This window comes from Micromonospora sp. PRAS1 (assembly GCF_059553435.1).
Map to the genome: position 1 here is coordinate 1 of NZ_JCANNB010000027.1, position 56,279 is coordinate 56,279.

Here is a 56,279-nt window from a genome sequence, read left to right on the forward strand (position 1 = left end):
GCGTTGATCATGAAGTTATTGCCTGGGTAAGCGCTTTCCGAGGCCAATAACTTCATGATCAACGACTCGATCGGTCGGGGCGGCGCTGGCCGGAATGATCCGGTGGCCGGGCCGGTTGTTCACCCCCAACACCGCCAGCTACCAGATCAGCATCGACAACCTCGCCAACTGGATCGCCACCCGCGGCTACAGCGCCACCAGCTGACCGAGCGAGACACGAAGGGCCGACCCCGGGCGGGGTCGGCCCTTCGTCGCGTCCCTGCCGACTCCGCCGTTGGCCCCCAGCACCACGGGGAACGCATGCGACCCGGACATCCGGGGCGTAATTGCTGGTCAGCGAGCAGTTCAGGTTTCGGGATCGTTACCGGCGGGTGAGCCACAACTGTTGACACCTTGCGGTCGGCCGACGTAGCGTCGCCCGCAAGTTGTACATGGTTGTCCATGAACAAGAGGCCAGCATGAAGATTGCAGTGGTAGGCAGCTACGGCGCCGGGCTCACCATGCGGGTGCCCCGGACGCCGGTTGCCGGGGAGACCCTCTCCGGCGGCCGATTCGCCTCCGGTCACGGCGGCAAGGGGTCGAACCAGGCGGTGGCCGCCGCCCGGCTCGGCGCGGAGGTCAGCTTCCTGACCGCCGTCGGCCGGGACCAGTTCGGCGACGCGGCCCGCCGGCTCTGGGCCGAGGAGGGGATCGACGCCGAGGCGGTCCGGGTCACCGACGCGGCCACCATGGTCGGCTTCATCCTCGTCGACGACGACGGCGAGAACCGGATCGCGATCGCCCCCGGCGCACTCGACGAGCTGACCCCGGCCGACGTCGACCGGTTCGCCGACCGGATCGCCGGGGCGGACCTGGTCGTGGTCAGCCTGGAGATCCCACTGCCGGTCGCGCTCGCCGCCCTGCGTACCGCCCACCAGCACGGGGTACGCACGCTGCTCAACCCCGCCCCGGCGGTGGCCCTGCCGGACGATGCGTGGCAGTGGATCGACGTTCTCACGCCCAATGCCAGCGAGGCCCGGGTGCTCGTCGGTCTGGACCCGGACGGCTCCACCACCGCCGAAGAGCTGGTCGAAGCGCTGCGGACCCGCTACACCGGCACCGTCGTGCTGACCCTCGGCGCCGAGGGTGCCCTGGTGGACCGCGCCGGACAGCAGACCCGGATCGCGCCGATCACCGTGCCACGGGTGGTCGACACCACCGGCGCCGGCGACGCCTTCACCGGCGCGCTCGCCGTCGCGCTGACCCGGGGTGACGGCCTCACCGAGGCGACCCGGTACGCCGCCGCGGCCGGCGCCCACGCCGTCGGCGTCGCCGAGGTGATACCCGCCCTGCCCGGCCCGGACGACGTCGCGGCCCTGTTGAGGAGATGAGAGAGATGGCCCAGATGACCGCGCCTGCGGCGGCCCCGAAGGCACCCGCCGCCGATCCCCGTCGCCCCTCGCCCCTCCAGCGTTTCCTGCACGCCCGCGAGGCCAGCACCTTCCTCGCCCTGGTCGTGCTCTTCGCGCTGGGCACCCTGATCGCTCCGGGCTTTCTCGGCACCAACAACTTCCTCACCGTCGGCCAGCAGATCGCGCAGATCGGCATCATGGCGATCGGGGTCACCTTCGTCATCATCAACGCGGAGATCGACCTCTCCGTCGGCTCGATCTACGGCCTCGGCGCGGTGGTCGCCGGCCTGTTGATGACCTCGGACGTGGCCTGGCCCCTCGCCGCCCTCGGCGGGATCGCCGCCGGCGCGGTCGCCGGCCTGCTCAACGGCCTGATGACCGTGGGTTTCGGCATCCCGTCCTTCATCGTCACGCTGGGTACGCTGAGCGTCTACCGGGGGGTGACCCTGCTGCTCAGCGGCGGATCGCCGATCTCGCTCTCCAGCAGTGACCCGAACGTCGCCCAGTTCAACCTGCTCGGCCAGGGCAAGCTCTTCGGCCTGCTGCCGATGCAGCTGGTCATCTTCGCTCTCGTCGCCGTGCTCGGGGCGATCGTGCTGTCCCGCTCCCGCTACGGCTTCAACACCTACGCCGTCGGCGGCAGTGCCGAGGCCGCCCGGCTCTGTGGCATCAACACGGCCCGGGTGAAGATCACCGCCTTCACCCTCTCCGGCACCCTCGCCGGCCTCGCCGGGGTGCTCGGTCTCTCCTTCCTCTCCTACGTGCAGGGCGTGACCGGCACCGGGATGGAACTCGTCGCCATCTCCGCCGTGATCATCGGCGGCGCGGCCCTCTTCGGCGGCTCCGGGACGATGCTCGGCACCGTCATCGGCGTCGCGTTCATCGGTGTCCTGCAGAACATCCTCAACCTGCGCGGCATCTCCTCCTTCTGGCAGACGGTGGCGACCGGCGCGGTGATCATCCTCGCCGTGGCCGCCGACAACTGGCTACGCAGACGCTCCGGGCGCCGCTGACCCCGCGTCGGTACGCACCCGACGTCGTCCCCCACCCACATTCCCAAGGAGCCACCACGATGAGACTGTCCCTCGGACGCCGGATCGCGGTCGCCGCGACCCTCGGCCTGGCCCTGACCGCCAGCACCGCCTGCGGCGCGATCGAGCCCGCCGGCAACGCCGCGAATGGTGACGGCGGTTTCCAACTCGCCGACTACATCTCCGACGCCGTCGAGAACGGTGACACCCTCAAGATCAGGTTGAGCTACCACGACCCGTCGCTGGCCTTCGCCGTACCGATCCGCGAAGGCATGGAGCGGGCGGCCCGGGAACTCGGTGTCGAGGCCCAGATGATCGGCCCGACCGGCGGCAACGCCGCCGACCAGGTCGCCGAGCTCCAGACCCTGATCAACCAGCGGCAGATCCACGGCCTGGCCGTCTCGTCGGCAAGCAACGACGCCCTCAAGCCGGTCATCGCCCAGGCGTACGACGCGGGTATCCCGATCATCTCGTTCAACACGAACAACCCGGAGTCCAAGCAGATGGGCTTCGTCGGGCAGGACCTGGTTGCCTCGGGCGAGTCTCTCGCCAAGGAACTGCTCGGCGTCCTCAACGGCAAGACCGGCAAGGTCGTGGTGGTCTCCGTCGACTCCGGCGCCGGCTGGTCCAACGACCGCTTCTCCGGCTTCCAGACCGGGGTGAAGGACGCCGGGCTGGAGATCGTCGGACCGGTGAACACCGGCAACGAGCCGAGCGCCGCGTACAACACGGTCGAGTCGACGATGGCGGCACAGCGCGACGCGATCGCCCTGGTCTCCCTCGACTGCTGCAGCTTCACCGCCGGCGCCAAGTGGCTCCAGCAGTCCGGCAACGTCGGCAAGATCCACTCTGTCGGCTTCGACGTGCAGCCGCAGACCGTCGAGTACCTCCGGGACGGCGTCGTCGACCTCAGCATCAGCCAGGGCCCGGCGGAACAGGGCTTCCAGGCGGTCAAGCTGCTGGCCGACTTCCTCAAGAACGGCACGGAGATCAAGGACGTGGACACGGGCGCGCTCGTGGTCACCCGCGACAACCTGGCCGACGTACCGGTGGAGGGCTGAGCCGATGACCAGCCCGGCCACGATCACCACCCCGACGACGGCCGCCGCCGTCGAGGTGACGGGTCTGTCGAAGCACTTCGGATCCGTCCGAGCCCTTCAGGACGTGACCCTGAGCGTCCCCGCCGGCAGCCTCACCGCCGTGATGGGTGAGAACGGCGCCGGCAAGTCGACGCTTATGAAGATCCTGGCCGGGCTGGACAGCCCCACCACCGGCACCGTACGGGTCGACGGCGACGAGGTCCGTCGCTTCGACCCGGCCAACCTGCTCAGCCGGCACCGGGTCGCCCTGGTCCCCCAGGAACTCGCCCTGGCACAGGACCGGACGGTCGCCGAGAACATCATGCTCGGCGTCGAACCCGGATCCGGTCCGTTCCCGCACCGCCGCCGGATCGACGAGCGCGCCGCGGAACTGCTGGACCGGCTCGCCGTACGCCTCGACCCCCGGCGTTCCGTCCGCCACCTGGACGCCGCCACCCAGCAGTTGGTGGTCATCGCCCGGTCCCTGGCCCGCCAGGCCCGGCTGATGATCCTCGACGAACCGACCTCGATCCTCAGCCCGGCGGAGTCGGACCGGCTCTTCGAGGTGATCCACTCGCTGCGGGCCGACGGGGTGACGATGCTCTACGTCTCGCACCGGATGCCCGAGGTGTTCGCCCTCTCCCAGCACATCCACGTGCTGCGCGACGGCCGGCACGTCGGCGCCTGGCCCACCGCCGAGGTCGACCCGGACGCCGTGGTCGCCGCGATGGTGGGCCGGGATCTCGCCGCCGAGTTCGCCCGGCACGACACTCCGCCGCCACCCACCACGGCCACCCCACGGCTACGTACCCGGGGCATCTCCGGCACCGGCTTCTCCGACGTCGACCTGGACGTCGCGCCCGGTGAGGTGGTCGGTGTCGCCGGCCTGCCCGACAGCGGACGGATCGAGCTGCTGCGCGGCATCTTCGGTGCCGACCCGATCAGCGCCGGTGATCTGGAGCTGGACGGGAAGACCTTCACCGCCCGCACGCCCCGGGACGCCATCGACGCCCAGGTCGCCTACCTGCCGGGTGAGCGGCGCCAACAGGGGATCCTGCCGACGATGAGCGTCGCGGACAACGTGAACATCCTGACCCTCGGCCGCCGGCAGCGGTTCGGCCTGCTGCGGCGGCGGGCGCTGCGCCACGACGCCGACGACCGGGCGCGGGAGCTGCGGGTGAAGACCTCCTCCACCGCGCAGGGCATCACCCAGCTCTCCGGTGGCAACCAGCAGAAGGCGCTGCTTGCGCGGTGGCTCTCCATCGAGCCCCGGCTGATGCTGCTGGACGAGCCCACCCGCGGCGTCGACGTCGGCGCCAAGGCGGAGATCTACCGGCTGTTCCGCAGCCTGGCCGACGCCGGGGTCGCGATCCTCGTCTCCTCGTCGGACCTGCCCGAACTGCTGACCGTCAGCGACCGGATCGCCGTCATGGCCGCCGGACGCGTGGTCGGTGTCATCCCCGCGTCGGAGGCCACCGAGGAGAAGGTGATGGCCCTGGCCACCGGCGCGCACACCATGAAGGAGAAGGCATGAAACGCAGGGGCGTGCTCAACGCCGAACTGTCCGGGGTACTGGCCACGCTCGGCCACACCGACCTGCTGCTCGTGGTCGACGCCGGCTTCCCCATCCCGCGTACCGCCCACCGGGTCGACCTGGCCCTCGCCGAGGACCTGCCGTCGCTGACCACCGTGCTCGACCTGGTCGCCGACGAGATCATCATCGAGGGAGTGGTGGTCGCCGAGGACGTGACCACCCACAACAAGCCGCTGGCGGACTGGTTGGGCCAGCGCTTCCCAGGCGTACCGCTGACCACCCGGCAGCACGCCGAGATGCTCGGCGACCTGGCCCACCAGGCCAAGGCCATCGTCCGGACCGGGGCCTTCAACCCGTGGGGCAACGTCGGACTGATCTGCGGGGTGGACGTGCCGCGCTGGTTCGACGAGCCCGGAGTCATCGTGCCCGACTACTACCGGGACCGGATGTAGCGGCGCAACCACGCGCCACCACGCACCACATTGGAGAAGATCGTGAGCACTGCCATCCTGGCCGACACCGTCACCCCCGCCGCGTTGGCCCCCTACATCCAGCACACCCTGATCGAGGTCGGGATCACCCGGGACCGGATCGTGGCCCACGCCCAGGAGGCCGTCCGGTACGGCTTCAACGCCGCGATGGTGCCCGGATCCTGGGTACCGGAGGTCGCCGAGGTGCTGCGCGGCACCGGCATCGAGGTCGCGTCGGCGCTGGACTTCCCCACCGTCGGGGTGACCACCAGCGCCGGTAAGGCCGCCGAGGCGGAGAGCCTGGTCCGGGCCGGCGCCACCCAGATCGACATCGGGGTGCAGCTCGGCTGGCTCAAGAGCGGCCGGTACGACGCGTTCCGCGAAGACATCGCCGGTGTGGTCCGGGCCGCCGGGGTACCGATCAAGGTGATGCTCGAACTGCCGCTGCTCACTGCGGCCGAGCGGGACGCCGCCGTGGAGCTCTCCATCGAGGCCGGGGCCGCCGTGCTGAAGAACGCCAGCAGCGGCGCCGTCGAGGTGGCCAACCCGGAGAGCATCGCCTACCTCGTGGCGCGGGCACCGCAGGGCGTACGGGTCAAGGCGTCCGGCTCGATCAAGTCGTTCGAGCAGGCGGTCTCCCTACTGCGGGCCGGTGCCGTGCTGCTGGGCACCAGCGCCGGGGTGGCTATCGTCTCCGACACGACCGACGATCAGACCACGAGCTACTGAGCCACCGTCGCCCCTCGACCCGAGCGACCGCACCACGATCGGCGTCGGGGGGCGACGGTCCCCACCGTGGAAGGTGACATGTCCGACCAGTTGCGCCCGGCCGGGACGGCCGAGCAACTCGACCGCGAAGCGCCGGTGGCGCTGCACGCGCAGGTCTCGGAGCAGATCCGGGCCCGGATCCTCTCCGGCGAGTGGCCGCCGCACTACCGGTTGCGCAGCGAGCCGGAGTTGGCGGTCGACCTCGGCATCTCCCGGGGCACGTTGCGCCGGGCGATCGCCACGCTTATCCGCGACGGCCTGCTGGTGCAGGTCCGGGGCCGCGGCACCTTCGTCACCTCCACCGCGATCGAACCCTCCATCGCCCAGAAGCTGACCACCCTCTCCGAGGACTTCGCCCGGCAGGGCGTCGCGGTCACCACCCAGGTGATCTCCCACGAGGTGATGTCCGCGCCGTCGCCGGTGGCGGCCCTGCTCGACCTGCGCCCCGGTCAGTCGGTACTCCGGCTGGAACGGATCCGCGCCCTCTCCGCCGGCCCGGTGGCCCGGTTGGTCAACTACGTACGCGTGGACCTCGCCCCCGGCCTGGAACGGGCCGACCTGACCGACCGCTCCCTGTTCGGGCTGCTGGAGAACGAGTACGGGCTGAAGATCAGCACCGGCCGGCGTACCTTCACCGCGACCGCCGCCGCCGGCGAAACCGCCGCCGCGCTCCAGGTACCGGAGAACTTCCCGCTGCTGTACCTCGAACAGATCACCTATCTCGACGACGGCCGGCCGATCGAGTACTCCGACGTATGGATCCACAGCGACCGGATGCGGGTGACCTCCCTGCTCTCCCGCCGCTGAGCCACCGGCGCCGGCAGCTCAGCCGCCGGAGTCGGCCAGCTCGGCACCCACCGGGGCGGTGTCGTCGTCCCGGCTGGCCAGCCAGCCGTCCGGCAGGAAGACCTTGCCCGGGGAGTTGGTCCGCCCGCGCGGCTGGCCCAGCGTCTCCACCGGGAAGGGCACGCTCGGATCCAGCTTGCCGAGCAGGTCGTCCAGCTGGGCCAGGCTGTCGATCATCGCCAACGCGCGGCGCAGCTCGCTGCCGACCGGGAAACCCTTCAGGTACCAGGCGACGTGCTTACGGAAATCGGTACAGCCGTCCCGCTCGCCCCGGGCCGCGTCGCGGGCTCCGGCGGTGAACTGCTCGACCAGCAGCTCGGCGTGCCGACGCATGGTCACCGCGACCTCGCCGAGGCTGGGCAACCGCCGCTGGGCGGCACCGTCGAACGCGGCGGCCAGGTCGGCGAAGAGCCACGGCCGGCCGAGGCAGCCGCGCCCGATCACCACTCCGTCGACGCCGGTGTGCGCCACCATCCGCAGCGCGTCGTCGGCCTCCCAGATGTCACCGTTGCCGAGCACCGGCACGTCGAGCGCCTGCTTGAGGGTGGCGATGGCGTCCCAGTCCGCCGTGCCCGAATACCGCTGTGCGGCCGTACGCCCGTGCAGGGCCACCGCCGCGACGCCTGCCTCCTGCGCGGCCAGCCCCGCCTCGACGTACGTCAGATGGTCGTCGTCGATGCCCTTGCGCATCTTGACGGTGACCGGCACCCCGGCGGGTGCGGCGGCGTCCACCGCGGCCTGCACCAGCCGGGCGAAGAGCCGGCGCCGCCACGGCAGGGCCGCGCCGCCGCCGCGCCGGGTGACCTTCGGCACCGGGCAGCCGAAGTTCAGGTCCACGTGATCGGCGAGATCCTTCTCCACCACGATCCGTACGGCGGCGGCGGTGGTCTCCGGATCGGTGCCGTAGAGCTGGAGGCTGCGCGGCGACTCGTCCGCCCCAAAGGCGATCATGCGCAGCGTCTTCGGGTTGCGCTCCACCAGCGCGACCGTGGTGATCATCTCGCAGACGTAGATACCACCGCCCTGTTCCCGACAGAGCTGGCGGAACCCGACATTTGTGATGCCCGCCATCGGCGCGAGCACCACCGGCGGCCACACCTGATGCCGCCCCAGCGTCAGCGGGCGCGGACCAGCAGCAACGGCATTCATCGTCGGCACGGCCCAAGTGTAAGGAAGGGCCCCCTATTAACGCCTCGTGCATAGGAAGGGCCCCTTATTAACGCGACGCATAACACATGCCACCGATGATCAGGGAGTTGTCCACAGCACGCGCGGTCATCCACAGCCACCCGGCGCGGGTGAGACGCCGAGCGGCCGAACCATCGATGCTGCGCCTCATGCGTACCCATCCACCCGAGTTCGCCGACCTGGCCGAGCGGCAACAGCAGATCGCCAGCCGGGTCCAGTTGCTGGCCGCCGGCTTCGACGACATGTACCTCTACCGACAGACCCGCCGGGGCCTGTGGCAGCGGGTCCTACCCGCGACGTACGCCCTGGTCACCGGCGTCCTGACGGACGAACAACGACGGATCTCCGCGGCGCTCTACGCTGGCGGTGAGGCACAGCTCACCGGCCTGGCCGCCCTCAACTGGTACGGCTTCCGGCAGTGCCCGAGCACCGACGCCGTACACCTGGTCGTGCCGCATCACGCGCGCCGCAAGTCTGCCGGATACGCGCTGATCTCGCGGGCTCTGGCCCTGGACGAGCGGGCCCGGAGCACGCCGCTCTACCCGGTCTGTTCGCCGGCCCGCGCGGTGGTCGACGCGGCGCGGGACCTCCGCCAGCTACGTCCGGTGCGGGCGGTCGTCGCCGAGGCCATCCAGCGGGGGTACGCCGACCTCGCCGCGCTGGACGAGGAGATTCGCCGGGCTCGGCGCAGCCGGACGGCGCTGGTCCGGAAGGCCTTCTCGGAGGTCATGCAGGGCACACGCTCGGCGCCCGAGGCCGAGTTGCGGGACTGCCTCGCGGAGAGCCCGGCACTGGCGGAAATCCACTGGAATCCCCGGCTACTGGACCCGGGCGGCCGGTCCCTGCCCACGCCCGACGGCTACCTTCCGGACGCGGCGGTGGCGTTGGAGGTCGACTCGCAGGAATACCATCTCCGCCCGGCCGACTGGTCGCGCACGCTCGACCGGCACAACGAACTCAGTCGACACGGCATCCTGGTTCTACACTTCACGCCCGCGCAGATCCGCCGCGAGCCGCGCCGGGTGCGGCGCATGGTGACGGACGCGTACGAGGCCCGTCGGGGCCTGGGTGCCACCACCGGCGTACGCGTCGACCCGCAGTCCAGGCCCTCAAGGGCCGAGCCGGCACCCTGACCGCTGAACCGCGCACCCTGACCGCTCAGCCCGCACCCTGACCGCTCAGCCCGCACCCTCACCGCTGAATCCGCGCACCCTGACCGCTCAGCCCGCACCCTCACCGCTGAATCCGCACACCCTGACCGCTCAGCCCGCACCCTCACCGCTGAACCCGCACACCCTGACCGCTGAGCTCGCGCGCCCCGAGTCCGTGCCCTGAGCGCTGAACCCGCGCGCCCGGAGTCCGTGCCCTGAGCGCGCGCCATGAGTGTTAAGAAGGGGCCCCTCCTCTACGCCAGGCGTTAAGAAGGGGCCCTTCCTTACACGTCAGCAGCCGGGGAGGTGGTCGATCAGGTAGCGCTCGACCTGGTCCAGGGCGATCCGCTCCTGGACCATGGTGTCCCGGTTGCGGATGGTCACGGCGTTGTCGTCAAGCGTTTCGAAGTCGACGGTGACGCAGAACGGGGTGCCGATCTCGTCCTGGCGGCGGTAGCGGCGACCGATCGCCTGCGAGTCGTCGAACTCGACCACCCAGCGCTTGCGCAGGTCGGCGGCGAGTTGCTTGGCCTTGGGCGAGAGCGCCTCGTTGCGGGACAGCGGCAGCACGGCCACCTTGACGGGGGCCAGTCGCGGGTCGAAGCGCATCACGGTCCGCTTGTCCACACCGCCCTTGGTGTTCGGCGCCTCGTCCTCGTCGTACGCCTCCAGCAGGAACGCCAGCACCGCGCGGGTCAGGCCGGCGGCGGGCTCGATCACGTACGGCACCCAGCGCTCGCCCTTGGTCTGGTCGAAGTACGACAGATCAACGCCGGAGTGCTTGCTGTGCGTGGAGAGGTCGAAGTCGGTGCGGTTGGCCACGCCCTCCAACTCGGCGAACTCGGTGCCGCCGAACTGGAAGCGGTACTCGATGTCCACCGTCCGCTTCGAGTAGTGCGAGAGCTTCTCCTGCGGGTGCTCGTAGAAGCGCAGGTTGCCCTCGGAGAGGCCGAGGTCGATGTACCAGTTCCACCGCTCGGAGAGCCAGTACTCGTGCCACTGCTCGTCGGTGCCCGGCTCGACGAAGAACTCCATCTCCATCTGCTCGAACTCGCGGGTGCGGAAGATGAAGTTGCCCGGGGTGATCTCGTTGCGGAACGACTTGCCGGTCTGCGCGATGCCGAACGGGGGCTTCTTCCGGGCCACCGTCTCGACGTTCTTGTAGTTGACGAAGATGCCCTGGGCGGTCTCCGGACGCAGGTAGTGCAGCCCCTCGTCGCTCTCCACCGGGCCGAGGTAGGTCTTCATCAGGCCGTTGAACATCTTCGGCTCGGTGAAGGTGCCCTTGTTGCCGCAGTTGGGGCAGTTCAGCTCGGTCAGCGAGGCCGGCGGCTTGCCGTGCTTGGCCTCGTACGCCTCCTCCAGGTGGTCGGCGCGGAACCGCTTGTGGCAGGACTGGCACTCGGTCAGCGGGTCGACGAAGGCGTCCAGGTGGCCGGAGGCGGCCCACACGTCCCGGGCCAGGATCACCGCGGAGTCCAGGCCGACCACGTCGTCCCGCTGCTGGACCATGGTCTTCCACCACTGCCTGCGGACGTTTTCCTTGAGTTCCACGCCGAGCGGACCGTAGTCCCACGCCGACCGGGTGCCTCCGTAGATCTCGCTGGAGGGAAAGACGAAGCCCCGGCGCTTGGCGAGGCTGACGACGGCGTCGATTCGGTCGGCTGGCATTTTTCCTCCTACGCCGACTGGCGGTCGGCGGGGACCTGGTGGGATGGACGGCACGGCACCGGGACCACGGTACGACCCGTCGGTGCCCCGGACCCAGCACATTACCTGCGGCCGGTCAGTTGACTCCGCAGACCTCCATGCCACCGGTCTGCTGATCCTGCTGGAGCACCACCTGTTGGCGCTCCTGACCACCACCGGAGTAGGTCACCTCCACCGGCACGGTCAGCGTGATGGTGTCCACCTCGCCGACCTGGTACGACGAGATCTGCGGCTCGGCGGCGGCCCGGCGTTCGAACTCCTGCCGGGACTCGCGGCGCTTGGCGTCCTCGCACAGTTGGTCGTACGCCCGGCCGAACTCGCCGTCGGTAAGCGCCCGGAAGTAGTCGTCGGAGACCGTCCGGCCCTGCTCCTCGATCGCCTGCACTCCACTGACCAGCAGGCCGACCACTGCCGTGCCGCCACCTCCGCAACAGAGCAGCACGGCCAGTGCGCCGGCGCCGAGGCCGAGCCAGAGGCGGGACCGTCCGCCCTCGGTCGGCGGCGCGGCGAACGGCGGGGCCACCCCGGGCCCGGGTGGCGGGGTCGGAACACCCGACTCGGGGGCACCGGTGGGCGGCGGGCCGGAACCGTCGGCGGGGTGGGGCGGTGGGGCTGCCGGTCCGGGAGCGGTCATGGAAGCCAGCGTAGTGCCCGACAACTCACCGGTAAGGACCCACAGCCCGATCGCTGGCGACCACCACCACGTCACCCTCCGGTGCGGCGGTGGCCAACGCCTCGTACGCGGACGGCTCGTCGAGGCTCTCGGCGAGCAGCGGCACCGCGGTGACCTTGACATCGAAGCCGCCGAGGGCCCGGCGGTAGGTGCCGACCGACTCCCACTCGGTGACCAGGCACCAGTGCCGGGGGTCGTCCAGCGCCCGGACCAACTGACCGCGCAGGTAGCCGGGTCGGGCGGCGAGCGCCGCGAGGGCCGCGTGGGCCCGGACGGTGAACGCCTCGGCGTCCGCTTCGTCGACCACGAACCGGTTGGTCACCAGCACCGGGTCCTCCTCCTCGTAGAGTCTGTGGGATGCAGCGTACGCAGAGCGGGATTGCCGGCCGGTTGGCCCGGGCCAACCCCACGACCGTGTTCCTGGTCACCCTGGTCCTGGTGCTTGTCGCGTTCTTCACGCCTGGCGTTCTCGGCGGGTTGCTGACCCTGCTGCTGGCCGGTGCCATGGCCACCCTGCTGGTCACCACCTGGCGGGTGCAGACGACCGCCACCCGGGCGATCCGGCTGCTGGTGCTGACCCTGCTGGTCACCGCCGGCCTGGTGAAGCTGCTCTGACCGTCGGCCCGGTCCGGCGGGCGGGCGGCGCCGAGCAGGTTCCGACCGGCCCTGACATGCAATCATGCGTTTTTGACAATCATTGTCGTTGTCGCGGAGAGTCGTTCTCATGAGTTTCCGCCCGACCCCGCGTGCCCTGGCCGTCGGCACCGCCGCCCTGCTCGCCCTTACCGGTCTCACCGCCTGCTCGACCGACGACAGCCCGGCCGGCGCAGACCCGGAGCGGGTCGACGTGGTGGCCGGCTTCTACCCGTTGCAGTTCCTGGCCGAACGGATCGGCGGCGACGCCGTGGCCGTGACCAACCTGGCCCGGCCGGGCGCCGAGCCGCACGACCTGGAACTCAACCCGGGCCAGGTCGGGCAGGTCAGCGAGGCCGAGCTGGTCGTCGTCCTGCACGGCTTCCAGCCCGCCGTGGACGAGGCGGTGGCGCAGAACGCCGGCGACCGGGTCTTCGACGTGGCAGACGTCGAGCCGCTGCTGCCGGCCACCGCCGGCGGCCACGACCACGACCACGGCGACGACCACACCGACGAGGAGGAGCACGCCGAGGAGGGGGCGGCGGACGCCCGGGACCCGCACGTCTGGCTCGATCCCACCCGGCTGGCCACCATCGGCGACCGGCTGGCCGAGCGGCTCGGTGCCGTCGACCCGGACCGGGCCGGCGAGTACACCCAGCGGGCCGCCGCGCTGCGCACCGAGTTGGAGACGCTGGACACCGAGTTCACCGAGGGACTGGCGACCTGCCAACGCCGGGAGATCGTGGTCAGCCACGCCGCCTTCGGCTACCTGGCGCAGAAGTACCAGCTGGAGCAGATCGGCATCACCGGGCTCTCGCCCGAGGACGAGCCGTCGCCACAGCGGCTGGCCGAGGTGATCCGGGAGGCGCGTGAGCACAACGCCACCACGATCTTCTTCGAGACGCTGGTCAGCCCCAAGGTCGCCGAGACCATCGCCCGGGAGGTGGGCGCGCGGACCGCGGTGCTGGATCCGATCGAGGGCCTGTCCGCGGAGAACGGCGGGGACTACCTTTCGGTGATGCGCACCAACCTTGAGACCCTACGAACGGCGTTGAGCTGCTCGTGACCCCTGACGTCATCTCCGTCACGCACGGGGTGGTCGGCTACGACGGCCGCCCCGTGCTCCGTGACGTCTCGTTGACCGTGGCCACCGGCGAGGTGGTCGCGATCCTCGGTGCCAACGGCTCCGGCAAGTCCACCCTGGTCCGCGCCGTGCTCGGACTGGTCCCGCTCAGCGCCGGCTCGGTGCAGCTCTTCGGCCGTCCGGTGCGCCGGTTCCGGCAGTGGCACCGCGTCGGGTACGTCCCGCAGCGCCTCGGGGCGGGCAGCGGCGTACCGGCCACGGTGGCCGAGGTGGTCGCCTCCGGCCGGCTCGCCCGGCGGGGCATCCTGCGCCCACCGGGGCGCGCCGACCGGGCGGCCGTCGCCGAGGCGCTGCACGCCGTCGGCCTGGCCGACCGGGCGAAGGACCCGGTGGCCACCCTCTCCGGCGGGCAGCAGCAACGCACCCTGATCGCCCGCGCCCTGGCCGGCCAGCCCGAACTGCTGGTCCTCGACGAGCCGACGGCCGGGGTGGACGCCGCCAGCCAGGAGGCGTTCGCCGGGGCACTGCGCGGCTTCGCCGAGGCCGGTGGCACCGTACTGCTCGTCGCCCACGAACTCGGCCCGCTCCGACCGCTGATCAGCCGCGCGGTCGTCGTACACCAGGGCGTCGTCGCGCACGACGGCGCGGTGCCGGATCCGGCCGGTCACCACGCGGCACCCGACCACGACCACGTGCACCCGCACGGTCCCGAGGAGCCCGCCGGGCTGTGGAGCACAAGGTGAGTCTCTTCCAGTACGAGTTCATGCTGCGCGCCCTGATCGGCGCGCTGATCATCGGGCTGGCCGCGCCGGCGCTCGGCATCTACCTGGTGCAGCGGCGACTGGCGCTGATCGGGGACGGCATCGGACACGTCGCGTTGACCGGCGTCGGTGCCGGCCTGCTCTTCCAGACCTCGCCCGTGATCATGGCGGTGATCGCGGCCACCATCGGCGCGATCGCCATCGAGCTGATCCGCGAACGCGGGCGTACCTCCGGTGACCTGGCGCTCGCCCTGCTCTTCTACGGCGGCATCGCCGGCGGCGTGGTGCTGGTCGGGCTCTCCGACAGCACCAACGCCAACCTCAACGCGTACCTGTTCGGGGCGCTGACCACGACCTCCCGCGACGACCTGGTCACCATCGCGGTGCTCGGGGTGGCCGTGCTGATCGCGATGCTCGCGCTGCGGCCCGCGCTCTTCGCGGTCTGCCACGACGAGGAGTACGCCCGAGTCTCCGGCCTGCCGGTACGCGGGCTCAACCTGCTGCTCGCGGTCACCACCGCGATCACGGTGACGATCGCGATGCGGGCGGTCGGCGTCCTGCTGATCAGCGCGTTGATGGTCGTCCCGGTGGCCACCGCCCAGCAGGTGACCCGGGGCTTCCGCGCCACCATGGCGGCGGCGATGGCCCTCGGCCTCTTCGCGGCCGGCGCCGGGATCTGGCTGGCGGCGGTCGCCGACACCGCACCCGGTGCCTCGGTGGTGGTGCTCGCGATCGCCTCGTTCATCGTGATCACCCTGATCGCGGCCGGCTGGCGCCGGATCCGCCGCACCCGACCCGAGCCGGCACCCGCCCCCGAGCCGCCCGAGGTGGTGCTCCACGGCTCCTGATCACGTGACCCACCCTGGTATTGGTTACCGTTGCAGGGTGACCAACGGATCCGGCTACGACGCGTACGAGGGCGCCAGCGAGCTCCTGCGCGCCCTCTCGGCGCCGATCCGGCTGGCCATCGTCAGCGAACTGGCCGGCGGTGAGCGCTGCGTACACGAGTTGGTGGACACGCTCGGCGTCGCGCAGCCGCTGGTCTCGCAGCATCTGCGGGTGCTACGCGGCGCCGGGGTGGTGCGCGGGTCCCGGCGTGGCCGGGAGATCGCGTACGCCCTGGTCGACGAACACGTCGCGCACATCGTGGCGGATGCGGTCAGCCATGCCGGGGAGGGATCATGAGTACGGCCACCCGCAACACCCGTCAGCGTTCGGCGGTGAGCGCACTGCTCGCCGAGGTGGAGGGCTTCCACAGCGCCCAGGACCTGCACGCGATGCTGCGTGACCGGGGTGAGCGGGTGGGGCTCACCACGGTCTACCGCACGTTGCAGGGCCTGGCCGACGCAGGCGAGATCGACGTGATGCGCCCACCGGGCGGCGAGCACCTCTACCGCCGGTGCAGCGAGGGTCACCACCACCACCTGGTCTGCCGCGCCTGCGGCCGTACCGTCGAGGTGGCCGGCCCCACCGTGGAAACCTGGGCCGACCGGGTGGCCGCCCAGCACGGCTTCACCAACGTGAGCCACACCCTGGAAATCTTCGGCACCTGCCCCACCTGCCCCACCCCCTAACACCACCCCCTCCCCTCCCCCTCTCCCACCCGCGCGATCTTGCACTTTGTGTCGCCGCAAAGGCCGCGAAGCCGGACATACCAGCGACCGAAAGTGCAAGATCGGCGGGGTTGGAGCGGGCGGGGTCGGGGCGGGCGGGGTGGGACGTGGCACGCTGTGCGGCGTGAAGATCTACGCTGATCGTTTTCCGACCGCGCTACGACAGCTACTCACCGATCTACTCGTCGTCGCCTGGGTGTACGCGACGATCCGGGGCGCGCTGTGGCTGCACGACCTGGTGCAGAAGCTGGCCGTACCCGGGCAGAAGCTGGAAGGGGCCGGCGGTGGGCTGGCCGACAATCTCGCCGAGGCCGGCGGCAAGGTCGGCCGGGTGCCACTGGTGGGCGACGAGTTGACCGCGCCCTTCGAGCGGGCCGCCGGTGCCGCCCGCACGCTCGCCGAGGCCGGGCGTGATCAGCAGGAACTCGTCGACCAACTGGCCCTGGCGCTGGCCGTCGGGCTGCTGATCGTACCGCTCGGGCTGGTGTTCTTCGGCTGGCTGCCGCTGCGGGTGCGCTGGATGCGCCGAGCTGGCTCAGCGGCGGTCCTGGCCGCCGCCCCCGCCGGCCAGGACCTGCTCGCCCTGCGCGCCCTGGCCGGTCAACCGCTGCGCCGCCTCACCCGCATCTCCCCCGACGTGGCGGAGGCGTGGCGCCAGGGCGACGAGCAGACCATTCATGCCCTCGCCGCCCTGGAACTCCGCCACCTCGGCCTCCGCACCCCCCGAGGATCGCGTTGATCATGAAGTTGTGCCCACCCGGATCGGCGGGTCGGGACAACAACTTCATGGTCAACAACGGCGGGGCGGGGGTCAGGAGCGTGGAGGGAGGCGGCGGCGGGCGTCGTCGGTGACGGTCGAGGGGCCCTGGGTGACGGGCGCTACCCAGGGCAGGTCGTCGGGCGGGGGGATGATGCCCTCCTCCAGAGCGGAGTAGCGGCCGGCGAGGATCCGCTTCGCCGCCGTCACGTCGAGCGAATCGGTGTTCTGCCAGAGGGCGGTGAAGAGCGCGTCGACCCGGACCCGGGCCTGGCGGCAGAACAGGTCGGCCAGTTCGAGGTTCTCCGGCCGTTCCTGCCGCTGCGCCCTGGCCCGGACGCAGACCGCGCTCATCGCGAACAGCTCGGCACCGATGTCCACCACCCGGCCGAGGAACGCCTGCTTGCGCTCCAGCCTGCCCTGCCAGCGGGACATCGCGTAGAAGATCGACCGGGCCAGCTTCCGCGAGGCGCGCTCGACGTAGCGCAGGTGACCGGCGAGCGGGCCGAACTCCGCGTACGCGCTGGGTTGCTGGCCCTTGCCGACCGCGAGGGTCGGCAGCCAGCGTGCGTAGAACGCGCCGGCCCGAGCGCCCGCCTTCGCCTTACGGCCCAGCCCGGCGTCGGGGTCGATGATGTCCCCGGCGACGGAGAGATGGGCGTCCACCGCCTCCCGGGCGATCAGCAGATGCATGATCTCCGTGGAGCCCTCGAAGATCCGGTTGATCCGCAGGTCCCGCAGGATCTGCTCGACCGCGGCCGGGCGCTCACCCCGGGCGGCAAGCGAATCGGCCGTCTCGTACCCCCGACCGCCCCGGATCTGGACCAGTTCGTCGGCGACCCGCCACGCCATCTCACTGGCGTAGAGCTTCACCAGCGCCGCCTCGATCCGGATGTCGTTGCGGTCGTCGTCGGCGAGCAGGCAACTCAACTCCAGCATGGTCTCCATGCCGTACGTGGTCGCGGCGATGAAGGAGAGCTTCTGCGCGACCGCCTCGTGCTCGCCGACCGGCCGGCCCCACTGCACCCGCTCGGCGGACCACCCCCGGGCCACGTTCAGCGCCCACTTGCCGGCCCCGACGCACATCGCCGGCAGCGACAGCCGGCCGGTGTTCAGCGTGCTCAGCGCGATGCGGAGCCCCTGACCCTCGCCGCCGATGACGTTCTCCCTGGGCACGAAGACGTCGTGGAAACGGGTGAGGCTGTTCTCCAGCCCGCGCAGGCCGAGGAAGCCGTTGCGCCGCTCGACGGTGATGCCCTCGGCGTCGCCGTCGACCACGAACGCGGTGATCCCGCCCTTGCGCCCCTCGGCCTTCGGTACCCGGGCCATCACCACGAGCTGGGTGGCCACCGTGCCGTTGGTGGCCCAGAGCTTGACGCCGTTGATCCGGTAGCCGGTGCCGTCCGGGGTCGGCTCCGCCGTGGTCGCCAGGCGGGCCGGGTCGGAACCGACGTCCGGCTCGGTGAGCAGGAACGCGGAGACCTCGCCGGCCGCCAACCGGGGCAGGAAGCGCTGCTTCTGCTCGTCGGTGCCGAACATCTTGAGCGGCTGCGGTACGCCGATGGACTGGTGTGCCGACAGCAGCGCGCCGATCGCCGGGCTGACCGAGCCCGCCAGTATCAGCGCCCGACAGTAGTGCAGATTGCTCAGCCCGAGCCCGCCGTACTCCTGACCGATCTTCATGCCGAACGCGCCGAGCCGGGCCAGCCCCTGGAACACCTCGTCGGGAATGCGCGCGTCCCGTTCGATCACCGCGCCATCGACCTCGGTGGCGACGTAGTCGCGGAGCCGACCGAGAAACTCCGCCGATCGTTCCTCCTCCGCCGGGTCGGGCCGGGGCCACGGGTCGATCAGGTCGAGCCGCAACCGGCCGAGGAAGAGTTCCTTGCCGAAGCTGGGCCGGTCCCAGGTACGCTGCCGGGCCGACTCGGCGACCTGGCGAGCCTCCTTCTCGGACACCTGGGCTGCGCTCTCCGCCGGACCGGCGCTGTCAATGTCGGACGGGCCGGCGCTGTCAATGTCGGACGGGCCGGCGCTGTCGATGTCGGACGGACGGTGATTCTCGGTAAGGGCCACGGCAAACCCCCGGGGGTAGTTCGGGCACTCGGACTGTTCCGCCTGCTCAGCAGGCTACCCGGGTTTGTTACCCAGAGGTAGACATCGCTATCCGCCCACGCTCGGCGAGCACCCTCAGCCCTGGGCCAGCCCGCTCGGATCCTCTTCGTCGTCGATGTCGTCGTCGCCCCAGCTGCGCCGGGAGAAGGGCAGGATCAGCCAGAAGGTCAGGAACCAGAGCCCGGTCACCGCGCTGAGCAGGAAGGCGATCGGCCGGTGGAGCACGAAGTCGGTGATCAGCAGTACCGAGCTGACCATCGCAACCAGCATGAAGGCGAGCCCGCCGCTGGCCATCCGGTGGGCGAACCGGACCAGTTCCGGCTTGCGGCCCTGGCGGAAGAGCGCGCGGTGGAACGCCACCGGCGAGATGATCATCGCGGTCGCGCCGGCCGCCGCGAGCAACGCCACGATGTAGACGTCACGCTGGAACGGTGTGGTGTCGTCGAAACCGGCGCTGAACGGCAGGGTCAGCAGGAAGGCGAAGAGGATCTGCACACCCGTCTGGGCGACCCGCAACTCTTGCAGCAGGTCGGCGAAGTTTCGCTGCCACCGCTGCTTCTCGGTTTCCTTCGACACGTATACCTCCCGGGGGAACCACCGCGCCGGACCGACTCGATGTCGGTGGCACAGGCTGATGCCCATCCGCGGGCAAGGTGAAACCGGCTCGGTGGCGCCGGACGAAACCAGGGTCGGCCGTCAGGAGCCGCGCCGGATCCGGCCCGCCCCGGCCCGAAGGCATGCACCACCCCGGCCGGTCAGGCGGGTACGGGCCGGTCAGCCGGTCGGGCGGGCCCGGGCGAGGATGACCTCGGCCAACGGCGTCGGAACCTGGTCCGGGATCCAGTGACTGACCCCGGAAAGTTCGACGAACCGGTAGTCCCCGGTCACGTGCCCGGCGCACGCCTCGGCAGCGGTGCGCCCGATCGCCACGTCGCGGTCGCTCCACACGTAGCTGGTCGGCACCGTCACCGAGCCGGTCGCCGCCAACTCTGCCCAGGACATCGCCCGGTACCAGTTCAGCGCCGCGGTGAGCGCGCCCGGCTCGCGCATCGGTTCGACGTACGTCGACACCCGCGCGGCGTCGCCGACACCGCTCAGCAGCCGGCGCAACCCGCCCGCGTTCAGGGCCAGCAACGTCTTCTCGGCCACCCCCGGCCGCCGGAACAGCAGCATGTACGTCGAGCGCGCCTGCTGCCGCCGGTCCTCGCCGAGCGCGTACGCCATGGCGGCCGGATGCGGCACCGAGACGGCGGTCAGCGTGCGTACCCGGTCGGGGTGGCCGGCGGCCAGTGCCCAACCGACGACCGCGCCCCAGTCGTGCCCCACCACGTGGGCGGCGTCGACACCGAGCGCGTCCAGTACGGCCACCGCGTCGGCGACCAGCTCCGCCAGCCGGTACGCCTCGACCGCCGTGGGCCGGGCCTCGGGCGAGTAGCCGCGCTGGTCGAGTGCGTAGGTGCGCAGCCCAGCGGCGTGCAACGTGGGCGTCACGTCGGCCCACTCGCCGGAGTGCTGCGGGAAGCCGTGCAACAGCAGCACCGGCTCGCCCTGCTCGGGGCCGCCGGTGGTGACGTCGAACCGCAGACCTCGGGCGTCGATGCGCATGAACCGCAGCCTACCGATGCCGGCCCGCCCCGGCCGCCCGAAGCCGGCCCGCCCCGGCCGCGCCCGGCACCGGCCTACCGGTGCCGGCCCGCACGGGCGATGACCTACCCGTACTGGTTCCTGGGGGCGGGTACCTGCCGCCAGGACTCGACCTCGAGGTAGGGAATCTCGGCGTCGTTGACCGGGTCGCGACCGATCCGGTCGCTATACCGGCCGATCACCTCCACCCAGCTGTCGTTCGGCAGCTCAGCCGGCACGTCGCCGGTCAGTCCGAGCTTCACCGGCCGCCCGTCGGCGGCACAGCAGGAGAGCACCATCCGGGCCAGGATCGGCTCGCCACCGGCGCCGGTGGCGATGAAGCCGGTGAGCTGCACCCGGCGGTCGCCGAGGGAGACGCCCCGGTCGAAGAGCGCCCGGGCGGCGTAGTCGAGGACGCTGACCTGCGCGGGATCGCCGTCGGGTAGCGGTGGATAGTCCGACTGCTGGGGCGCGCTGAGCGTCGTGCCGGCCTGGTCCGCCGCGTACGAGCCGAGGGCCGGCGGGGCGACCAGCAGCAGGCCGAGCACCGGCAGGATGAGCAGCCAGCCGACCCGTGGCTCGTGGTGGCCGTGGCCGGCCTCGTCGTCGTGGCCGGCCCCGTCGCCGTGCGCATGCTCGTCGCCGTGCGCATGCTCGTCGCCGGTCCGGGACACGGAGGCGTCGCCGGTCCGGGGCACGGAGGAATCGTCGGGGACGCGGGAGTCGGGGGCGCGGGAGTCGGGGGCGCGGGAGTCGGGGACGCGGGAGTCGGGGCGGGCCGGACGCAGCTCGTACCAGAGCGTCATGATCGCGGCGACCACCAGCAGCAGGCCGGCGGCGATCAGGAAGGGCCGCAGCCCTTCCTTGACGTAGCGCAGGTACAGGTCGGTCACGCTGGCCCGGAGCACCGCGCCGCCGAGCAAGAGCAGGACCACCGCCTGCGCCTGCCGGTTCACAGCAGCACCGCCCCGGTGCCGACCGCGACCAGCAGGGCCACCGCAAAGGTGGTCGGCGCGAACCGGAGGGCGAAGCGTCGGCCGAAGACACCGGCCTGCATCGCGATCAGCTTGAGGTCGACCATCGGCCCCACCACCAGGAAGACCAGTCGGGACGTGAGGGAGAACTGCGACAGCGAGGCCGCGACGAAGGCGTCCGCCTCCGAGCAGAGCGAGAGCAGTACGGCGAGCAGCGCCAGCGCCAGGATCGACAGCCAGGCGTTGTCGGCGAGGGTCTGCAACCACCGCTCCGGTACCAGCACGTTGATGCAGGCGGCGGCCATCGCGCCGAGCACCAGGAAGCCACCGGCGTGCGTCACGTCATGCCGGACGGCGGACCAGAAGGCCCGGCCCCGGGAGACGTCGTCCAGCTCCGGCCGGCGTGGCATCCTGATCCACTCGGTACGCCCGAGCCGCAACCAGAGCCACCCCATGACCATGGCGACGACCAGGCTGGCGAGGCCACGGGCGAGGACCATCTCGGGATTGTTCGGGAAAGCGACCGCGGTGGCGGTAAGCACGATCGGGTTCACCGCCGGGGCGGCGAGCAGGAAGGCCAACGCGGCGGCCGGGGTGACGCCCCGACGGATCAGCGAGCCGGCGATCGGCACCGAGCCGCACTCGCAGCCGGGCAGCACCACCCCGGCCGCGCTGGCCGCCGGCACGGCGAGGGCCGGGTGCCGGGGCAGCGCCCGCGCCCAGAACGACCGGGGTACGAAGACCGCGATCACGGCGGAGAGCAGCACCCCGAAGACGAGGAACGGCACCGCCTGCACCATGATCGAGACGAAGACCGTGGTCCAGGTCTGCAACCGGGGGGTGTCCAGCGCGGCGGCCAGCGGATCCCGGAAGATGATCAGCAGGATCAGCAGCGCCGCCAGCACCTCCACGGAGCCGATCCGGTCGCCGAGCCACCGCCGGGGACCCGGCTCGCCGGACGGCTCCGGCCGACCCGCCAGATCCACCCCGCCGGCCGGATGCTCCTCCGGCCCACCTTCCGGTGCGGCGTGGTCAGTGCCTGTGCTCACCTGTCGTCCCTCGGGCTGGTGCCGCTGCTGTTTGTCGCGGGTCTCGGCGCTCTGCTGTCGCGGGTCTCGGCGCTCTGCGGGTTCGCTGCCGTTGGCGCGGGGTCTTCGCGCTCTGCGGGCCCGCCGGTGGCGGGCCTTTGCACTGTGCCGCCCGACCGGTGGCGGAGCAGCGGCCTGAGACTACCGGCACAGGCCGGTCCATCGACAGGTCGCCACGCTCGTGTGCGATCCGCCTTCCGTCGGCCAGGCCCGCGTACAGCCCGGTTGACCTGTGGAGATCACATTGTCCGTCGATCTCGGGAGGTGCTAGCGTCGGCGAGACAACTTCACCTCCGACAGGGGAGCGCACAGCGCTGAGAGTGCGGGTCCGCCCGCAGACCCTCCGTACCTGATCTGGGTAATGCCAGCGCAGGGAGTTCGGTCCACCTCCAGCCCGCCACAGTCCGGCGTCCGCCGGGCCGGGCGTGCGTCTTGCCTGGTTCGACACTGGACTGGGAGCAATCATCGTGCCAACCACCGACAGCAACCGCTGGCGCACCATCGACATCGTGGTCGCCTCGGTGATCGCGGTCGCCTTCGGCGTCATCTTCTGGGCCTGGGGCCTGGTGTGGTCCGCCACCGACGCGGCGTTCGCCTTCTTCCCGCCCGCCCAGACGCTGATCTACGGCGTCTGGCTGGTGCCGGCCGTACTCGGCGCTCTGGTGATCCGCAAGCCGGGCGCGGCGCTCTACTGCGAGTTGCTCGCCGCGATCGTCTCGGCACTGCTCGGCAGCCAGTGGGCGAGCCTGGTGATCCTCCAGGGCCTGGCCCAGGGCATCGGCGCCGAGCTGGCCTTCGCCGCCTTCCGGTACCGCTCGTTCCGCCTGCCGACCGCGCTGCTCGCCGGTGCGGCGACCGGCGTCGGCGCCGCGCTCTTCGACTTCATCTACTGGAACGCCGGGCGCGACCTCGCGACCTACCGCATCCCGTACGCGTTGATCACCGTCGTCAGTGCCACCGTCATCGCCGGCGCCGGCGGCTACTACCTGACCCGCGCCCTGGCCGGCACCGGCGTCCTGGACCGCTTCCCGGCCGGCCGCGACCGCGCCCTCGTCTGACCCCAACCCTGCTGATCAAGAGGTTTGCGTCGGCCGGCCTGCGGTCGCCGGACGCAAGCTTCTTGATCAGCGCGGCGGTCGGACGGCGAGGGGCGGGCGGGGCGGTACGGGGAGAGGGGGGCTCGGGTGGGTGGGGTTTGGTTGCGGGGGTTCGGGTGGCGGCACGCGGGGCGGCGGGCCTGGGCGATGCGCGGCGTGGACCTGCGGGTGGAGCGCGGTGAGCGGATACTCCTCCTCGGGCCCTCCGGGGCGGGCAAGAGCACGCTGCTGGCGGCGCTGGCCGGACTGCTGCCGGAGGATTCCGGTGAGCAGGAGGGCACGATCGAGGTCGACGGCCTGCCGCCGCAGGAGGCCCGGGAGCGCGTCGGCATCGTCTTCCAGGATCCGGAAACCCAGCTGGTGATGGCCCGGTGCGGCGACGACGTCGCGTTCGGGCTGGAGAACCGGGGCACACCGGCCGGACAGATCTGGCCCCGGGTGGACCAGGCCCTGACCCGGGTCGGCTTCCCGTACCACCGAAACCGGCCCACCGCGGCGCTCTCCGGCGGCGAGCAGCAGCGCCTCGCGCTGGCCGGGGTGCTCGCGCTACGCCCCGGGTTGCTGCTGCTCGACGAACCGACGGCAAATCTCGACCCGGCCGGCGCCGCTCTGGTCCGCTCGGCGGTCGCCGGTGCGCTCGCCGACGACACCACGCTCATCCTGGTCGAACACCGGGTCGCCGAGGCGCTGCCGCTGGTCGACCGGGTGATCGTGCTGGAGCCCGGGGGCGGTGTCCGCGCGGACGGCACGCCGGAGTTGGTCTTCGGCAGGTACGGCGACGCGCTCGCCGACGAGGGTGTCTGGGTACCCGGCCGCCCCGTGCCGCCCCGGCCGGCCGTGGCACCCGCCGGCGACGTGCTGCTCACCGCCGAAGGGCTCGGCCTGCCGCCCCGGCTTGCCGAAACCGACCTCCAGGTACGCGCCGGCGAGGCGCTCGCCGTACTCGGCCGCAACGGTGCCGGCAAGTCCACCCTCGCCCTGCTCCTCGGCGGACTGCTCAAGCCGGTCACCGGCCGGGTCACCGCGAGCCGCGAGTTGGCCGGCCCGGACGCCGGCACTCCCCCGCACCGCTGGCCCGCCCCGGCGCTGGCCCGCCGGATCGGTTCGGTCTTCCAGGATCCCGAGCACCAGTTCGTCACCGGCACCGTCTTCGACGAACTGGCGCTCGGGCCACGGCGGACCGGGGCGACCGAGGCGGCGGTCCGCGACCGCGTCGACCACCTGCTGCAACGGCTGCGGTTGGGCCGGCTCGCCGGGGCCAACCCGTACACCCTCTCGGGTGGCGAGGCGCGGCGGTTGAGCGTGGCGACCGCCCTGGCCACCGCGCCCCGCCTGCTGGTCTGCGACGAGCCCACCTTCGGCCAGGACCGGCGGACCTGGCGGGAGCTGGTGGACCTCTTCGCGGACCTGCGCGACGACGGCCACGGCCTGGTCACGGTCACCCACGACGCCGAGTTCGTGGCGGCGCTGGCCGACCGGACCGTCACCCTCGACCGGCCGCCCACCACCCGGGCCGGAGAGACGCAGCGACCGGCCGACGGGGCCGGGCCGGCGGCAGCGGTACGCCGATGATCAGCCTCGAACCGCTCGCCCGGCCGGACGCACCGCTGGCCCGGCGCAACCCGGTCGCCAAGCTGGCGGCGGCACTGTTGTTCACCTTCGCGCTGATGACGACGCTGGACCCGGTCGCGCCGGCCATCGCGATCGCGGTGGAACTGGCGGTCCTACCGCTGTTCGGGCTGCGCCCCCGCGACCTGTTACGCCGTGCCTGGCCGCTGCTGGCCGGCGCGGGTGGCATCCTGGTCACCCTGCTGCTCTTCGCGGCCGACCGCTCGGGCCGCCTGCTCTTCGAGGCGGGACCCGTGGTGGTGACCTCGGGCGTGCTGCTCACCGCGCTCGGCCTGGTGCTGCGGCTGTTCGCGGTGGCGCTGCCCGGGGTGATCGTCTTCGCCACCACCGATCCGACCGACCTGGCCGACGCGCTGGTGCAGAACGCGAAGGCACCGGCCCGGTTCGCGATCGGCGCGCTCGCCGCGTTCCGGCTGTTCCCGTTGCTCGGTCAGGAATGGCAGATGATCACCATGGCCCGCCGGGCCCGTGGCGTACAGGCGGGCCGCAATCCGCTGGCCCGGCTGCGGTTGTTCGTCTCGACCGCGTTCACGCTGCTGGTCGGGGCGATCCGCCGGGGTACCCGGCTGGCGGTCGCCATGGACGCCCGGGGCTTCGATGCCGACGTTCCCCGTACCTTCGCCCGCCGCCAGCACTTCGGCACCGCCGACTGGCTACTGATCGCCGGCGCGACCACCCTGGCCAGCGCCATCCTGGCCACCACTGTGGCCCTGGGCACCTTCCGCCCCCTGCTCAGCTGAGCCGGGACGCGGGCGGCGAGCACTAAGCGACCACCTGATGACCAGCGGTGGGGGGATGGCGCGTCCCGGCACCGCCGCGCGATACCGTCGCAGCACTACAGGTCGATGGCGGAAGGTGGCGACGAGATGGCGGATCTGGCGACGGCGCAGATCGGTGTGACCGGGCTGGCGGTGATGGGCCGGAATCTGGCCCGGAACCTGGCCCGCAACGGGTTCACCGTGGCGGTGCACAACCGCTCGCCGGAGCGGACCCGGACGCTGGTGGCCGAGCACGGCGACGAGGGCACGTTCGTCCCGGCGGAGTCCCTTGCGGACTTCGTCGCCGCGCTGGAGCGTCCCCGTGCGGTAATCATCATGGTCAAGGCGGGCGGTCCGACCGACGCGGTGATCGACGAGTTGGTGCCGCTGCTGGAGGCGGGCGACATCATCATCGACTGCGGCAACGCGCACTTCGCCGACACTCGGCGGCGGGAGGAGGCGCTGCGGGCCAAGGGCCTGCACTTCGTCGGCACCGGGGTCTCCGGCGGCGAGGAGGGTGCCCTGTGGGGGCCGAGCATCATGCCGGGCGGCTCGGCCGAGTCGTACCAGAAGCTCGGGCCGATCTTCGAGAAGATCGCCGCACAGGTCGACGGCGAGCCCTGCTGCCGGCACGTCGGGCCGGACGGTGCCGGGCACTTCGTCAAGATGGTCCACAACGGCATCGAGTACGCCGACATGCAGCTCATCGCCGAGGCGTACGACCTGCTGCGGGCCGGGCTCGGCGCGACGCCGTCGGAGATCGCGGAGATCTTCCGGGAGTGGAACACCGGCGAGCTGGAGTCCTTCCTGATCGAGATCACCGCCGACGTGCTGGCGCACACCGACGCCGCCACCGGCGAGGCGTTCGTGGACGTGGTGCAGGACCGGGCCGAGCAGAAGGGCACCGGCCGGTGGACCGTCCAGATCGCCCTCGACCTGGGCATCCCGATCACCGGCATCGCCGAGGCCACCTTCGCCCGGTCGCTCTCCGGGCACGTCGGCCAGCGCGAGGCCGCGGTACGGGCGTTCCCGGACTCCGGAGAGAAGTGGCAGGTCACCGACCGGGACGCCTTCATCGAGGACGTCCGCCGGGCCCTGCTGGCCTCGAAGATCGTCGCGTACGCCCAGGGCTTCGACCAGATCCGGGCCGGCAGCACGGAGTACGACTGGAACATCGACCTCGGCGGCACGGCGACCATCTGGCGGGGCGGCTGCATCATCCGGGCGCGCTTCCTGGACCGGATCAAGCAGGCGTACGACGACCAGCCGGAGCTGCCCACCCTGCTGGTGGCGCCGTGGTTCGCCGGCACCGTCCGCGACGGGGTGCCGAGCTGGCGGCGGGTGGTGGCCGAGGCGGCCCGGGCCGGTGTCCCGGCACCCGCCTTCGCCTCGTCCCTGGCGTACTTCGACGCGCTGCGCGCCGAGCGGCTGCCCGCCGCGCTGATCCAGGGCCTGCGGGACAACTTCGGCGCGCACACCTACCGCCGGGTCGACCGCGACGGTTCCTTCCACACCCTCTGGGCCACCCCCGACCGGGCCGAGGTCGAGGCCTGAGCCGACAGCCGCCCTGCCCCCGAGGCCGGGGGCAGGGCGGTATCAGGTGCCGGGTCAGAAGAAGCGGCGCCGCTTCGCCTTCTGCGGGCGGAGCATGTCGGCCCCCTGGGTGAGCAGGCGGCTGGCCCGGGACGGGCCACGCCGGGACTCCAGCGAGTGGCTGAGCCGGCGGGCACCGGCTGCGGCCACCGGAACCGCCACGGCCATCACCGCCCACTGGGCAACGCGCTTGCGGATCATGTGGGTTCACCTCCGTCAGTGGCTGCTGCCAGCGGTGATACCCAATCCATCCGGAGGCTAAGCACTCAGGTGGTCGGTGCCACCGGGTTGGGTAGCGCGCCGCCGAACCGGCGGTCCCGCTTGGCGTACAGCTCGCAGGCGTACCAGAGGTGCCGGCGGTCGAAGTCGGGCCAGAGCGTGTCCAGGAAGACCAGCTCGGCGTACGCGCTCTGCCAGAGCATGAAGTTCGAGGTCCGCTGCTCGCCGGAGGGCCGCAGGAACAGGTCCACGGCGGGCACCTCGGGGTGGTAGAGGTAACGCTCGATGGTCTTCTCGGTGACCTTCGCCGGGTCGAGTCGGCCGGCTGCCACGTCCCGGGCGATCGCGGCGGCGGCGTCGGCGATCTCCGCCTGCCCACCGTAGTTGACGCAGAACTGGAGGGTCAGCGTCGAGTTGCCCCGGGACATCTCCTCGGCGGTCTGCAACTCGCTTATGACGCTCTTCCACAGCCGCCCGGCCCGCCCCGACCAGACCACCCGCACCCCGAGGTCGACCAGCTGGTCCCGACGGCGGCGGATGACGTCCCGGTTGAAGCCCATCAGGAACCGGACCTCGTCCGGCGAGCGCCGCCAGTTCTCGGTGGAGAAGGCGTACGCCGACAGGTAGGGAATGCCCAGCTCGATGGCGCCCTCGACGGTGTCGAAGAGGGAGAACTCCCCGGCCTCGTGCCCCTTGGTGCGCGGCAGTCCCCGCTCCTTGGCCCACCGACCGTTGCCGTCCATCACCACGGCGACGTGCTGCGGCACCGCCTCCGGCGGCAGCGCCGGCGGTCGGGCACCCGAGGGGTGCGGTGTCGGCGGCACCGGCTCGCGGCGGCTGGACCTGCTGGCTCGGATCACTCGGTTCTCTCCCTGCTCACGTCCTGCGACGCCGGCTCGGGCGTCGGCGCCGCGTCACCCGAAGGCGGGGCCACGGCAGCCGGGCCGCCCCGGTCGACCAGCGGCAGCGAGCGTAGCGCGCGCTCCAGGTGCCACTGGAGGTGCGCCGCGACCAGCCCACTGCACTCCCGGCGTACCCCGTTCTCGGCGGCGTCGGCGACCCGCCAGTCACCGACGGTGAGCGCCGACATCAGGTCGATGGTGGCCAGCGCGGGGTGGGCGGCACCGGGGGGACGACAGTCCGGGCAGACCGCGCCACCGGCCGGTACGGAGAAGGCCCGGTGCCGCCCGGGGGTGCCGCAGACCGCGCAGGCGGTGAGCGCCGGCGCCCAGCCCGCCAGGGCCATGCCCCGCAGCAGGTACGCGTCGAGCACCAGCGTGGTGGCGTGGCTGCCCTCGGCGAGGGCCCGGAGCGCGCCCAGGGTGAGCTGGAACAGTCGCAGCGACGGCTCCCGCTCCACCGGGGTGAGCCGCTCGGCGGTCTCGGCGATCGCGCTGGCCGCCGTGTAGCGGGGGTAGTCGCCGAGGAACCGCTTGCCGTACAGGTCGATCCCCTCGACCTGGCTGACGGTGTGCAGCGAACTGCCCAGCTCTCCCTTGGGGTCACCGGCGAGTTGCAGGTCCACGTGGCCGAAGGGCTCCAGCCGGGCGCCGAACTTCGAGCTGGTCCGGCGTACCCCCCGGGCGACCGCACGCAGCCGGCCGTGCCGCCGGGTGAGCAGGGTGATGATCCGGTCCGATTCGCCGAGTTTCTGGACGCGGAGCACCACCGCGTCGTCGCGGTAGAGCTGTCGGCGGTACCCGGCCATCGCGCCATTCTCCATCCTGACCGCGGTGCGGGTCGCACCCCGGGTCGATATCAGGGTCCGCTCCGGGTCGCGGTGCCGGGCGAACCCCGATGCGCGTACGCCGGCACCGGTCGTAGCGTGCTCGGCATGGCTTCGCACCGGACCACCACGCTGCCCCGCAGGGCCACCGCGATCGCCGCGGCCGCGACCATGATCGTCCTTGCCGGGTGCGACAACCTCTCCTCCCGCCGGCTCGACTACGACACCACCGAGTCCGCCCGGATCAACGCGATCCGGGTGCTACCCGGCTCCGGCGACGTGGTGATCCGCGGCGACGGCGACGCGGACGGCGTACGCATCAAGCGGGTGCTGCGTTACCAGGGCAGTCAGCCCGACGTGACGTACGAGATCACCGGCTCGGAGCTGGTGCTGGACACCTCCTGTGGACGCCGGTGCAGCGTCTCCTACGAGGTGACCACCAGCCAGGGGGTGAGCGTGCACGGCGAGACCGGCTCCGGCGACGTCGACCTGAGCCGGGTGGGTGCGGTCGAGGTCAAGGTGGGTTCCGGCAACGTCCGGCTCTCCGGCGCCACCGGACCGGTCCGGGCGCAGACCGGCTCGGGCGACATCGAGGTGTACGACGTGGCCGAGCCGGTCGTGCTCCGCGCCTCCTCCGGGAACATCACCGCCAGCCGGCTCAGCGGCGAGGTGAACGCCGAGGCCAGCTCGGGCAACGTCACCGTCGAGCTGGACCGGCCGGCCTCCGCGCGGGCGCACGCGTCGAGCGGCAACGTCGAGCTGACCGTGCCGGCCGGCGCCTACCAGGTGCGTTCCCGGGCCGCTTCCGGCCAGGTGGAGCTGGGTGTGCCGCACGATCCGTCCGCCCCGCTCGTGCTCGACCTGCGCACCGGCAGCGGCAACATCACCGTCGCCGTGCGGTGACATCACGGTCGCCCTGCGGTGACCTCGTCGGGTCGGGCGCGCTGATCGGGTACCCCGTCCTCCCGGTGCGACGCGGCCCGTTCGTCCGGCCGCCCGGCGGACCGGCCGCCCGGGATCAACTCGGGCGGACGCTGCGCCGCCACGTCCTCGACCCAGCCGAACAGCGCGGTGACCACGCCCACCAGCAGGAAGACCAGCACGATCCGGATGGCCAGGCCCAGCGGGTCCTGGTGCGACCAGCCGACCACGTCCACCAGCGGGGTGAGCGCCACCACGAACGCCATGTGCCACAGGTAGACGGTCAGCGCCCGCCGGTTCAGCACGGTCACCGCGCGGCCGACCAGCTTGTTGCGGTCCACCCAGGCGGCGGTCGCCGGGGCCCGACCCAGCGCCACCAGGATGAACGCGGCCGACCAGAGGGCGTTGCCGAGGGGGATGTCGTTCAGGTCGTAGCCGCGCGGACCAGGATGGGCCAGGATCCAGGCGCCGCCAACCGCCGCGAGCGCGAGCGCGACGGGGATCAGCACCCGGTTGGCCAGCCGGCGCAGCATCCCCGCCTGGTGGGCGAAGCCCAGCAGCCAGGCACCGAAGTAGAGGCCGAACTCCCGGAGTATCTCGTGCGGGTTCGGGTAGATGCCCAACTCGATGGTGAGCAGCAGGAAGTACGGGGCGAGCAGGGTGGGCAGCGGGAACCGCCGGAACAGCCAGAGGGCGACCGGGGAGGCGAGCACGAACCAGAGGTAGTCGCGCAGATACCAGATCGGGCTCAGTGCCAGCGCGCCCCAGTAGTTCGCCGGCGGATCGGCCACCGGGAAGAGCCAGAGCAGCACCTTCGGGGTCAGCGGCAGCCCGGTGAAGAGCATCGCCGGCACGAAGATCGCGGCCACCACCCAGAGCGACGGCAGCAGCCGGCGCAACCGCCGGCCGACCGCCGTGGGCCCGGACCGGGTCAGGGACGCCGCCATCAGCGACCCGGCGAGGGCGAACATCACCGACATCGCCGGGAACAGCAACGTAAGCGACGCCCAGCCGGTCACGTGGTAGACGACGACCCGCACGATGGCCAGGGAACGCAGCAGGTCCAGGTATCTGTTTCGCATCAGCCTGCATCTATGTCCGAGAGAGCGGAGGCATACCTTCCTACCCTCCGGGGCGAGCCAGGGAAACGACCAGAGACCCGCCAAGATAGTGAAACTTCCCATATGCCTGACCGGTACCGATCAGCCGATCAAGGGGCAACTCGTCCGGATTCCGCCCCGCGATCGGGCGGCCCGCGGGTCAGAACCCGAGCTTGCGCAACTGCTTCGGGTCGCGCTGCCAGTCCTTGGCCACCCGTACGTGCAGATCGAGATAGACCCGGCTGCCCAGCAGCTCCTCGATCTGCCGCCGGGCGGTGGTGCCTACCTCCTTGAGCCGGCTGCCCCGATGGCCGATCACGATCGCCTTCTGGCTGGGCCGCTCGACGTACACGTCCGCGTAGATCTTCATGAGCTGGCCCTCGGGGATCATCTCCTCCACCACCACGGCGATGGAGTGCGGCAGCTCGTCCCGGACCCCCTCCAGCGCGGCCTCCCGGATCAGCTCGGCGACAAGCACCTGCTCCGGGTCGTCGGTGAGCATGTCGTCCGGGTACAGCTGCGGCGACTCGGGCAGGTAGCGCGTCATCACCTCGACCAGGGTGTCCACCTGGTGCCCGGAGACCGCGCTGACCGGGACCACGTCGGCGAAGTCACCCAGCTCGCTGACCGCGAGCAACTGCTCGGCCAGCCGCTTGCGGTCGACCAGGTCGGTCTTGGTGACCACCGCCAGCACGGTCGCCTTCAGCTCGGCCAACTCCCCGGTGATGAACCGGTCGCCCCGGCCGATCGGCTCGTCCGCCGGGATGCAGAGGCCGATCACGTCGACCTCGCTCCAGGTCTGCCGGACCAGGTCGTTGAGCCGTTCGCCGAGCAACGTACGCGGGCGGTGCAGGCCGGGCGTGTCGACAAGCACCAGCTGCGACTCCGGCCGGTGCAGCACCGCCCGGATGATGTGCCGGGTGGTCTGCGGCTTGTTCGAGGTGATGGCGATCTTCTGCCCGACGATCGCGTTGGTGAGCGTTGACTTGCCCGCGTTCGGCCGGCCGACGAAACAGGCGAACCCGGCCCGGTACGGCCGCGCGCCAGCCTCGGCGCTCACTCGGTCACCGTGCCGAGCACCGTGCCGTCCGGCGCGGCCAGGTGGATCGGAGCGTCGACGGCCAGGTCACGGACGGCGGCGTAACCGGCACCATCCAACGTGGACGCCTCGGTCACCACCACCGCAGCCTCCAGCCGGGTGGCGCCCGCCGCCGCCGCCGAGGCGACCGCCAACTGGAGCGCGGTGATCGCCAACGAGGGCAGCGAGACGCTGGCCGCCGCGTACGTCCGCCCGTCCTGATCCCGCACCGCGGCACCTTCCACGGCACCCACCCGGCCCCGCGCTCCCCGCGCGAGGACGACCAGCTTGCCGTCCTCGGCGGTCAACTCGGCACTGCTCGGGCTGGCGGTCGGTACGGCGGGTGACTCAGGCATCGGCGGGCTGCCTCTCCTCTGATCGGTCGTCATCGCCCCGGGAGGCGGCCTGGTTGTCCTGCGGTTCGGTCGGCTCCACCCGGCGCACCAGCACCGTGTCGATCCGGTTGCGCCGGCCGGTGGTGCCCTCGGCGAGCAGCCGCAGCCCGGCCACCTCGACCTCGGCGCCCGGAATCGGCACCCGCCCGAGGGACTGGGCGAGCAGACCGCCCACGGTCTCCACCTCGTCGTGCGGCAGCTCGGTGTCGAACAGCTCGCCGAGATCCTCCACCGGCAGTCGGGCGGTGACCCGCACCGCGCCGTCGGGCAGCTGCTCGACCGGCGGGCGTTCGACATCGTACTCGTCGGTGATCTCCCCGACGATCTCCTCCAGGATGTCCTCGATGGTGACCAGCCCACCGGTGCCGCCGTACTCGTCGACCACGATCACCAGGTGGTTGCGGGCCGCCTGCATCTCCGAGAGCAGGTCGTCGACGGGCTTGGAGTCCGGCACGAACGTGGCCGGCCGCATCAACTCGGCCACCGGCAGCTGGCGGTCCGCATCGGCACCACCCTGGGTACGCCGGACGAGATCCTTGAGGTAGAGCACGCCGAGCACGTCGTCGACGCTCTCGCCGATCACCGGGATCCGGGAGAAGCCGGAGCGCAGGAAGAGCGCGAGCGCCTGGTTGAGCGTCTTGCCCGACTCGATCCACACCATCTCGGTACGCGGCACCATGACCTCGCGGGCGATGGTGTCACCGAGCGCGAAGACCGAATGGATCATCTGCCGTTCGCCGTGCTCCACCACCCCACGCTGCTCGGCGAGGTCGACCAGTTCGCGCAACTCGACCTGGGTGGCGAACGGCCCCTCCCGGAAACCCCGGCCCGGGGTCACCGCGTTGCCGATCAGGATCAGCAGCGAAGCGAGGGGGTTGAGCACCCGGCCCAGCCAGCGCACCAGCGGCGCGGCGACCCGGCCCACGGCGTACGCGTGCTGCCGGCCGAGGGTACGCGGACCCACCCCGACCACGACGAAGCTGACCACGGTCATCGCCCCGGCGGTGATCAGCGCCGCCCGCCAGCCCGCCCCGAAGGTGTCCACCGCGACCAGCGCCACAAGCGTGGTGGCGGTCAGCTCGGCGAGCAGCCGGAGCAGCAACAGCAGGTTGAGGTGACGGACCACGTCACCGGCGACGGTCTGGAGGGTACGCGCCCCCCGGGCACCGTCGCGGGCCAGCTCGGCGGCCCGGGCCGGCGAGACCGCCGCCAGGGCGGCCTCGGTCATCGCGATCAGGCCGGCGAGCACCACCAGCCCGGCGGCGAAGACGAGCAGTTCCAGATCGGGTAGGCCGGTAGCGGACGCGGCCAGCGAAGTCTCCATCACCGGGACCGGGTCGACCGCCAGCTGGACAGCAGTCGGGCCTGCAACCCGAACATCTCCCGTTCCTCCTCCGGCTCAGCGTGGTCGTAGCCGAGCAGGTGCAACACCCCGTGCACAGTGAGCAGGTGCAGCTCGTCGGCGGTGCTGTGCCCGGCCGTCGCCGCCTGCTTCGCCGCCACCTCGGGGCAGAGCACGATGTCACCGAGCAGGGCGGGCTCGCCGCCGGCGCTGCTGGTCTCGCCGGGGCCGTGGTCGACGCTGCCCTCGTCCATGGGGAAGGCGAGCACGTCGGTGGGGCCGTCGCCGCCCATCCAGCGGTGGTTCAGCTCGGTCATGTAGTCGATGTCGACAAGCAGCACGGAAAGCTCGGCGAGGGGGTTTACCCCCATCTCGTCGAGCGCGTGCCTGGCGACGGCGAGTACGGCGTCTGTGTCGACGTCGACGCCGGACTCGTTGGCGATCTCGATGGACAACTTTCTTCCCTCGGTCTAGCGGCGCCGGCCGGCGCGGTTGCCCTGGGCACTGCGCCCGGTCACCGCGTGCACGCCCTGCCCCTGCTGGTTCTCCCGCTCGGCGTCCCACCGGGCGTACGCGTCGACGATCTCACCGACCAGCCGGTGCCGCACCACATCGGCGCTTGACAGCTGGGCGAAGTGCACGTCGTCGACCCCTTCCAGGATCTCCCGCACCACCCGCAGGCCACTTGTCGTCCCGCCGGGCAGGTCAACCTGGGTGACGTCGCCGGTGACCACGATCTTGGACCCGAACCCGAGCCGGGTGAGGAACATCTTCATCTGCTCGGGCGTGGTGTTCTGCGCCTCATCGAGAATGATGAACGCGTCATTCAACGACCGGCCCCTCATATACGCCAGGGGGGCGACCTCGATCGTGCCCGCCGCCATCAGCTTCGGGATCGACTCCGGGTCGAGCATGTCGTGCAGCGCGTCGTAGAGCGGGCGCAGGTAGGGGTCGATCTTCTCGTTGAGCGTGCCGGGCAGGAAGCCCAGCCGCTCCCCCGCCTCCACCGCCGGCCGGGTCAGGATGATCCGGTTGATCTGCTTGGCCTGCAACGCCTGGACCGCCTTGGCCATGGCCAGGTAGGTCTTGCCGGTGCCGGCCGGGCCGATGCCGAAGACGATGGTGTGCCCGTCGATGGCGTCCACGTAGCGCTTCTGCCCGAGGGTCTTGGGCCGGATGGTGCGCCCGCGCCGGGAGAGGATGTTGAGGGTGAGCACCTCGGCGGGCCGCTCAGTGCCGCCCTGCTCGAGCATGCCGACGGTACGCCGGACGGCGTCTGTGGTCAGGGTCTCGCCTTTCTCGATGAGTTCGAGCAGCTCACTGAAGAGCCGCTCGGCGAGGGCGTTGTCGGCGGGGGCGCCGGTGATGGTGATCTCGTTACCCCGGACGTGCACGTCGCTGTTCACCGAGCGCTCGACCAGTCGCAGGATCTCGTCTCCCGCGCCGAGCAGGTTCACCATGATCTTCGAGTCGGGGACCGTGATCCTGGTCTGCACCCGGGGCGGGCCGGGAGGTGGGGTGCCGGTCATAGGTCGGGCCGAGGGGCCCTGCGCCACCTGCTCTCGATCTCGGCGCCGGGCCGGTCGCCGCGGCGTGTGGACGTTACCTCCATCGTATCGGGTCGACAGCCCGGGCAGGCTGCCCATTTCGGCTGGCGCGACAGCCGTGCATCAGCGGACAAAACGGGCGGCCGTGCCGGGGCGGGTCAGGCCCGGAAGTCGTACCGGTCGAAGGTCTCCTGGTGCCGGGTGAACCGGTAGGTCGCCCAGTGCATCCGGACCACCACCCCGTCGTCGTCGCGGGTCAACCGGAGCAGCTCACCGACCTCCCGGCCGGAGACCGTCCGGAACACGTCCGGCCGCTCCGGCACCGGCGCGAAGACCGCCGGCGGCTTACCCGGCGGGTCACCGGCGCCCCGGGCCCGCAGGGTGCCGTCGTGCCAGCTGAAGACGTACTCGAAGCCCTCGCCCCACCAGCGGCCGAGCAGCCCGCGTACCGGCTCGGGGGCCGGCTCGCCGGGGCGCCACGGGTCGACGTCGGCCGGGTCGTGTTCGACCGCTGCGGCGAGCAGCCGGTGCGGCAGCTCGAACAGCTCGGCAGCAGTGCCGGAGGAGCCGAGCACAGCGGCGCCGAACGCGGCCGGGGTCCCCTCGCCGCCCCGGCGGCCGTAGACCCCGGCGAGAAACCCGGGCATCGCACCGTCGTGCCCGACGTGCAGCACCCGGTCACCCTGCGGCACCAGGATCAGGCCGAGGCCGAAGCCGCCGGCCCAGAGGGTCTCGTCGGTGACCGTCACCGGCCAGCGCATCTCGTCCAGGGTCACCGGGGCGAGCACCCGGCCGGCCGCGTCCAGCGCCGCCGGATCGGCCAGGAAGGCCGCCCACCGGGCCATGTCGCCGGCCGTGCTCCAGAGCTGCGCGGCAGGACCGACCGCGCCGAAGTCGGTGGGTGGCTCCGGGCGCGCCTCGTCGGAGTACGCGTCGACCAGGAAGCCGGTCGCCGCCCGGGGGCCCGGCTCGACCGTGGTGGTGGTCAACCCGAGCGGAGTCAGCACCCGCTCGGTAAGCACCTCGGCCCAGGACCCGCCGCGCAACTGGCCGACCAGCCGGCCGAGCAGCGCCAGGCCGAGGTTCGAGTAGTGGTAGCGACGCCCGGGCGGCAGCACCCGCTCGGCCTGGGCCAGCTCGGCGATCAGCCGGTCGACGTCCGGCGCACGCAGCGTGTCCCAGACGTCGCCGTGCGGTTCGCGTTGCAGGCCGGCGGTGTGTGACAGCAGCCGGCGTACGGTCAGCTCGCCGTGCGCCGGCAGGTCGAGGTGCCGCTCCAGCGGGTCGTCGAGATCGAGCAGGCCGTCGTCGCGGCACTGCATGACCAGTACGGCGGTGAAGGTCTTGGTCACCGAGCCGATCCGGAACCGGGTCTGCTCGTCAAGCGCCGTGTCGTTGCCGGTGCCGCCGACCGTGCAGGTCCACAACGGCCGGTCGGCGCGGTGCACCGCCGCCGAGATCGCCGGCACCCGGGCCTGCGCCTGGACCTTGCGCACCATCCGGTCCAGGTGACCGGCGGCGGCACCACGGTCGGCGGCCGGACTCACGCCACGCTCCGGACCAGCATCGGGCCGAGCGGCGCACCGCCCAGCAGGTGCGCGTGCGCGTGGAACACCTCCTGGCCACCGTACGTGCCGGTGTTGAACATCAGCCGGAAGCCGTCGCCGAGCAGCCCCTCGTCCTCGGCCACCGCGGCGGCCGTGGCGAGCACCTCACCAGCCAACGCCGGATCGCCCTGCCCGAGGGTGGCCACGTCCGCGTAGTGCTCCTTCGGGATGACCAGCACGTGCACCGGCGCCTTCGGATCGATGTCCCGGAAGGCGAGCGTGCTGGGCGTCTCACGGACCACCGTGGCCGGGATCTCCCCGGCGACGATGCGACAGAACAAACAATCCATCCCGGCAGTGTAAGGAAGGAAAATTCCTCGACGTCTCAAGTGCGTGGTGCGCCGGGCTGCGAGGGCCAGCCGGTTGCGGATCTGCGCGAGTGACAGGAACGGCGCGGTCACCGTTCACACCAGCCCGAGGCTCAGCGCCAACTCACCGATCATCGCCGGCGCCTTCGGATCCCTGGCGATCTCCGCCAGCACGTCCCGGCCCACCGGCCGGCGACGAATCTCGTACGGCGCCAGCCGCTCCGCATTCAGCAGCGCACGTGCCGCGTTCGTCGGATCCCCGGCCTGGAGGAACGCCCGGGCGGCGTCGATCAGGTACGCGGCCCGATGCTCGACCGGCAGCACCGCCCACCCGCCCCGGCGGATCGCGTGCCGGTGCCGGGCGACCGCCGCCGCCCCGTCACCCAACTCCACCGCAGCGGTGACCCGCGCCAACTCCACAGCCCCGCGGCGCTGCCACCATGCGCGAGTGGGGCGTAACGGCCGAGATTGTAGACGCCTGGTATCGCGACACCATTGGAAAGGTCGAGCGCGGCGAGTTGAATGTGCCGGTCGAACAGGTAGAAGAAGCCCGATCTCAGGTTGACGGCCTGGGGGTGATCGGTTCGAGCGGGGTGCCGCAGGTCCCGGCACGGCCCCGGAGCACCGTCCGGTCGCGGCAGACAACCCGTGGGAGGCGATGGACGTCCGGGACGCTGATTTCACGGTGAAATCATTATTTCACCGTGAAATCACGCTACTCATGGATGCCACTTCCGGCAGTCCGCAGTGGGTGACGGTCATCTGGCGGCGCGAATTCGGCGCTGGTCGGCAATGCCAGCGCCACCGCTCAACGTCGGAGAGTCGGCTTACCACCGCAGCAGGCGGGTGGCGAGGACCGCCAGGGCGGCCACGCCGGCCGTCGAGGTACGCAGCACCGCGGGACCGAGGCGGACCGGCTGGGCGCCGGCGTCGCGGAAGGCGGACAGCTCGGCCGGGGTGATGCCGCCCTCGGGGCCGACCACCAGCACGATCTCCCCCTGGTCGGGCAGCTCGACGGTGGTCAGCCGGTCGGTCGCTTCCTCGTGCAGGACGTAACCGGCGGCGGCACCGGCGATCCGGCGGGCCACCGACGTGCTGGACTCGTCAGGCGCGCCGGCCACCACCGGCAGCCACGCCCGGCGGGCCTGCTTCGCCGCCTCCCGGGCCGTGGCCACCCACTTGCCCCGGGCCCGTACGCCCCGGTCGCCGCGCCACTGCACCACCGAGCGGCCGGCCGCCCAGGGGACGATCTCGTCCACCCCCGCCTCGGTCATCGCCTGCACGGCCAGTTCGCCCCGGTCGCCCTTGGCGATGCCCTGCACCACCACCAGCCGGGGGTTCGCCGCATCGACGTACCCGCGAGCGGTGACGGTCAGGTCAAGGGTGCCCCGGCCGACGGCGCTTACGACCGCGCTGGCCGTGCCGCCCCGGCCGTCGGCGAGCAGCAGTTCCTCGCCCACCCGGAGCCGTTGCACGGTGGCGGCGTGGTGCCCCTCGGGGCCGTCGAGCACCATCGAGTCTGCGGTGGGCAGCGACTCGACCAGGAACAGCGGAGCGGACACGGGCGGCGGCCTCGACGCGGGCCGCTCAGGCGTGGCCGTTGAAGGCGTCGCGCATCCGGGAGAAGAAGCCGCCCTGCTTGCTCAGCTCGGCGACCTCCTCGCCCCGGGTCTTGGCGAACTCCCGCAGCATCCGCTCCTGCTCGACGTCGAGCTTGGTGGGGGTACGCACGTCCAGGTGGACGTAGAGGTCACCCCGACCGGTGCCGCGCAGGTGCGGTACGCCCCGGGCCCGCAGCCGCAGCGTGCTGCCCGGCTGGGTGCCCGCCTTGACGTCTACCGGCTCCTCGCTGTCAAGCGTCTTGATGGTCAGCCGGGTGCCGAGTGCGGCGGCGGTCATCGGGACGGTGACCCGGCAGTGCAGGTCGTCGCCCTTGCGGGAGAAGACGTCGTGCGGCCGCTCGTGGATCTCGACGTAGAGGTCTCCGGCGGTGCCGCCGCCGGGGCCGACCTCGCCCTGCTGGGCGAGGCGGATGCGCATGCCGTCCTCGACGCCGGCCGGGATCTTGACGGTCAGCGAGCGGCGGGTGCGCACCCGGCCGTCACCGGCGCAGGTCGGGCAGGGCGTCGGGATGGTCGTGCCGTAGCCCTGGCAGACGGTGCACGGCCGGGCGGAGACCACCTGGCCGAGGAAGGTGCGCTGCACCGACTGCACCTCGCCCCGGCCGCTGCACGCCTCGCAGGTGGCCAGGTGGGTGCCGGCCGCGGTGCCCGCACCGGAGCAGGTGGTGCAGAGCACCGCCGTGTCGACCGTGATCGGTGCCTCGACGCCGAAGGCGGTCTCCTGCAGGTCGAGTTCCAGCCGCAGGATCGCGTCCGCCCCCGGTCGGGTCCGCGGTCGGGGCCCCCGGCCGGCACCTGTGGCGCCGCCGAAGAAGGCGTCCATGATGTCCTGGAAACCGACGAACGGACCGGCCCCGCCGGGCCCACCCGGGCCACCGGGACCGCCGCCGCCGGGCGCCAACGGGTCGCCGCCGAGGTCGACGATCTGCCGTTTCCGATCGTCCGAGAGGACCTCGTACGCGGCGTTGATGTCCTTGAACTTCTCCTGTGCCTCCGGATCCGGATTCACGTCCGGGTGGAACTTCCGCGCCAGCTTGCGGTAGGCGCGCTTGATCTCGTCATCGGAGGCGCCCCGGCTCACGCCGAGAATGCCGTAGTAGTCCCTGGCCACTGCGTTCCCGTGTCCTCGTGTTCGTCTCGCGTACGCCGGTCGACGGTCACCGCCGACCCTGACTGGTCAGTTCTGGGCCAGCAGCTCGCCCACGTAGCGTGCCACGGCCCTCACCGTGGCGATTGTTCCGGGGTAGTCCATCCGGGTCGGTCCCAGCACGCCCATCCCCCCGACGATTGTCGCGCCCGGGCCGTATCCGGTGCTGACCACCGAAGCCGCCCGCAGGTTGTCGATCTCGTTCTCGTCGCCGATGCGCACCCGTAGCGTGCTCGGCTCCACCTCGCCGATGAGCTTGAGCAGGACGACCTCCTCCTCGAGCGCTTCGAGGATGGGTCGCAGGGAGCCGTGGAAGTCAAGCAGGCCGCCGCGGGTCAGGTTCGCAGTGCCGGCCAGCGCGATCCGCTCCTCGTGCCGCTCGACAAGCGTCTCGAGCAGCACGGTGGAGAGGGTCGTCATGGCCGGACGCAGTTCCTGCGGTGACTCGTCGATGAGGGCCTGCACCAGCGGCGGGGTTTCCGACAGCCGGACGCCGACCAGCTTCTCGTTGGCCAGCCGGCGCAGGTCGAGCACGTCCTCGGCGAGGATCGGCGCCGGCAGTTCGACCAACCGCTGCTCGACCCGGCCGGTGTCGGCGATCATCACAAGCATCAGCCGGGTGGTGGAGATCGGCACCAGCTCCAGGTGCCGGACGCGGGAGCGGGCCAGGCTCGGGTACTGCACCACAGCCACCTGGCGGGTCAGCTGGGCGAGCAGCCGGACCGTGCGGTGCACCACGTCGTCGAGGTCGACCGCGCCGGCCAGGAAGCGTTCGATCGCCCGGCGCTCGGCCGGGCTCAGCGGCTTGACCCGGCTCAGCCGGTCGACGAAGAGGCGGTAGCCACGGTCGGTGGGCACCCGGCCGGCACTAGTGTGCGGCTGCCGGATGAACCCTTCCTCCTCCAGCACAGCCATGTCGTTGCGGACGGTGGCCGGCGACACGCCCAGCTGGTGCCGTTCGACAAGCGCCTTGCTGCCGACCGGCTCCTGGGTGGCGACGTAGTCCTCGACGATCGCCCGGAGCACGGCGAGCTTGCGGTCGTCGAGACCCATCTTCCCCACCTCCTGTCGCAGCTGAGTCCGGAGTGCCACGGCCGCAGCGGAATGCTCTGGCACTCGACTGTAGCGAGTGCCAGTCTACGTCGGGGCCCCCGCCAACGCGATGATCAAGACCTCAGCCGGGCCGGCGGACCGATCGGCGGCGTGAACGCGCCGGTGTCGCTATGGTGCGCCGTTGCCGCCGGCACCTACCGTGACCTCCATGACTGAACCACCTCGTCCCCCGAACTCCGGCGACGAACCCACCACTCCACTCTCCGGCTCGTCAGGCCAGCCCGGCTATCCCCCGCCGGGCGGATACCCGCCGCCTGGCGGCTATCCGCCACCCGGCGGTTACCCCCCGCCCGGCGGTTACCCCCCGCCCGGCGGCTACCCCCCACCCGGTGGCGGCTATCCGCCCGGTGGCTACGGCGGGCCGCCCGCCGGTTACGCCAACAACGAGGACAAGACCTGGGTGCTGATCGCCCACTTCGGCGGGGCCGCCGGGATGTTGATCGGCGGCGGTGTGCTCGGCTGGATCGCGCCGCTGGTCGCGATGATCGCCCGTGGCAACCAGTCGCCGACGGTCCGCGCGCACGCGGTGGCCGCACTGAACTTCCAGCTGCTCTGGTCGATCATCGCCCTGGTGGGCTGGGTCCTCAGCTGCATCGGCATCGGCGTCCTCATCGGCTTCGCCGCGATGATCATCGGCATCGTGTTCGGCATCATCGCCGGGGTGAAGGCCAACGAGGGGCAGCTGTACCGCTACCCGATGACGGTGAACATGGTCAAGTGACCCGCCGCCCGGCCGGCGGTGCGCCGGTCACGGCAGCAGGTCACGCACCACGGCGTCGGCGAGCAGCCGGCCGCGCAGGGTCAACACCGCGCGGCCGGCCGCGTGCGCGGGCGCCGCGAGCAGACCGTCGACCACCGCCCGGGCCGCCGCCGCCCGGCCGGCGTCGTCGAGGACGTCAAGCGGCAGACCGGCGGCCAGCCGCAGCCGGAGCATGACCTCCTCCATCTGCGCCTCGGTGCCGGTGAGCACCTCGCGGGCCAGCCCGGGTGACTCACCGGCGGTCAGGCGTTGCGCGTACGCCGTGGGGTGTTTGACGTTCCACCAGCGCACGCCGCCGACGTGGCTGTGCGCTCCCGGGCCGAGGCCCCACCAGTCGCCGCCGGTCCAGTAGAGCAGGTTGTGCCGGCACCGGGCGGCCGGCGTCCGGGCCCAGTTGGAGACCTCGTACCAGGAGAAACCGGCCGCGCCGAGGGTGGCCTCCGCGGCCAGGTAGCGGTCCGCCGCGACGTCGTCATCGGGGTACGGCAGCTCGCCGCGGCGCATCCGGGCGGCCAGCCGGGTGCCGTCCTCGATGATCAGGGCGTACGCGCTGACGTGGTCCACCCCCGCGGCCACGACCTGGTCCAGCGAGGCGGCGAAGTCCTCGGCCCGCTCCCCCGGCGTACCGTAGATCAGATCCAGGTTGACGTGGTCGAACCCCGCGTCGCGCGCCTCCAGGGCGGCGGCGGTGGCCCGGCCGGCGTGGTGCCGGCGGTCGAGCACGGCGAGCACGCCCGGTGCCGCCGACTGCATGCCCAGCGAGATCCGCGTGTAGCCGGCCGCCCGTAGCTCCTTGAGCGTGGCGGGGGTGACCGACTCCGGGTTGGCCTCGGTGGTCACCTCGGCGTCGGGCGCCAGCCCCCAGGTGCGGTCGATCGCGTCGAGAATGCGGGCCAGGTCGTCGGCGGGCAGCAGGGTGGGTGTGCCGCCACCGACGAAGACCGTCTCCACCCGGCGGGGTGGCGCGTCGCCCAGCACCCGCGCGGCCAGGGCCAGCTCGGCCAGCACGGTGTCGGCGTAGTCCGCCCGGCTCGCCCCGCCACCCAACTCGTCGGCGGTGTACGTGTTGAAGTCGCAGTAGCCGCAGCGGCTGGCGCAGAAGGGCACGTGCACGTACACCCCGAAACCCCGCTCGCCGACGCCCGCACGGGCGGAGACGGGCAGCGACCCGTCGGTGGGTACGGGGTCGCCTGCTGGAAGCACGCCGGGCATGGCCACTAGTGTGCCCTGGCATGACCTCTCCCGACGCGCTGGTGCGGGTCACCACGGCCCGCGGCGTGACCACGCTCACCCTGGACAGCCCGCACAACCGCAACGCGCTCTCCACGCCGTTGATGGCCGAGCTGCTGGCCGGGCTGGCTGCCGCGGTCGCCGACGACACGGTCCGGGTGATCGTGCTGGACCACACCGGCCCGGTCTTCTGTTCCGGGGCGGACCTGAAGGAGACCGCGGCTGCGTACGCCAGTGGGACCGTGCCCGCCGGGATGCTGGGTGACGTGCTCGCGGCGGTGCGGGAGTGCCCGAAGCCGGTGCTCGCCAGGATCGCCGGCCCGGCCCGAGCCGGCGGGCTGGGGTTGATCGCCGCAGCCGACCTGGCGGTCTGCGCCGCCGAGGCCACCTTCGCCTTCACCGAGGTACGGATCGGGGTGATCCCGGCGGTGATCTCGGCGACCGTGCTGCCCCGGCTGCATTCCCGGGCGGCGGCCGAGCTCTACCTGACCGGCGACACCTTCGACGGTGCGCGGGCCGCCGAGATCGGGCTGGTCACCGCCGCCGTGCCGGCCGCCGAGCTGGACGGCGTGCTGCGGCGCTACTGCGATTCGCTTGTCCGCGGCGCCCCGGCGGCGCTGGCCGGTGCCAAGGAGTTGCTGCGCCGCCCGGCCGCCACCGACCTGCGCGCCGAACTGGCGGAGCTGACCGAGCTCTCGACCCGGTACTTCCGCTCCGCCGACGGGGTCGAGGGGATCAGCGCGTTCCGGGAGAAGCGTCCGCCGCGCTGGGTGGCCGAGCTCGACAGTTGAGGCCCGGACTCGACAGGTGAGTACCGGCCGGGACGGGGAACTGGAACCTCCGTCCCGGCGTGGGTCCCGCGCCCGGAATGGAACCGGACGGACGACGGCGTATCGACCGAACGGGGACGTACGCTTGGCGGGTCGTCGTACGGGAGGTGTGGGTGCGGACTCGGGCAGTCGTGGCGGGTTGCGTGGTCCTCGTGCTGGTCGCCGCGGTCGGCGTCGTCCTCGGGATGCGACAGGTCGGCGATCAGCTGCGCCTGCCGGTGGTCGGGCGGAGTTGCACGGTGCAGGCCGACGGCACGGTGACCCTGAACTCGCACCAGATGGCGAACGCGGCGACGATCGCGGCCATCGGCATCCAGCACGAGCTGCCGGACCGGGCGGTGGTGGTGGCGCTGGCCACCGCGTACCAGGAGTCCGGGCTGCGCAACCTGGCTGGCGGTGACCGCGACTCGGTCGGCCTGTTCCAGCAGCGGCCGAGCCAGGGTTGGGGCACCCCCACCGAGATCCGCGACCCCCGCTACGCGGCCGACAAGTTCTACGCGGCGCTGAAGAAGGTGCGCGGCTGGGAGGAGATGCGGGTCACCGACGCCGCGCAGAAGGTGCAACGCTCCGCCTTCCCGGAGGCGTACGAGAAGTGGGCCGACGAGTCGGAGGTGCTCGCCCGGGCCCTGCTCGGCCACGCCACCGGCGCGGTGGTCTGCACCTTCGGCGGCGATCCGGCGATGCGCGGCGAGGCGGCGGCCACCGCGCTGAGTCGCGGGCTCAACCTCGACTGGGGGCTCGGCGCCTCGGCCACCACGGCCAGCCTGACCGGCCTGACGGTGGCCGCAGCGGATCAACGCGAGGGCTGGCGGTACGCGCACTGGCTGGTCGCCCACGCCAACGATCACGGGGTGAAGCGGGTCCGCTTCGGTGACCTGGAGTGGACCAACCGGGGGCGCTCGTGGCAACGGGTCGGCGACGACTCCGACCGGGCCGCCGAGGTGGTCGCCGAGGTCTTCGCGGACGCGTGATCGCCGCGGTCTTCGCGGACGCGTGATCGCTCCGCGCAGCGGCCAACCGGACTCGATGGCACTACCCGCAGTCACCGCAAAATCCGTCATATCGCCACGAAAACCCCACGGGCGGCACGTTCAGTAGCGGCCGGTAGTCGTACCGACGCCCTCGGTCGCCATCCCCGTGAGATGCCCGCAGGGCAGCCCCCGGTGCTGGATCGAGCGAGTTACGATCGGCGGCCTGTGCCCAGAAATGGTTTCACCTCTTGGGGAGGGGTACGACGTGGCATTCGACTACGGCGACCGGACCGGCTACGAACCGATCAGCGACGTCGACCGCAAGGAGTTCCATGAGCAGGGCTTTCTCCTGCTGCGAAACGTGCTGACCGAGGACCACCGGGCCGCCCTCGAGGCTGCGGTCGACCGGATCTACGAGGAGGAGAAGGCCAAGGGCAAGACCACCAAGGACGGCACCCTGCACCTGCTGGGCTTCCTCGAGCGGGACGAGCTCTTCGGCGACCTGCTCACCCACCCGATCGCCTTCCCCTACATGTGGGGCCTGGCCGGGTGGAACATCTACAGCCACCACAACCACCTGGACGTCACCCCGCCGGCCCTGGAGCCGGAGAAGCCGTACTGGGGTTGGCACCAGGACGGGTACCGGCAGAACTCCGACCCGGAGACGATGGACCCGAACCTGCCCCGGCCGATGTTCTCGCTGAAGGTCGCCTACGTGCTCTCCGACCTCTCGGAGACCGGTCGCGGCGCGACAAAGGTGATCCCCGGCAGCCACCTGTGGAACTCGCTGCCCCGGCCGGCCGACACCACGGTGCACAACCCGGATCCGGAGGGCACCGTCGAGATCACCGCCAAGCCGGGCGACGCCTTCATCTTCGACCGCCGGCAGTGGCACTCGCGCTCGACGAACCTGTCGAACATCACCCGCAAGATGCTCTTCGTCGGCTACACCTACCGGTGGATCCGCCCCCTGGACGAGCTGCACATCGACAAGGACGGCGAGTGGTGGAACAACCGCACGCCGGTGCAGCGCCAGCTCTGCGGTGAGGGCACCCACACCGCCAACTACTGGGGCATCAACTGGGACGGCTACATCGACGACGAGATCCCGCTCCGCAAGGAGCTGAAGCAGCGCGGCCTGCTCAACCGCAACATCCCCTGGCTCCGCTGACGAGGTGCAAGGAAGGGCCCCCTGTTAACGCCTCGTGCATAGCAGGGGGCCCCTTTTAACGCTCGGCGCCGCCACCGGCGCGCGGTGAGTTGGTGCCGGCTCAGCGTCCGTGAATCGGCTCAGCGCGGTGAGTTGGTGCCGGCGGCGGCTCGATCCGGTCACCCCCTGCCGTTCGACACGGGTGGGTAATCGAGGAAGCCGCGGATCACGTCGATGAACGCGTCGTACTCGTCGTCGGCGACGTTGTGCCCACTGTTCTCGAACATCCGTAACTGTGCGCCAAGGTCCGCCACGTGGTTGTCCATCGTGTACGTCTCGAGCGGCCCGGCTGCGGAGCGCCCGCTGCCACGGTGATCGAAGTAGACGAGCTGCGCCTTCTCGCTCAGGGGCGAGTAGGCGGGTTTGAATCCGCTATGGTCGCCGCCCGGGCCACCGGGGACCACGAAGAGAACGGGCTTCTGCCGCATCTCGGCCCCGTCCGGCACGAGTCCCGCTCCTTCGACGTCAAAGAAGAGTCTGGTACCCCGAATGTCCGCGTACATGCTGTTCCTCTCCCCGGGTTGTCCAAGGTGGATGGGCCGCCCGCGTTACCGGTCGATCACCCGAAAGGTAGGTCCCCCACCCACCAGGGATAAACGGCTCAGGCATTTCACCATTTGCCTGACCGGCGGTCGCGCCAGGTAGCCGCTGGTCAATGCCGGGATGCGAGCGGGCATTCGGGTACGCCAATGGCGACCGGGCACAGCGCCTGCTATCTTGCCGCCTCGGCGGCTCGCCCAGCGGGGTCCTCTTCCCGGCAGCCGACGGGAAGGTGCGCCGGACGTACGACACACGAAAGGCGCCCGACCTGAGCGGTCGGGCGCCTTTCGAGATTCAGCGGTTACCGGTGGGTGACCCCCCGGCGGCTACGGCCCACCCCGGAGACCAGCGCGACCGCGACCGCGGCCAGCAGCACCTGGAGCATCAGCTCCCGCCAGTCGATGCCGGCGGTCTCGGCGAAGCCGGAAGCGCGGGCGATCACGGTACCGAGCAGCGCGGCACCGACACCGATGAGCATGTGCAGCCAGATCGGCATGGGCTGCCGGCCCGGTACCACCAGCCGGCCCAGCGCGCCGATGATCAGACCGACGATCAGCGCGGTGATGATGCCCCAGACGGTGAGCTCCATGGTCGCTCTCCTTCACAAAAGAAGTTCCACAATTTGTGGCGTTGCTGTCGTGACCGCCTAATGCCCGACCCGTTAAGTTCCCAAACCGGCTTTTCCCGCCGCGACAGCCCAAGCGGCCCGAGAACACCACAGCGGATCCGGCCGGCCGCAGAGCGTGGTGGCGAATCCGCAGTCAGGTACGCCGCCGGGCACCTCGGCAGGTCGCCGCAGGTGCCCGGCAAGTACGTCAGCGGGCGCCCGGCCGAGGAGGCCGGACGCCCGCGAGGCGAGGGTGATTACCGGTGGGTGACGCCGCGGCGGCGACTCCCCACGCCGGCGACCAGGGCGACCGCGATCGCGGCCAGTGCCACCTGCACGGCCAGCTCGGCCCAGTCGACGCCGGCGGTCACCGTGGCGATGCCCATCGCGCGGGCGAGGACCGTACCGAGTAGCGCCGCGCCGACACCGATGAGCATGTGCAGCCAGATCGGCATGTCCTGCCGACCCGGCACCACCAGCCGGCCCAGCGCGCCGACGATCAGACCGACGATCAGCGCGGTGATGATGCCCCAGACGGTGAGCTCCATTGTCGCTCTCCTAACCGGAAGAAGTCGTTTTGCGGGGGGTTCCTGTCGTGTCGATCCAGTTCCCTCGACGCCGAATCCCCAAACCGCTCCCGACACCACCACGCGCCGACCTAACCGCCACCGTTCATGTCGCCCATCGATGGCACGGCCATTTACGCACGTCGGACGCGTGGCCCCGGACGCACCCGGGGCCACCCGAACCGGCGGTTACTTCTTCCCGGAGGCCTTGCCGTCGCCGGAGTCGGAGGAGAGCGCGGCGATGAAGGCCTCCTGCGGGACCTCCACCCGGCCCACCATCTTCATCCGCTTCTTGCCCTCCTTCTGCTTCTCCAGCAGCTTGCGCTTGCGGCTAATGTCGCCGCCGTAGCACTTGGCGAGCACGTCCTTGCGGATCGCCCGGATGGTCTCCCGGGCGATCACCCGGCTGCCGATGGCCGCCTGGATCGGCACCTCGAACTGCTGGCGCGGGATCAGGTTGCGCAGCTTCGCGGCGATCGTGGTGCCGTAGGCGTACGCCTTCTCCTTGTGCACGATGGCGCTGAATGCGTCCACCGGCTCGCCGTGCAGCAGGATGTCGACCTTCACCAGGTCGGAGGCCTGCTCGCCGGAGGGCTCGTAGTCAAGCGAGGCGTAGCCCTTGGTACGGCTCTTGAGCTGGTCGAAGAAGTCGAAGATGATCTCGGCCAGCGGCAGCGTGTAGCGCAGCTCCACCCGGTCGGCGGAGAGGTAGTCCATGCCGAGCAGGCTGCCGCGCCGCCCCTGGCAGAGCTCCATCACCGCGCCGACGTAGTCGTTCGGGGTGAGCACGGTGGCCCGCACCGTCGGCTCGTACACCTCGGCGATCTTGCCGGTCGGGTACTCGCTCGGGTTGGTGACCACTACCTCCTGGCCGTCCTCGGAGATGGCCCGGTAGACCACGTTCGGCGCGGTCGAGATCAGGTCGAGGTTGAACTCCCGCTCCAACCGCTCCCGGATGATCTCCAGGTGGAGCAGGCCGAGGAAGCCGCAGCGGAACCCGAAGCCGAGCGCCCCGGAGGTCTCCGGCTCGTACGTCAGCGCGGCGTCGTTGAGCTTGAGCTTGTCCAGGGCGTCCCGCAGCGCCGGATAGTCCGACCCGTCGATCGGGTAGAGGCCCGAGTAGACCATGGGCTTCGGGTCCTTGTAGCCGCCGAGCGGCTCGGCCGCCGGACGGTTGTTGATGGTGACCGTGTCACCGACCCGGGACTGGCGGACGTCCTTCACCCCGGTGATCAGGTAACCGACCTCGCCGACGCCGAGCGCGTCGGCCTTCACCATCTCCGGCGAGATGACCCCGATCTCCAGCAGCTCGTGCACCGCGCCGGTGGACATCATCTTGATCCGGTCCCGGGCGCTGATCCGACCGTCGATCACCCGGACGTAGGTGACGACGCCCCGGTAGACGTCGTACACCGAGTCGAAGATCATCGCCCGGGCCGGCGCGGCGGCGTCGCCCACCGGCGGGGTGAACTGCCGGACGATCTCGTCGAGCAGGTACGGCACTCCCTCACCGGTCTTGCCGGAGACCTTGATGCAGTCCGCCGGGTCGCCGCCGATCAGATGGGCCAGTTCCTCGGCGTACTTCTCCGGCTGGGCGGCCGGCAGGTCGATCTTGTTGAGCACCGGGATGACGTGCAGGTCGTTCTCGAGCGCAAGGTAGAGGTTGGCAAGCGTCTGCGCCTCGATGCCCTGGGCCGCGTCGACAAGCAGGACGGCGCCCTCGCAGGCGGCCAGCGAACGGGACACCTCGTAGGTGAAGTCGACGTGGCCAGGCGTGTCGATCATGTTGAGCACGGCCTGCTCACCGGCGCGCTCGCCCTCGCGGATGGTCCACGGCATCCGGACCGCCTGGCTCTTGATGGTGATGCCGCGTTCCCGCTCGATGTCCATCCGGTCGAGGTACTGCGCGCGCATCTGGCGCGGGTCGACCACGCCGGTGAGCTGCAACATCCGGTCGGCCAGGGTCGACTTCCCGTGGTCGATGTGGGCGATGATGCAGAAGTTCCTGATCCGCGCCGGGTCGGTGGCACCAGGAGCGTTCGCGCCGGGATCGAGCGTCGGTGGCACAGCGGTCCGTTCTGGTCGGCTGACGTTGAGCGGGCCGGCACGTACCGGCCTGCTCTATGCTCCCACGTCCCCGCCGAGCGCCGGTCGGGCGTCCGTCACTCCAGGGACGGCTCGACGGAACCCACGCCTGGGACGCTCAGCGGACCTCACTCCTGGCACGGTCGGCGGACCTCACTCCTGGCACGGTCGGCGGACCTCACTCCTCGGGCGGCTCGACGAAGAGGGTGGCGAGCCGGGGCAGCCGGCGCCGGGCCTCGTCGGAGTCGTCGAAGTCCCAGAAGTCGTTAAGGTCCGGCACGGGCGGCGCCGCCCGGTCCGTCGGGAGATCGGTCGCGGTCGCCTTGCGGTACGCGTCCCACGGCACGGCCAGCATGTCCTCGCACTCGAACTCCTCGCCGCTGAGCGAGGCGGCCCGGACCTGCGGCAGCCCGGCCAGCGAATCCGGTTCCGCCACCGCGCGGGCGAAGATCTCCCGCCCCTGGGTCATCAGCCAGCCACGGAAGTACTCGAACCCGTCGTCGGAGGCACCCCCGTTGATCAGGTACGCGGCACCCCAGAGATCGACCCGGTAGGAGGCGGCGAGGACCCGCTGCTGGTGGCGGGCGTACCCGACGATCTCCTCCGGATCACGCTCGGCGAGCAGCGCGACGGCCCGGGCGGCGATGGCGTCGGGCTCTCCCCCGCCGGCACGGGCCTGCTCGATCAGCTGCCAGAAGTCGTCGGTCCTCATGGCCTCGCAGTCTGGCAGACGTCGGGCAGCATGGTCGGGGTGAGCGTCCCGTCCCCGCCGCCCGTCTCGTACCACGCGACCGCCCAGCGGCCCGCGTGGCACACGCTGCCGGCGGCGGTGCGCTCGGCGATCTCGGCGCGGCTCGGCGCGCCGGTGGTCGAGGCCCACGGTGCCGGCGCCGGCTTCACCCGGGGCTTCGCCGCGGTGCTGCACACCGCCGACGGGGCGAGCGCGTTCGTCAAGGCCGCGCCCCACGCCGAGCAGCCGCACCTGGTCGACTGGTACGCCCGGGAGGCGGCGGTCCTGGCCCGGTTGCCCGCCGGGCTGCCGGTGCCCCGGCTGCGCTGGACCCTGTGGGACGCCGGCTGGTACGCGCTCTGCCTGGATGCGGTCGACGGCCACACCCCCCGGCTGCCCTGGGCCCCGGCCGAGTTGGCCGCCACCCTCGCCGGCTACGCCGACATCGCCGCCGCGCTCACCGACCCGCCGACCGAGCTGGTCGCCCTCGGGCTGCCCCGGCTCGCCGACCTCGCCCGCGACGACATCCTCTGGTGGGGCGAGGTGGCCGCCGGCCGGGAACCGTTGCCGCCGCTGCCCGCCGCGCTCCGCGGTCGGCTCGCCGATCTGGTCGACCTGGAGTCGCGCCTGCCCGGGTACGCCGCCGGGGCCGTCGGCCTCAGCCACGGCGACCTGCGCGTGGACAACGTGCTCATCGACGCCACCGGCACCGCCTGGTTCTGCGACTGGAGCTGGCTCTGCCATGGGCCGGCCTGGTTCGACCTGGCCGGGCTGCTGATCACCGGGTACGCCAGCGGGCTGGACGTCGACAGCCACTTCGCCGCCCATCCGGCCGCCGCCGGTGCACCCGACGACGCGCTGGACGTGACCCTCGCCGCCCTGGCCGGCTACCACCTGACCGCCGCCGCCTCGGCACCGCCGACCGCCGCCGCCAGCCTCCCGGCCCACCAGCGGTGGACCGGCGAACAGGCGCTCGGCTGGCTGGCCCGCCGGCAGGGCTGGACCTGACCCGTTTTGGCCCGTCCGGGCCGACCTGGTAACCTAGCTCTTCGCGCAGCGATGACGCATGCTCGTCGCGCGCACAAGCTGACCAACCCGAGCTATCAAGACGAGGCTGTCGCGTGGCGAACATCAAGTCCCAGATCAAGCGCAACCGGCAGAACGAGAAGCGCCGGCTGCGTAACAAGTCGGTCAAGTCGTCGCTGAAGACCGCCATCCGCAAGTTCCACGAGGCTGCCGAGGCCGGTGACGTCGAGAAGGCCACCGCCCTCATGCAGGACGCCTCGCGCAAGCTGGACAAGGCGGCCAGCAAGGGCGTCATCCACACCAACCAGGCCGCGAACCGCAAGTCGGCGATCGCCAAGCGCGTCGCGTCGTTCGCTGCCTGATCCGGCGAACCTGGATTCCGCCTGATCCGGCGGGCCAAGACCTGACGAGAGCCCCGGGGCCGCTGCCTCGGGGCTCTCGCACGTCTTTTCCCGCCCGGTGCCGGCTCAGCGCCTCGGGGCTCTCGCACGTCTTCTCCCGCCCGGTGCCGCCCGGTGCCGGCTCAGGTGGCCGGCGGCGACCGGTCCGGATGGGGGCCCTCGGGCCGCGCCGCCTCCACCGGATCCGCGCTGCCCAGCACGCCGGCCACGCGGTGCGGGCGCCAGTCGACGCGTACCCGCCCGACGACCGGTTCCATCTGCCGCCGGAACCGGTCCCGCTCCTGCTCGGGCACGGCTGCGGCCCAGCGGATCACCGCGGCGGCCACCAGGTCGTTCAGCTTGACCATCACCGCCACCGACGCCGGCAGCACCAACACCGCCCACCACTTCACCAACTCGGCGAGGGTGAGCAGGGCCGCCAGCGCGATGGCCCCCTCGAAGAACATGAAGCAGAGCACCCCGCCCGGGTTGACGAAGCGCAGCCCGAGCACCCGCGCGTAGAGCGGGCGGTACCGCTCCTCCTCGGCCGGGATCGTGGCCCACGAGCCACGGAGGGCTCCGCTCATCTGGTGCCGCCCTGTCGCGCGGCGGCCACCGAGAAGACCGCCTTCTCCAGCGCGTACGCCCGGTCGTCGGAGCCGCCCTTGACCGCCGCGTTGCACTCGGCCGCCGCCTGCATGGCCCGGACCAGTCCGTCGGGCGTCCAGCCGCGCGCCTGCCGTTGGGCCCGCTCGATCTTCCACGGCGGCAGGCCCAGACTGCTCGCCAACTGGTAGGGGCTGCCCCGCCCGGCGGAGGCGACCCGGGCCACGGTGCGGATCCCGTCGGCGAGGGCGTCGGCGATCGGCACCGGATCGACTCCGACGTGCAGCGCCCAGCGCAGCGCCTCCAGGGCACCCGGAAGGTCACCGACCATGGTGGCGTCGGCCACGGTGAAACCGCTCACCTCGACCCGGCCCCGGTAGTAGCGGGCCACGGTGTCGGCGCCGATCCGGCCGTCGGTGTCGGCGATCAGCTGCGAGCAGGCCGCCGCGAGTTCGCGCAGGTCGTTGCCGACCGCCGCGATCAGCGCCTCGGCGGCGTCGTCGGTGCACCGCCCGCCCGCCCGCCGGAACTCGTCGCGGACGAAGGCCACCCGCTCGCGGTGCCCCTTGAGCTTGGCCGCCGGCAGCACCTGCGCGCCTGCCGACTTCAGCCCGTCGGCGAAGGCCTTGCCCTTGGCCGCGCCGAGGTGCTGCACCACGAGTTGCACGTCCGGGTCGGGATTCTTGGCGTACGCCAGCAGTGCGGCGACCAGATCCTTGCGGGCATCCTGACCCGAGCGGAGCACCAGCAGCCGGCGCCCGCCGAACAGCGACGGGCTGAGCATCTCGTCGATCTCGCCGACGCTGAGCTGACCTGCGGCGTACTCCCGGACGTCGAGGTCCGGGTCGGCCGCCCGGGCGGCGGTGACGGTTTCGGTCACCGCACGCGTGGCGAGCAGCTCCTCGTCACCGAGGACGAGCACAATAGGAGCGGCGCTGGCGGCGATCACGCCGCCCATATTCGCACGCTTGGCGGCCTGGTCCAGCCCGGTCGTGCACAGTGTGCGGGCGGACCCCGCACACAGCGCAAATCCAGACATCTATCTCTTTTTGCCACAAAAGCTGATCTATTCATCGTTTGGCCCGGCTCGGGTCGACGCCGGCGGTCACCACCGCCAGGCCCACGGGGCCGACAAGTGCCGCCACGTCCCCGTCGACATCGGTACGCAGCACCCGCGCGCCGTTGCGGGACAGCCGGGCCAGCACCGCCTCGCTGGGATGGCCGTAGGTGTTGCCCGCACCCACCGGCACCAGCGCCACCGCCGGGCGGACCGCGTCCAGGAAGGCCGGATCCTGATACGCCGAGCCGTGGTGGGCGACCTTCAACACGTCGGCCCGCAGCCCATCCGGCGGCAACCGCTCCCGCAACTCGCGCTGCAACTCGGTCTCGGCGTCACCGGTGAGCAGGATCCGCACCCCACCCACGGTGGCCAGCAGCACGAGTGAGTTGTTGTTCGGATCCGACCTGGTGCCGCGCATCGGGTACGGCGGGCCGAGCACCACCAGTTCCGTCGTACCGGCCCGGTAGCGCCACCCGGTCGGCGCCGGCGCCAACGGGGTACCGTGCGCGGCGGCGGTGGCTCGGACCAGGTCCCGCCCGGTCGCCGGCTCCGGCCACTGCGGAGTGAGCACCGTGTCCACCTGCCGGCCACGGAAGATCCCGGCCACCCCGCCGGTGTGGTCGACATGGAAGTGGCTGACCACCAGCAGCGGCACCCGCCGCACGTCGAGCCGGCGCAGGCAGGCGTCCGCCGCCGCCGGGTCCGGGCCGGCGTCGACCACCACCGCCCGACCGGCCGCCACCGGCAACACCACGGTGTCGCCCTGACCGACGGCGCAGACGGCGATCACCCAGCCCGTCGGCGGCCAGCCGGGGGCGAACACCCGGACCGGCATGCTGCCGAGCACCACCGCAAGCGCCAGCACCAACACCAACCGGCGCAGCACCGGCCGGCGGAACGCCACCAGCAGGAGCAGGGTCAGCCCGGTCAGCAGCAGCGCCCCGGACACCCCGTCGGGCCAGGGCAGGTTGCCGGCCGGTACCCGGGCGCCGTACCGGGCGACCAGCACCAGCCACCAGGCCGGCCAGTGCGCCAGCCAGGCGACGAACTCGGCACCGGCCGGCCAGACCGGCGACCCGATCGCAGCCACCACACCCAGCACGGTGGCCGGGGCAATCGCCGGCACCGCGAGCAGGTTGGCCGGCACGGCGACCAGGCTGACCGTCCCGGACAGGGCGGCGATCACCGGTGAGCAGGCCAGTTGCGCGGCGGCCGGCACCGCGAGCGCCTCGGCGGCCCCCGGTGGTACGCCGCGCCGCCGCAGGCCGTCCCGCCACCGGGGCGCGAGCAGCAGCAGGCCGCCGGTGGCGAGCACGGAGAGCGCGAAGCCGGGGTCACCGGCCAGGTCGGGATCGACAAGCACCAGCACCGCCACCGCGGCGGCCAGGGCCGGCACCGCCGCCCGGGGTCGGCCCGCGGCCAGCGCGGCGAGCCCGATCGCGCCCATGGTGGCCGCGCGGACCACACTCGGCGACGGCCGGACCAGGATGACGAAGCCCACCAGGGCCAGCCCACAGAGTCCGGCGGCCAGGAGCGGGCCGGCGCGTGCCCAGCGGGCCAACAACAGCACCGCGCCCACGATGATCGCGACATTGGAGCCGGACACCGCGTTCAAATGCGTCATTCCGGTCGCGCGGAAGTCCTCCTCCACCGGGTCGGGCAGTTGGCTGGTGTCGCCGACGACCAGGCCCGGCAGCAGCCCACCCGGCTCGTCGGGCAGCGGCGCGCAGGCCTGTTGCAGGCCGGCGCGGAGCCGACCGGCGGCCCGTTGCAGGGCCGACGGCGAGCCGAGCCGGACGGGTGGCCCGGTGGTGGTGAGCACGGCACCGGTCAGGTCGCCGCCGCGCGGTTCCGCCAGCCGCCCCTCGGCGGTGAGCCGCTGCCCGGGCAGCAACCCGCGCCAGGCCGGATCGTCGGCGAGCACCAGCATCCGGGCCGGTACGGTGACCCGCTGCCCCGCCGGGCCGTGGACGGTCACCAGCTTCGC

Annotated in this window: 59 protein-coding genes and 1 riboswitch (1 of these 60 running past the window's edge); of the genes, 26 read left to right on the forward strand and 33 right to left on the reverse strand. The window is 71.8% G+C overall.

Going from position 1 to position 56,279, the window contains the following annotated elements; translation table 11 throughout:
- The first annotated feature begins 458 nt into the window (after positions 1–458).
- The 7 genes from AC507J_RS22665 to AC507J_RS22695 all read left to right on the forward strand — a co-directional run bounded on the left by AC507J_RS22665 (position 459) and on the right by AC507J_RS22695 (position 7,080).
- Positions 459–1,370, forward strand: a complete 912-nt coding sequence (locus AC507J_RS22665) for a ribokinase (protein WP_496291189.1) — start codon at positions 459–461, stop codon at positions 1,368–1,370.
- A gap of 5 nt (positions 1,371–1,375) precedes the next feature.
- Positions 1,376–2,404 (forward strand): ABC transporter permease, encoded by a 1,029-nt coding sequence (locus AC507J_RS22670; RefSeq protein ID WP_496291190.1) that lies wholly within the window; start codon positions 1,376–1,378, stop codon positions 2,402–2,404.
- A gap of 59 nt (positions 2,405–2,463) precedes the next feature.
- Positions 2,464–3,483, forward strand: coding sequence for a substrate-binding domain-containing protein (locus AC507J_RS22675; protein WP_496291191.1), 1,020 nt, complete (start codon positions 2,464–2,466; stop codon positions 3,481–3,483).
- A gap of 4 nt (positions 3,484–3,487) precedes the next feature.
- Complete coding sequence (locus AC507J_RS22680) at positions 3,488–5,035, forward strand: sugar ABC transporter ATP-binding protein (protein WP_496291192.1); 1,548 nt, start codon at positions 3,488–3,490, stop codon at positions 5,033–5,035.
- A complete protein-coding gene (gene rbsD / locus AC507J_RS22685) occupies positions 5,032–5,487 on the forward strand; it encodes a D-ribose pyranase (protein ID WP_496291193.1) in 456 nt (151 codons plus the stop codon). Before AC507J_RS22680 ends, rbsD begins: the two co-directional genes overlap by 4 nt.
- 42 nt (positions 5,488–5,529) lie before the next feature.
- Complete coding sequence (gene deoC, locus AC507J_RS22690) at positions 5,530–6,234, forward strand: deoxyribose-phosphate aldolase (RefSeq protein ID WP_496291194.1); 705 nt, start codon at positions 5,530–5,532, stop codon at positions 6,232–6,234.
- 78 nt (positions 6,235–6,312) lie between these two features.
- Positions 6,313–7,080: a GntR family transcriptional regulator gene (locus AC507J_RS22695; RefSeq protein WP_496291195.1), complete on the forward strand. Its 768-nt coding sequence runs from the start codon at positions 6,313–6,315 to the stop codon at positions 7,078–7,080.
- Between the two features lie 18 nt (positions 7,081–7,098).
- On the opposite strand, the gene dusB is transcribed toward AC507J_RS22695, so the two are convergent.
- On the reverse strand, positions 7,099–8,268 hold the full coding sequence (gene dusB, locus AC507J_RS22700; RefSeq protein WP_496291259.1) for a tRNA dihydrouridine synthase DusB: 1,170 nt from the start codon (positions 8,266–8,268) through the stop codon (positions 7,099–7,101).
- A gap of 188 nt (positions 8,269–8,456) precedes the next feature.
- Between dusB and AC507J_RS22705 the strand changes: the two genes are divergently transcribed.
- Positions 8,457–9,440, forward strand: coding sequence for a type IV toxin-antitoxin system AbiEi family antitoxin domain-containing protein (locus AC507J_RS22705; RefSeq protein ID WP_496291196.1), 984 nt, complete (start codon positions 8,457–8,459; stop codon positions 9,438–9,440).
- Between the two features lie 309 nt (positions 9,441–9,749).
- Here AC507J_RS22705 and AC507J_RS22710 read toward each other — a convergent pair whose 3' ends face one another.
- From AC507J_RS22710 to AC507J_RS22720, 3 genes are all read right to left on the reverse strand, one after another.
- The gene (locus tag AC507J_RS22710) at positions 9,750–11,129 is read right to left on the reverse strand and encodes a glycine--tRNA ligase (protein ID WP_496291197.1); all 1,380 of its coding nucleotides are present in this window, start codon (positions 11,127–11,129) and stop codon (positions 9,750–9,752) included.
- 115 nt (positions 11,130–11,244) lie between these two features.
- Complete coding sequence (locus AC507J_RS22715; RefSeq protein ID WP_496291198.1) at positions 11,245–11,802, reverse strand: Rv0361 family membrane protein; 558 nt, start codon at positions 11,800–11,802, stop codon at positions 11,245–11,247.
- Between the two features lie 25 nt (positions 11,803–11,827).
- Complete coding sequence (locus AC507J_RS22720) at positions 11,828–12,169, reverse strand: antibiotic biosynthesis monooxygenase family protein (protein WP_496291199.1); 342 nt, start codon at positions 12,167–12,169, stop codon at positions 11,828–11,830.
- Between the two features lie 29 nt (positions 12,170–12,198).
- Between AC507J_RS22720 and AC507J_RS22725 the strand changes: the two genes are divergently transcribed.
- From AC507J_RS22725 to AC507J_RS22755, 7 genes are all read left to right on the forward strand, one after another.
- The gene (locus AC507J_RS22725) at positions 12,199–12,456 is read left to right on the forward strand and encodes a hypothetical protein (protein WP_496291200.1); all 258 of its coding nucleotides are present in this window, start codon (positions 12,199–12,201) and stop codon (positions 12,454–12,456) included.
- Positions 12,457–12,565: 109 nt separating this feature from the next.
- On the forward strand, positions 12,566–13,540 hold the full coding sequence (locus AC507J_RS22730) for a metal ABC transporter substrate-binding protein (RefSeq protein ID WP_496291201.1): 975 nt from the start codon (positions 12,566–12,568) through the stop codon (positions 13,538–13,540).
- Positions 13,537–14,301: a metal ABC transporter ATP-binding protein gene (locus AC507J_RS22735; RefSeq protein ID WP_496291202.1), complete on the forward strand. Its 765-nt coding sequence runs from the start codon at positions 13,537–13,539 to the stop codon at positions 14,299–14,301. The genes AC507J_RS22730 and AC507J_RS22735 overlap by 4 nt, the downstream gene beginning before the upstream one ends.
- The gene (locus AC507J_RS22740) at positions 14,298–15,167 is read left to right on the forward strand and encodes a metal ABC transporter permease (protein WP_496291203.1); all 870 of its coding nucleotides are present in this window, start codon (positions 14,298–14,300) and stop codon (positions 15,165–15,167) included. The genes AC507J_RS22735 and AC507J_RS22740 overlap by 4 nt, the downstream gene beginning before the upstream one ends.
- Positions 15,168–15,204: 37 nt before the next feature.
- The gene (locus AC507J_RS22745) at positions 15,205–15,504 is read left to right on the forward strand and encodes an ArsR/SmtB family transcription factor (RefSeq protein ID WP_496291204.1); all 300 of its coding nucleotides are present in this window, start codon (positions 15,205–15,207) and stop codon (positions 15,502–15,504) included.
- Positions 15,501–15,893 carry a Fur family transcriptional regulator gene (locus AC507J_RS22750; protein ID WP_496291205.1) on the forward strand — a complete coding sequence of 131 codons (393 nt, stop codon included), beginning with the start codon at positions 15,501–15,503 and terminating at the stop codon, positions 15,891–15,893. Before AC507J_RS22745 ends, AC507J_RS22750 begins: the two co-directional genes overlap by 4 nt.
- Before the next feature lie 163 nt (positions 15,894–16,056).
- On the forward strand, positions 16,057–16,671 hold the full coding sequence (locus tag AC507J_RS22755) for a hypothetical protein (protein WP_496291206.1): 615 nt from the start codon (positions 16,057–16,059) through the stop codon (positions 16,669–16,671).
- Positions 16,672–16,743: 72 nt separating this feature from the next.
- Here the strand turns inward: AC507J_RS22755 and AC507J_RS22760 are convergent, their stop codons facing one another.
- From AC507J_RS22760 to AC507J_RS22780, 5 genes are all read right to left on the reverse strand, one after another.
- Positions 16,744–18,708, reverse strand: coding sequence for an acyl-CoA dehydrogenase family protein (locus tag AC507J_RS22760; RefSeq protein WP_496291260.1), 1,965 nt, complete (start codon positions 18,706–18,708; stop codon positions 16,744–16,746).
- Positions 18,709–18,879: 171 nt separating this feature from the next.
- Complete coding sequence (locus tag AC507J_RS22765) at positions 18,880–19,380, reverse strand: DUF6328 family protein (RefSeq protein WP_496291207.1); 501 nt, start codon at positions 19,378–19,380, stop codon at positions 18,880–18,882.
- Between the two features lie 198 nt (positions 19,381–19,578).
- Positions 19,579–20,409: an alpha/beta fold hydrolase gene (locus tag AC507J_RS22770; RefSeq protein ID WP_496291208.1), complete on the reverse strand. Its 831-nt coding sequence runs from the start codon at positions 20,407–20,409 to the stop codon at positions 19,579–19,581.
- 104 nt (positions 20,410–20,513) lie between these two features.
- Positions 20,514–21,383: a TIGR03943 family putative permease subunit gene (locus AC507J_RS22775; protein ID WP_496291209.1), complete on the reverse strand. Its 870-nt coding sequence runs from the start codon at positions 21,381–21,383 to the stop codon at positions 20,514–20,516.
- A complete protein-coding gene (locus AC507J_RS22780) occupies positions 21,380–22,381 on the reverse strand; it encodes a permease (protein WP_496291261.1) in 1,002 nt (333 codons plus the stop codon). Before AC507J_RS22780 ends, AC507J_RS22775 begins: the two co-directional genes overlap by 4 nt.
- A gap of 396 nt (positions 22,382–22,777) precedes the next feature.
- A riboswitch (TPP riboswitch) is annotated at positions 22,778–22,883 on the forward strand.
- A 67-nt stretch (positions 22,884–22,950) separates the two neighbouring features.
- On the opposite strand from AC507J_RS22780, the gene AC507J_RS22785 reads away from it, so the two are divergent.
- From AC507J_RS22785 to gnd, 4 genes are all read left to right on the forward strand, one after another.
- Positions 22,951–23,547, forward strand: coding sequence for an ECF transporter S component (locus tag AC507J_RS22785; protein ID WP_496291262.1), 597 nt, complete (start codon positions 22,951–22,953; stop codon positions 23,545–23,547).
- Positions 23,548–23,673: 126 nt separating this feature from the next.
- Positions 23,674–25,158 (forward strand): ABC transporter ATP-binding protein, encoded by a 1,485-nt coding sequence (locus AC507J_RS22790; RefSeq protein WP_496291210.1) that lies wholly within the window; start codon positions 23,674–23,676, stop codon positions 25,156–25,158.
- Entirely contained in the window at positions 25,155–25,955 is an 801-nt protein-coding gene (locus AC507J_RS22795; RefSeq protein ID WP_496291211.1) for an energy-coupling factor transporter transmembrane component T family protein, read from the forward strand. The genes AC507J_RS22790 and AC507J_RS22795 overlap by 4 nt, the downstream gene beginning before the upstream one ends.
- Before the next feature lie 126 nt (positions 25,956–26,081).
- On the forward strand, positions 26,082–27,527 hold the full coding sequence (gene gnd, locus AC507J_RS22800; protein WP_496291212.1) for an NADP-dependent phosphogluconate dehydrogenase: 1,446 nt from the start codon (positions 26,082–26,084) through the stop codon (positions 27,525–27,527).
- A gap of 54 nt (positions 27,528–27,581) precedes the next feature.
- On the opposite strand, the gene AC507J_RS22805 is transcribed toward gnd, so the two are convergent.
- The 3 genes from AC507J_RS22805 to recO all read right to left on the reverse strand — a co-directional run bounded on the left by AC507J_RS22805 (position 27,582) and on the right by recO (position 29,493).
- The gene (locus AC507J_RS22805) at positions 27,582–27,767 is read right to left on the reverse strand and encodes a hypothetical protein (RefSeq protein WP_111244589.1); all 186 of its coding nucleotides are present in this window, start codon (positions 27,765–27,767) and stop codon (positions 27,582–27,584) included.
- A 65-nt stretch (positions 27,768–27,832) separates the two neighbouring features.
- A complete protein-coding gene (locus AC507J_RS22810; protein ID WP_496291263.1) occupies positions 27,833–28,609 on the reverse strand; it encodes an isoprenyl transferase in 777 nt (258 codons plus the stop codon).
- A 32-nt stretch (positions 28,610–28,641) separates the two neighbouring features.
- Positions 28,642–29,493 carry a DNA repair protein RecO gene (gene recO / locus AC507J_RS22815; protein ID WP_496291264.1) on the reverse strand — a complete coding sequence of 284 codons (852 nt, stop codon included), beginning with the start codon at positions 29,491–29,493 and terminating at the stop codon, positions 28,642–28,644.
- 126 nt (positions 29,494–29,619) lie between these two features.
- On the opposite strand from recO, the gene AC507J_RS22820 reads away from it, so the two are divergent.
- Positions 29,620–30,414: a DUF4097 family beta strand repeat-containing protein gene (locus AC507J_RS22820; protein WP_496291213.1), complete on the forward strand. Its 795-nt coding sequence runs from the start codon at positions 29,620–29,622 to the stop codon at positions 30,412–30,414.
- Between the two features lie 2 nt (positions 30,415–30,416).
- Here AC507J_RS22820 and AC507J_RS22825 read toward each other — a convergent pair whose 3' ends face one another.
- The 12 genes from AC507J_RS22825 to hrcA all read right to left on the reverse strand — a co-directional run bounded on the left by AC507J_RS22825 (position 30,417) and on the right by hrcA (position 41,631).
- Complete coding sequence (locus AC507J_RS22825; RefSeq protein ID WP_496291214.1) at positions 30,417–31,514, reverse strand: acyltransferase family protein; 1,098 nt, start codon at positions 31,512–31,514, stop codon at positions 30,417–30,419.
- Between the two features lie 178 nt (positions 31,515–31,692).
- Positions 31,693–32,592: a GTPase Era gene (gene era / locus AC507J_RS22830; RefSeq protein WP_496291215.1), complete on the reverse strand. Its 900-nt coding sequence runs from the start codon at positions 32,590–32,592 to the stop codon at positions 31,693–31,695.
- Positions 32,589–32,966 carry a cytidine deaminase-like protein gene (locus tag AC507J_RS22835; protein ID WP_496291216.1) on the reverse strand — a complete coding sequence of 126 codons (378 nt, stop codon included), beginning with the start codon at positions 32,964–32,966 and terminating at the stop codon, positions 32,589–32,591. Before AC507J_RS22835 ends, era begins: the two co-directional genes overlap by 4 nt.
- On the reverse strand, positions 32,959–34,353 hold the full coding sequence (locus tag AC507J_RS22840) for a hemolysin family protein (RefSeq protein WP_496291265.1): 1,395 nt from the start codon (positions 34,351–34,353) through the stop codon (positions 32,959–32,961). Before AC507J_RS22840 ends, AC507J_RS22835 begins: the two co-directional genes overlap by 8 nt.
- Positions 34,329–34,802, reverse strand: a complete 474-nt coding sequence (ybeY, locus tag AC507J_RS22845; protein ID WP_496291217.1) for an rRNA maturation RNase YbeY — start codon at positions 34,800–34,802, stop codon at positions 34,329–34,331. Before ybeY ends, AC507J_RS22840 begins: the two co-directional genes overlap by 25 nt.
- A gap of 15 nt (positions 34,803–34,817) precedes the next feature.
- Entirely contained in the window at positions 34,818–35,876 is a 1,059-nt protein-coding gene (locus AC507J_RS22850; protein WP_496291218.1) for a PhoH family protein, read from the reverse strand.
- 176 nt (positions 35,877–36,052) lie between these two features.
- A complete protein-coding gene (locus tag AC507J_RS22855; RefSeq protein ID WP_496291266.1) occupies positions 36,053–37,393 on the reverse strand; it encodes a serine hydrolase domain-containing protein in 1,341 nt (446 codons plus the stop codon).
- A gap of 44 nt (positions 37,394–37,437) precedes the next feature.
- Complete coding sequence (locus AC507J_RS22860) at positions 37,438–37,791, reverse strand: histidine triad nucleotide-binding protein (RefSeq protein ID WP_496291219.1); 354 nt, start codon at positions 37,789–37,791, stop codon at positions 37,438–37,440.
- A 114-nt stretch (positions 37,792–37,905) separates the two neighbouring features.
- Positions 37,906–38,223 (reverse strand): hypothetical protein, encoded by a 318-nt coding sequence (locus AC507J_RS22865; RefSeq protein WP_496291220.1) that lies wholly within the window; start codon positions 38,221–38,223, stop codon positions 37,906–37,908.
- A 413-nt stretch (positions 38,224–38,636) separates the two neighbouring features.
- A complete protein-coding gene (locus AC507J_RS22870; protein WP_496291221.1) occupies positions 38,637–39,371 on the reverse strand; it encodes a 16S rRNA (uracil(1498)-N(3))-methyltransferase in 735 nt (244 codons plus the stop codon).
- Between the two features lie 25 nt (positions 39,372–39,396).
- The gene (gene dnaJ / locus AC507J_RS22875; RefSeq protein ID WP_496291222.1) at positions 39,397–40,542 is read right to left on the reverse strand and encodes a molecular chaperone DnaJ; all 1,146 of its coding nucleotides are present in this window, start codon (positions 40,540–40,542) and stop codon (positions 39,397–39,399) included.
- Between the two features lie 66 nt (positions 40,543–40,608).
- The gene (gene hrcA / locus AC507J_RS22880; protein WP_496291223.1) at positions 40,609–41,631 is read right to left on the reverse strand and encodes a heat-inducible transcriptional repressor HrcA; all 1,023 of its coding nucleotides are present in this window, start codon (positions 41,629–41,631) and stop codon (positions 40,609–40,611) included.
- A 208-nt stretch (positions 41,632–41,839) separates the two neighbouring features.
- Here hrcA and AC507J_RS22885 point away from each other — a divergent pair, with 208 nt between their 5' ends.
- A complete protein-coding gene (locus tag AC507J_RS22885; protein ID WP_496291224.1) occupies positions 41,840–42,412 on the forward strand; it encodes a DUF4870 domain-containing protein in 573 nt (190 codons plus the stop codon).
- A gap of 27 nt (positions 42,413–42,439) precedes the next feature.
- Here AC507J_RS22885 and hemW read toward each other — a convergent pair whose 3' ends face one another.
- Positions 42,440–43,663: a radical SAM family heme chaperone HemW gene (hemW, locus tag AC507J_RS22890; RefSeq protein WP_496291225.1), complete on the reverse strand. Its 1,224-nt coding sequence runs from the start codon at positions 43,661–43,663 to the stop codon at positions 42,440–42,442.
- A 20-nt stretch (positions 43,664–43,683) separates the two neighbouring features.
- Here hemW and AC507J_RS22895 point away from each other — a divergent pair, with 20 nt between their 5' ends.
- The 3 genes from AC507J_RS22895 (at position 43,684) to AC507J_RS22905 (ending at position 46,653) form a co-directional block, all read left to right on the forward strand.
- The gene (locus AC507J_RS22895; protein ID WP_496291226.1) at positions 43,684–44,472 is read left to right on the forward strand and encodes an enoyl-CoA hydratase-related protein; all 789 of its coding nucleotides are present in this window, start codon (positions 43,684–43,686) and stop codon (positions 44,470–44,472) included.
- Positions 44,473–44,618: 146 nt separating this feature from the next.
- The gene (locus tag AC507J_RS22900) at positions 44,619–45,482 is read left to right on the forward strand and encodes a hypothetical protein (RefSeq protein WP_496291227.1); all 864 of its coding nucleotides are present in this window, start codon (positions 44,619–44,621) and stop codon (positions 45,480–45,482) included.
- 265 nt (positions 45,483–45,747) lie between these two features.
- Positions 45,748–46,653 carry a phytanoyl-CoA dioxygenase family protein gene (locus AC507J_RS22905; RefSeq protein WP_496291228.1) on the forward strand — a complete coding sequence of 302 codons (906 nt, stop codon included), beginning with the start codon at positions 45,748–45,750 and terminating at the stop codon, positions 46,651–46,653.
- A gap of 158 nt (positions 46,654–46,811) precedes the next feature.
- On the opposite strand, the gene AC507J_RS22910 is transcribed toward AC507J_RS22905, so the two are convergent.
- The 5 genes from AC507J_RS22910 to AC507J_RS22930 form a co-directional block, all read right to left on the reverse strand.
- Complete coding sequence (locus tag AC507J_RS22910) at positions 46,812–47,138, reverse strand: alpha/beta fold hydrolase (RefSeq protein WP_496291229.1); 327 nt, start codon at positions 47,136–47,138, stop codon at positions 46,812–46,814.
- 395 nt (positions 47,139–47,533) lie between these two features.
- Positions 47,534–47,821: a GlsB/YeaQ/YmgE family stress response membrane protein gene (locus AC507J_RS22915; RefSeq protein WP_341717189.1), complete on the reverse strand. Its 288-nt coding sequence runs from the start codon at positions 47,819–47,821 to the stop codon at positions 47,534–47,536.
- A gap of 275 nt (positions 47,822–48,096) precedes the next feature.
- Positions 48,097–48,387, reverse strand: a complete 291-nt coding sequence (locus AC507J_RS22920) for a GlsB/YeaQ/YmgE family stress response membrane protein (RefSeq protein WP_189047845.1) — start codon at positions 48,385–48,387, stop codon at positions 48,097–48,099.
- Between the two features lie 207 nt (positions 48,388–48,594).
- Positions 48,595–50,472, reverse strand: coding sequence for a translation elongation factor 4 (gene lepA, locus AC507J_RS22925; protein ID WP_496291230.1), 1,878 nt, complete (start codon positions 50,470–50,472; stop codon positions 48,595–48,597).
- A gap of 196 nt (positions 50,473–50,668) precedes the next feature.
- Complete coding sequence (locus AC507J_RS22930) at positions 50,669–51,202, reverse strand: DUF4240 domain-containing protein (protein WP_496291231.1); 534 nt, start codon at positions 51,200–51,202, stop codon at positions 50,669–50,671.
- Between the two features lie 39 nt (positions 51,203–51,241).
- Between AC507J_RS22930 and AC507J_RS22935 the strand changes: the two genes are divergently transcribed.
- Both AC507J_RS22935 and rpsT read left to right on the forward strand, forming a co-directional pair.
- A complete protein-coding gene (locus AC507J_RS22935) occupies positions 51,242–52,228 on the forward strand; it encodes a phosphotransferase family protein (protein WP_496291232.1) in 987 nt (328 codons plus the stop codon).
- Between the two features lie 113 nt (positions 52,229–52,341).
- Positions 52,342–52,608, forward strand: coding sequence for a 30S ribosomal protein S20 (gene rpsT, locus AC507J_RS22940; protein WP_496291233.1), 267 nt, complete (start codon positions 52,342–52,344; stop codon positions 52,606–52,608).
- Positions 52,609–52,769: 161 nt separating this feature from the next.
- Here the strand turns inward: rpsT and AC507J_RS22945 are convergent, their stop codons facing one another.
- The 3 genes from AC507J_RS22945 to AC507J_RS22955 all read right to left on the reverse strand — a co-directional run.
- The gene (locus AC507J_RS22945) at positions 52,770–53,213 is read right to left on the reverse strand and encodes a hypothetical protein (protein WP_496291234.1); all 444 of its coding nucleotides are present in this window, start codon (positions 53,211–53,213) and stop codon (positions 52,770–52,772) included.
- The gene (gene holA / locus AC507J_RS22950) at positions 53,210–54,190 is read right to left on the reverse strand and encodes a DNA polymerase III subunit delta (protein ID WP_496291235.1); all 981 of its coding nucleotides are present in this window, start codon (positions 54,188–54,190) and stop codon (positions 53,210–53,212) included. Before holA ends, AC507J_RS22945 begins: the two co-directional genes overlap by 4 nt.
- 112 nt (positions 54,191–54,302) lie before the next feature.
- Positions 54,303–56,279 carry the 3' portion of a ComEC/Rec2 family competence protein gene (locus AC507J_RS22955; RefSeq protein WP_496291236.1) on the reverse strand. It continues 402 nt past the right edge of the window, so 1,977 of the gene's 2,379 nt are visible here — the last part of the coding sequence; its start codon lies beyond the right edge, outside the window; it ends in the stop codon at positions 54,303–54,305.

Bases quoted from the DNA above. Each gene is read 5' to 3' on its own strand.
- AC507J_RS22665 (WP_496291189.1), top strand. From the start codon at position 459: ATGAAGATTGCAGTGGTAGGCAGCTACGGCGCCGGGCTCACCATGCGG.
- AC507J_RS22670 (WP_496291190.1), top strand. From the start codon at position 1,376: ATGGCCCAGATGACCGCGCCTGCGGCGGCCCCGAAGGCACCCGCCGCC.
- AC507J_RS22675 (WP_496291191.1), top strand. From the start codon at position 2,464: ATGAGACTGTCCCTCGGACGCCGGATCGCGGTCGCCGCGACCCTCGGC.
- AC507J_RS22680 (WP_496291192.1), top strand. From the start codon at position 3,488: ATGACCAGCCCGGCCACGATCACCACCCCGACGACGGCCGCCGCCGTC.
- rbsD (WP_496291193.1), top strand. From the start codon at position 5,032: ATGAAACGCAGGGGCGTGCTCAACGCCGAACTGTCCGGGGTACTGGCC.
- AC507J_RS22695 (WP_496291195.1), top strand. From the start codon at position 6,313: ATGTCCGACCAGTTGCGCCCGGCCGGGACGGCCGAGCAACTCGACCGC.
- dusB (WP_496291259.1), bottom strand. From the start codon at position 8,268: ATGAATGCCGTTGCTGCTGGTCCGCGCCCGCTGACGCTGGGGCGGCAT.
- AC507J_RS22705 (WP_496291196.1), top strand. From the start codon at position 8,457: ATGCGTACCCATCCACCCGAGTTCGCCGACCTGGCCGAGCGGCAACAG.
- AC507J_RS22710 (WP_496291197.1), bottom strand. From the start codon at position 11,129: ATGCCAGCCGACCGAATCGACGCCGTCGTCAGCCTCGCCAAGCGCCGG.
- AC507J_RS22715 (WP_496291198.1), bottom strand. From the start codon at position 11,802: ATGACCGCTCCCGGACCGGCAGCCCCACCGCCCCACCCCGCCGACGGT.
- AC507J_RS22725 (WP_496291200.1), top strand. From the start codon at position 12,199: ATGCAGCGTACGCAGAGCGGGATTGCCGGCCGGTTGGCCCGGGCCAAC.
- AC507J_RS22730 (WP_496291201.1), top strand. From the start codon at position 12,566: ATGAGTTTCCGCCCGACCCCGCGTGCCCTGGCCGTCGGCACCGCCGCC.
- AC507J_RS22750 (WP_496291205.1), top strand. From the start codon at position 15,501: ATGAGTACGGCCACCCGCAACACCCGTCAGCGTTCGGCGGTGAGCGCA.
- AC507J_RS22770 (WP_496291208.1), bottom strand. From the start codon at position 20,409: ATGCGCATCGACGCCCGAGGTCTGCGGTTCGACGTCACCACCGGCGGC.
- AC507J_RS22795 (WP_496291211.1), top strand. From the start codon at position 25,155: ATGATCAGCCTCGAACCGCTCGCCCGGCCGGACGCACCGCTGGCCCGG.
- gnd (WP_496291212.1), top strand. From the start codon at position 26,082: ATGGCGGATCTGGCGACGGCGCAGATCGGTGTGACCGGGCTGGCGGTG.
- AC507J_RS22805 (WP_111244589.1), bottom strand. From the start codon at position 27,767: ATGATCCGCAAGCGCGTTGCCCAGTGGGCGGTGATGGCCGTGGCGGTT.
- recO (WP_496291264.1), bottom strand. From the start codon at position 29,493: ATGGCCGGGTACCGCCGACAGCTCTACCGCGACGACGCGGTGGTGCTC.
- AC507J_RS22820 (WP_496291213.1), top strand. From the start codon at position 29,620: ATGGCTTCGCACCGGACCACCACGCTGCCCCGCAGGGCCACCGCGATC.
- AC507J_RS22825 (WP_496291214.1), bottom strand. From the start codon at position 31,514: ATGCGAAACAGATACCTGGACCTGCTGCGTTCCCTGGCCATCGTGCGG.
- AC507J_RS22835 (WP_496291216.1), bottom strand. From the start codon at position 32,966: ATGCCTGAGTCACCCGCCGTACCGACCGCCAGCCCGAGCAGTGCCGAG.
- AC507J_RS22850 (WP_496291218.1), bottom strand. From the start codon at position 35,876: ATGACCGGCACCCCACCTCCCGGCCCGCCCCGGGTGCAGACCAGGATC.
- AC507J_RS22855 (WP_496291266.1), bottom strand. From the start codon at position 37,393: ATGGTGCGCAAGGTCCAGGCGCAGGCCCGGGTGCCGGCGATCTCGGCG.
- AC507J_RS22860 (WP_496291219.1), bottom strand. From the start codon at position 37,791: ATGGATTGTTTGTTCTGTCGCATCGTCGCCGGGGAGATCCCGGCCACG.
- hrcA (WP_496291223.1), bottom strand. From the start codon at position 41,631: ATGGGTCTCGACGACCGCAAGCTCGCCGTGCTCCGGGCGATCGTCGAG.
- AC507J_RS22885 (WP_496291224.1), top strand. From the start codon at position 41,840: ATGACTGAACCACCTCGTCCCCCGAACTCCGGCGACGAACCCACCACT.
- hemW (WP_496291225.1), bottom strand. From the start codon at position 43,663: ATGCCCGGCGTGCTTCCAGCAGGCGACCCCGTACCCACCGACGGGTCG.
- AC507J_RS22895 (WP_496291226.1), top strand. From the start codon at position 43,684: ATGACCTCTCCCGACGCGCTGGTGCGGGTCACCACGGCCCGCGGCGTG.
- AC507J_RS22915 (WP_341717189.1), bottom strand. From the start codon at position 47,821: ATGGAGCTCACCGTCTGGGGCATCATCACCGCGCTGATCGTCGGTCTG.
- AC507J_RS22920 (WP_189047845.1), bottom strand. From the start codon at position 48,387: ATGGAGCTCACCGTCTGGGGCATCATCACCGCGCTGATCGTCGGTCTG.
- AC507J_RS22930 (WP_496291231.1), bottom strand. From the start codon at position 51,202: ATGAGGACCGACGACTTCTGGCAGCTGATCGAGCAGGCCCGTGCCGGC.
- AC507J_RS22945 (WP_496291234.1), bottom strand. From the start codon at position 53,213: ATGAGCGGAGCCCTCCGTGGCTCGTGGGCCACGATCCCGGCCGAGGAG.
- holA (WP_496291235.1), bottom strand. From the start codon at position 54,190: ATGGGCGGCGTGATCGCCGCCAGCGCCGCTCCTATTGTGCTCGTCCTC.